The following is a 57,671-nucleotide window of genomic DNA, read 5'->3' as shown; positions in this document are numbered from 1 at the left end:
ATCAAGAAAACTGAAGGCGAAATCAAGCGTATCGAAGGCAAGTTAAACAACCAAGGCTTTGTTGCAAAAGCACCAGAAGCAGTTGTTGCTAAAGAGCGTGAAAAGCTTGATGGTTACAAAGAAACACTGACTAAACTGGCTGAGCAGCAAGCGACAATCGCAGCGCTGTAATAGTAAGTAGTTAAATGGAAAGGGTTGACGAGAGTCAGCCCTTTTTTTGTGCCTGATTTGCTCTGCTAGTTGCTCATGTTTGGTGCGCTATGAGTTATTTGTCTCAGGTAGCTTTTGTGCTCTCTAAGGTTCTGGATCAAGTCCAGAATGACGGTGCCAAATAGTTATATTGGTAGTACCTCCCGCCCCGAAAGAACCGTCATTCCGGCCAATGAGCCGGAATCTTAGGTCGCACATTGCGTGCCTTAAATACTCTCTAAGGTTCTGGATCAAGTCCAGAATGACGGTGCCAAATAGTTATATTTGATAGTACCCTACTACCTCTAGAGAGCCGTCATTCCGGCCATCGAGCCGGAATCTTAGGTCGCACATTGTGTGTCTTAAGCACTCTCTAAGGTTCTGGATCAAGTCCAGAATAACGGTGCCAAATAGTTATATTGGTAGTGCCTCCCTACCTCGAGAGAACCGTCATTCCGGCCAGTGAGCCGGAATCTTAGGTCGCACATTGCGTGCCTTTAACACGCACTCAATACCTTGATTGTTTTTCCCTATCAAACTAATTAAAAAATAACCATTGACCAAATGAGAATAATTATCAATACTATTCTCAACAAAGAAAAACACTATAGGCTCTACAATGAAAAAGACACTTAGCTTTGCAGTATTACACTTCTCAATTGCCTTCACCGTGGCTTACGTTCTTACGGGTGATGTAATCCTAGGTAGTCTAATTGCAATGATTGAGCCTAGCGTTAACACTGTGGCATTTTACTTTCATGAAAAAGTCTGGAATTCAGTACCTTACTTAAAAGCAAAGCAGGCGTTTTCACAGATTAAAACCACCAGCTTTGCCGTTGTTCACTTTAGTGTAGCGTTTACTGTTGTGTACTTAATCTCTGGAGATGCTTTGGCGGGAGGTTTGCTAGCTTTAGTCGAGCCAACCATCAATACAGCAGCTTATTATTTCCATGAGCGAGTATGGGGTAAGTACTTCACACAACCAACACTAAGTCATGCGTAATCGCCATAGCCAATCTTTGTAGTAGGTACAAAAAAGCTCGCTAAATAGCGAGCTTTTTCAGTTAGATAGACAGGCAACGATTACTCGTCTTCATCATCTTCTTCGTCATAAACAAGTGCGTCTTCGCCCTCGTAGTATGTACCCCAGCCGTCATAAATAATGTCGTACTTTTCAGCAAGGTTAATCAGCTTCTCAACTTGCTGATCGATCAACTCAGGATCTAGTGCACAAGTCATTGTTGCATCACAGCACAATAGCTTTTTGCCATCTTCGTCTTCGGTTTCTTCTGCTTCTAGAACCTCAAAACCCATCTTGAAGGCTTCAACAACCGCTTTTTCTAGAGTCTCAAAATCCTCAGCAAAAAGGTGATGTTCAATTTCATACAAAGCATCAGGTTCACTACCGTCTTCAAGTAAAGCGGCGATAATGTCGCGCGTCTCTTCTTTCTGAAATTCGATAAGTTCTTCGACTGATAGATACTCTTCCACTTGTGACATGGGTGTGCTCCCGAACAGGTAAAAATAATAGATTTATATACCGACGAAATATGGCACGGTTCGACACGAAATACCATATCTAGGCTCAATCTAGGGGGAGATTTCTCAATTATCCTCCTCGCTTACCTCTGTAACTTGCAACTTCACTCCAACCTTGTCATAAAGGGTGGGTCATAATGAGAAAGGATGCATAATGAGTAAGCTGTACGTCGGTTCAGAGGTGGGACAACTGCGCCGTGTTTTACTTAATCGCCCAGAAAGGGCTCTCACCCACTTAACACCCTCAAACTGCCAAGATTTATTGTTCGATGATGTACTGGCGGTAGAAGCTGCTGGTGAAGAACATGATGTTTTTGCTCAAGCGCTGCGAGACCAAGATGTTGATGTATTACTACTACACGACCTTCTAGCCGAGACTCTCGCAATCCCTGAAGCCAAGCGATGGCTATTACAAAATCAAATTTCAGATTATCGATACGGCCCAACCTTTGCCAATGAACTCCGTGAGCACCTCGCTGACATGGACAACGATCATCTTGCAACAGTTCTCACTGGTGGCCTAGCCTACTCAGAGCTATCCATAACCTCTACGTCTATACTGCCTAAGATGCACAAGGCTCTCGATTTTGTTATTGATCCACTGCCTAACCACTTATTCACGCGCGATACCTCATGCTGGATCTATGGTGGTGTTTCGTTAAATCCAATGATGAAAAAAGCCAGAAAGAGAGAAACCAACCATCTTCGCGCTATTTATCGTTGGCACCCTACGTTCGCCACGCAAAGCTTTGAAAACTATCTTGGAAATGAAAATGAGCACTACGACAACACCAATATCGAAGGGGGTGATGTATTAGTGATTGGCCGAGGTAGCGTGTTGATTGGAATGTCTGAGCGCACTACCCCGCAGGGCGTCGAAAACTTAGCCCATCGACTTTTTGAGACAGGACAAGCAACACAAGTCATCGCATTAAGACTGCCTAAGACCCGTTCATGCATGCACCTCGACACAGTAATGACCCAACTTAATGTGGATACCTTTTCTATCTATCCAGAAGTCATTAATTCCTCTCTGGAGACTTGGGTTCTAACTCCATCAGATAAAGGCCGTGTACACGCTGTTCAGGCTGACTCATACGCTAGCGCTATAAAAGATGCCTTGGGTTTGCAAGAGCTGAAGATAGTGACCACAGGAGGCAACAGTTATGAAGCCGAACGTGAACAGTGGAATGACGCCAATAACGTGTTAACCGTGAAGCCTGGTGTCGTGATTGGTTATGAACGCAATGTCTATACCAATGAAAAGTATGAACAAGCCGGTATCAAAGTCATATCCATTCCTGGGAACGAACTCGGTCGAGGGCGTGGCGGCGCTCGCTGCATGAGCTGTCCTATTGAAAGGGATGCGATCTAAATGAGTTTATATTTGATTTAATAGAATTTGTATGCAATAAAACATACATAACACCGAATGAGAGAACCCGTATGGCCTACAACCTAAGAAACCGTAACTTTCTAAAACTTTTAGATTTTACTCAAAAAGAGATTCAGTTCTTATTAGACCTTTCTGCCGACCTAAAAAAAGCTAAGTATGCAGGTACAGAGCAAAAGCGACTGCAAGGGAAAAACATCGCTCTTATTTTTGAAAAGTCTTCTACAAGAACACGCTGTGCGTTTGAGGTAGCAGCCTTTGATCAGGGCGCTCAGGTTTCTTATTTAGGCCCATCTGGTTCTCAAATTGGTCACAAAGAGTCGATGAAAGATACCGCTCGCGTCCTCGGACGTATGTATGATGGCATCGAGTATCGTGGTTTCGGTCAAGCTATTGTCGAAGAGCTAGGGGAATACGCCGGCGTACCAGTTTGGAATGGTCTAACTGACGAGTTTCATCCTACGCAAATCTTGGCAGACTTCTTAACTATGCAAGAACATGCGCGCGGAAAGCAGCTTCATCAAATTAGCTTTGCCTACCTTGGAGATGCGCGTAATAACATGGGTAATTCATTACTTGTGGGCGCAGCAAAAATGGGGATGGACATTCGCTTGGTTGCACCAAAGGCCTACTGGCCAGAAGAAGAGCTCCTCGCACAATGTCAGGAAATCGCCCAAAGCAGTGGGGCGACGATCACCCTCACTGAGGATGTTGTCTCTGGCGTAGAAGGCTGTGATTTCTTGTACACTGATGTCTGGGTCTCTATGGGTGAGCCTGCTGAAGCTTGGGAAGAGCGCATTGCCGTAATGAAGCCTTATCAAGTGAATATGGATGCAATTAAGGCAACCGGTAATCCACACGTTAAGTTCATGCATTGCTTACCTGCTTTTCATGATGACCAAACCACTGTAGGTAAAGAGATAGCTGCTAAATATGGTATGCAAGGTCTTGAGGTTACCGATGAAGTGTTTGAGTCTGAGCACTCAATTGTGTTTGATGAGGCGGAAAATCGTATGCACACCATCAAGGCTGTAATGGTTGCAACCCTAGGTCAATAATTCTGACGCAAACGCTTGCGATTGCATACCTAGCGCGTATAATCCCAAACGATAAATAGGAGGGTTGTATGCTACACCGTGGCAATCAAAACGTGACTAAGAAACACTGCCAGCGCCGTGTTCCACTCCTATTCATTCAGAATTGATTCTAGCCTCCCTTTTTAGGGGGGCTTTTTTGTGCGTACTATCAGGGGAAGAAACCATGCAAAACACGCTTTTCAATAAGCACATCATCTCCATTCCAGAGCTAAACCGCGAAGAGCTTGAGCTTATTGTGCAAACGGCAGGAAAACTCAAATCAGAGCCTATGCCTACACTACTAAAGAACAAGGTTGTCGCTAGTTGCTTTTTTGAGCCTTCTACGCGCACACGTCTATCATTTGAAACTGCAATTCAACGCGTTGGCGGCAGTGTCATTGGTTTCGACAACGGCGGTAACACCTCACTCGCAAAGAAAGGTGAAACCCTAGCAGACTCAGTACAGGTCATATCAACGTATGTTGACGCGTTTGTAATGCGCCACCCTCAAGAAGGCGCAGCTCGATTAGCATCAGAGTTTTCCAATGGTGTACCAGTGATTAATGCTGGTGATGGCTCAAACCAACACCCTACACAAACTCTACTAGACCTATTCTCAATCTACGAAACCCAAGGCCGTTTAGATAACCTTAACGTGGCTTTTGTCGGCGACCTTAAATATGGTCGTACCGTACACTCTCTTACTCAAGCATTGGCTAAGTTTGATAACGTTCGCTTCTACTTTATCGCACCTGAAGCTTTAGCTATGCCGGATTACATTTGTGAAGAGCTAGATGAAGCAGGCATTCAATATAGCCTGCATACCGATATGGAAAGCGTCATTCCTGAGCTAGATATCCTGTACATGACTCGCGTTCAAAAAGAGCGTTTTGACGAATCAGAGTACGCTCACATCAAGTCAGCTTATATTCTCACAGCAGCACAGTTAACAGAGGCACGTGAAAACCTAAAGGTTTTACACCCTCTACCTCGCGTTGATGAAATCACCGTAGATGTCGATAAAACACCTCACGCCTACTACTTTACCCAGGCTGAAAATGGTGTGTATGCCCGTGAAGCCCTGCTAGCACTAGTTCTAAACCAAACCCTGTAATAGAGGAGATTTAACCATGACTAAACCAACTCAATTACAAGTTGAAGCGATTAAAGACGGTACTGTAATCGACCATATTCCTGCACACGTAGGTATCAAAGTACTGAAGCTATTCTCAATGCAGAAGTCGAACGAGCGAGTCACCATTGGCCTAAACCTGCCTTCATCGGCACTGGGCGCGAAAGACATCCTGAAGATTGAGAACGTATTCATCAATGAAGAGCAAGCGAGCAAGTTAGCCCTTTACGCCCCTTACGCGACAGTCAATCAGATTGAAGATTACAAGGTGGTAAAGAAGCTGGAGCTAGAGCTGCCAAGCCAAGTTCGTGGTGTATTTGCTTGCCCTAACAGCAACTGTATTACCCACGGAGAGCCTGTTGAAAGTCAGTTCAATGTGGTTGAAAAGAAAGACAGCATTCGTTTGAAATGTAAATACTGTGAAAAAGTGTATTCACGTGAAGTGGTCACTGAGTTATAACTAGTATTCGCAAAAACAAAATAGAAATGGAATGAAAATGACGAAAGTACTGCATACTGACAATGCTCCAGCAGCAATCGGCCCTTATGTTCAAGGTGTTGACCTAGGCGGCATGGTAATGACTTCAGGTCAGATCCCTGTAAACCCAGAGACAGGCGAAGTGTCTTCTGATATTGCAGAGCAAGCGAGACAGTCTCTAGAAAACGTTAAGGCTGTAGTTGAATCATCAGGTCTAAGTGTTACCGACATCGTTAAGATGACGGTCTTTGTAAAAGACTTAAATGACTTTGGTACCGTCAACGAAGCATATGGCAAGTTCTTCGATGAGCACAATGTAGCTAACTACCCTGCACGCTCATGTGTAGAGGTTGCGCGTCTTCCTAAAGATGTAGGCATCGAGATCGAAGCTATTGCGGTTCGCAAATAAGACTATTTGCTAGTGACTAAAAAGGGAGCCGAAGCTCCCTTTTTTATTGTTTAGTTTTTCACGCCGTCAGCGGCATTTCTTGCATCGACTTCTTCGTCTAAGCTTTTTAGTTTTTCTTCCATCTGACCACGACAAAGCTCTGCCAATTTGCGCACATCGGTTTTGCTGTATTGTGAAGTATCCACCGGTGGTAGCATCTCGATAATCACATGACCGTTATTCCAGCGGTTTAGTTTGATCTTATCTTGAGTGGTACTACATACAATTGGAATAATCGGTGTTTCTGCACCAATTGCCGCGTGAAATGCTCCAGTCTTAAACGGCATCAAACCACGACCTCGAGAGCGAGTGCCTTCAGGGAACATCCATACAGAAAGGCTGCTTTCCTTCATTTTATCGATCACTTGATCAATAGTACCCATTGCTTTAGAGCGGTTGGCTCTATCAATAAGAATGTTACCTGTTAGCCAGTAGATCTGACCAAACAGAGGCAGCCATAATAGGCTTTTCTTACCCACAGTCACCACACTCGGTGTTACCGCAGAAGATACAGTGAAAAGATCCCAAGAGTTTTGATGGTTTGCAATGTATACAGCCTGACCACGCGTGTAAGCATCTTTCGGCAGTCTCAATTCTAATTTAACACCAAACACACGGTGCATTGCACCAAAGTATCGACCAAGGGTGAACACGTGTTTTGGGTTTCTTGGGCTAAATAGGCAGTAACCACACCCAAACACAAACATCAGTACAGCAAAAATTGCGACCATAACTATGCGCAGTAAAGCAATCATTGTTTCATTCCTAGCGATATCCTTCGCAGTTATATTGTTATACCCAAGATATCCAAATCTCGGGGACACTGTTCTTTAAGAAGGTTGTGCCCATGTTTTCCTAGGGCTTAGACTCATTGCATGCACCCGCTGTCAGCAGCGGAGCTTGACTCCACAAGTCTACCAAATAAAAAAGCCGAAACCATAAGGTTTCGGCCTGAAATAGCATCTAAATATCGTAATTAGTCACTAAATCTTTCTATATTAGCACCTAACAAGCTGAGCTTATGTTCAATGCGATCATAACCGCGATCAATATGGTAAATACGGTCGACTATAGTTTCACCCTTAGCGATGCAGCCAGCAATAACTAAGCTCGCTGATGCACGAAGATCTGTTGCCATAACCTGAGTACCACTTAGCTCATCGCTGTCGCCACAAATTACTGTGTGACCTTCGATTTCTGCTTTTGCGCCCATACGCTGTAATTCAGGCACATGCATGAAACGGTTTTCAAAGATGGTTTCGGTGATGACACCACCGCCTTTGGCCATCATGTTAAGCAGAGTAAACTGCGCTTGCATGTCTGTAGGGAAACCTGGGTGTGGCGCCGTACGAACAGTGATAGCTTTGAGCTCACGACCAGTCATATCAGCAGAGATCCAATCTTCGCCGGTCTCAACCTTAGCACCCGCCTCTTCTAGCTTAGCTAAAACAGCCTCTAGTAAAGACGCACGAGTATTACGACACACAACCTTGCCACCTGATACAGCAGCTGCAACAAGGAAGGTACCCGTTTCGATGCGATCAGGAACAACGGTATGCTCACCACCACCAAGACGCTCTACGCCCTCGATAGTAATTGTATCTGTACCTGCACCCGTGATTTTTGCACCTAAGGTATTTAGGAATTCAGCGGTATCAACAATCTCTGGTTCACGAGCAGCATTGTCTAGAACCGTAGTTCCTTCAGCTAGTGTTGCAGCACTCATAATGGTAATAGTGGCGCCTACGCTCACTTTATCCATCACGATGTGTGAGCCCTTTAGGCGTCCATCAACCTTAGCTTTAACATAGCCATCTTCTAGAGTGATTTCTGCACCAAGATGCTCAAGACCTTGAATATGCAAATCCACTGGACGCGCGCCGATAGCACAGCCACCCGGCAAACTTACTTGGCCTTCACCAAATCTTGCCACTAGAGGGCCTAATGCCCAAATAGATGCTCGCATGGTTTTGACTAGCTCGTAAGGCGCACAGAACTCGTTAATTTCAGATGAATCCACCAGCAAGGTAGTGGTATCGCCATCGCGCGATGCTTTTGCACCCAACTGTTGCAGTAGTGCCATGCTTGTATCGATGTCACGAAGTTTAGGAACATTGTGCAACGCTACAGGCTCTTCTGCCAATATTGCAGAGAATAAAATAGGTAAGGCCGCATTTTTAGCGCCAGAAATCGAAACCTCACCACTGAGTGGTGCTGACGATCCAGTTACTCGGAATTTTTCCATGACTTTTCCTTAAAGCGACATGAGTTTTTTATCGCGCTGCCACTCATCAGGAGTAAAAGCTTTGATTGATACCGCATGGATATCATTACGTTGGATATACTCCATCAAAGGTGCATAGATAAGCTGTTGCTTTTTAACACGACTCATACCTTCAAAAGATTCGTCAACGGCAATGACCTCATAGTGGCTACCTTCGCCTTTCACATGAATTTCTGCTAGCTGCAACGCGTCGTCGAGCAATTTCTTAACTTGTGTACTATCCACTTTTACCCTCAATCTCGATTTCTATATGCCCCGCCAGTAACGGCATTGCATTACTTACTTCAAATAGTGTAAGCAGTTTATTTGGTACAGATCGCAACATTATATGGCAGTTACAATTTTTTGCATGTTCAATTAAGTGCAGAATGAGTGCCATCGCCGCAGAATCGGAATTTAATATCTGTTTTAGGTCAATATCTAACCGTTCTGAGCTAGGTTGCCACGCAGAAACCTGCAACCATAGCTGTGGAACTGTGTTTCGATTAAGTACGCCTGTTATTTCAGCATGCTTTTCATCGATGATTGTCCAAGTTACGTTATTTTTCATTAATTGACTGACTCATAACGAATCGGAGTTTTAGCTAGCCTAGCCAACTCTTCCGTAACGGCTGGTAGACCATCAGTACGGATCTTTCCGCCCCACTCTGACTGTTTACTGGATATCAAACTGACACCTTCAGCAACCATGTCAAAGGCTTGCCACTCCCCAGTTTTTTTATCTTTACGCCACTTAAATTCAATCTTAATAGGCGGGCGGTCGCCTTGCACTATTTCTACTGGGATAGAAACGATACGCTGATCATCCCTTATCGGCTTTGGCTTCGAATATTTTATCTGCTGGTCTTTATACTGAGTAAGCACCTGTGCGTATGAGGTTACAAGATACTCGCGAAAGGCTACCAAAAAGTCTGCGACTTCGGCTTTATCCGCTCTTTTCAGGTGATTCCCCAATACCTTTAATCCCGCATAGCGATCATTTACGTAGGGCATTAGTTCTTCTTCTACCACAACCTTGAGTTGATCCGGAGACTCTCTTAGTTGAGCTTGCTCGCTTTTGAGTCGATCGAAAGTATTGCTCCCTACCTGTTCCATCATCTGATATGGCTGAGTCTTATCTATGGTCGCACCCCAGACAATCGGTGAACAAAGCATTAAAATCAATGAGATAAATCTAAGAATGCATTTCATACTTATTCTCCTGAACCATCACCAACGCTATATAAAAACTGTCCAATCAGATCCTCTAGCACCAGTGCCGATTTAGTATCTTCAATCAGGTCACCATCTTCGAGTAACTCTACATCCTCATCGATAAAGCCAGGTATCAAACTAATGTACTGCTCTCCTATTAAGCCTGAAGTCAATATGTGTGCACTTGAGGTATCAGGGAAGTGACCATAGTTTTCACCAATCGAGAGGGTCACTATGGGAGTATAGTATTTGGTGTCTAGGCTAATATCCGATACTCTCCCCACGACCACCCCACCAACCTTGACGGGAGAACGCACTTTGAGGCTACCTATATTGTCAAAATACGCTCTTAACTTATAACTGTCTTGGTTTCCTAGCGATTTTACATCGGCAACCTTAAACACCATAAAAAGCACCGCAATGATGCCAAGGATCATAAAACTACCGACCCAAAATTCTAACTTCCTTGATTGACTCATACTTAACTTCCAAACATTAATGCGGTAAGCACAAAATCCAGCCCCAACACGGCTAGAGAGGAATGCACTACTGTGCGAGTAGTTGCTTGACTGATGCCCTCTGAAGTAGGCACAGCGTCATAGCCGTTAAACAAAGCGATCCAAACTACAGTGATAGCAAATACCACAGATTTTATTAGGCTATTGCCAATATCTCGGCCAAGTTCCACAGAGGATTGCATTGCCGACCAAAAACTTCCGTGATCAATGCCCTTCCAATCAACACCGACCAACTGACCACCCAAGATGCCAATAGCAATAAAGATCATAGTAAGCAGTGGCATCGAAATCACGCCAGCCCAAAACCTTGGATTGATAATGCGCTTTAACGGGTCTACTGCCATCATCTCTAGGCTCGATAACTGCTCAGTTGCCTTCATTAAGCCTATCTCAGCGGTCAATGCAGACCCTGCACGCCCAGCAAACAGTAACGCTGTTACTACAGGACCTAATTCTCGCAATAAAGATAAGGCAACCATCTGCCCTAGGCTTCCCTCTGCGCCATAATCAACTAGCACCACATAGCCTTGAAGGCTCAAAACCATACCGATAAACAGCCCTGACACCATAATGATTGCCAAGGATTGCACCCCGACTGAATGAAGCTGTTTAATTAGCAGAGGGAAGCTCTTTAACGGTTCCGGCTTACTCAATAATGCACCGAGCATCATAAAGGTCGCTCTGCCAAAAGAGCGGCTTAGCCTCACTCCTGAAGCGCCAAAATCAGCAACCTTGTTAACCACTTTAGACATCATCGTAGAAACAGATCCTTCTCTAATTGCCGTGAAGGAAATGCAAAGGGCACCGCACCATCTGCATTTCCTTGCAAAAACTGCTGAACCCTTGGATCGGCGCTCTGTTCGATCTCTTTAGGCTGCCCTTTGGCAATAATTTTCTTGTCTGCCATCAAATACACATAGTCAGCAATGCTCATAACCTCGGGTACATCATGAGACACCACGATAGAGGTAATACCTAAGGCTTGATTTAGCTTTTGAATCAACTCAACCAATACACCCATTGTAATAGGGTCCTGCCCCACGAAAGGTTCATCGTACATAACCACTTCAGGGTCTAACGCTATCGCTCGAGCTAGAGCAACTCTTCGCGTCATTCCTCCAGACAGCTCGCTAGGCATCAAGCCTGCAGCTCCTCTCAAGCCAACCGCTTCTAGCTTTAAAAGTACAATGGTATGAATGAGCGATTCGGGCAGAGCGGTATGTTCACGAATTGGAAAGGCTACGTTGTCAAAAACCGTCAAATCGGTAAAAAGTGCCCCCGATTGAAACAGCATGCTCATTTTCTTTCGGGTTTGGTATAGCTGCCCTCGACTCAAGGCTGGGATATTATTGTCTTCAAACCATATCTCTCCACTATCTGGCTGTATCTGCCCGCCAATTAGCTTCAATAATGTGGTTTTACCAATGCCCGATGGCCCCATAATAGCGGTAATTTTTCCTTCAGGAATGGATAAACTGATGTCATCAAAAATCACCCTATTGCCACGCGAGAAGGTGACATTATTGAGAATGATTTTAGGATTTGGTTCAGCCATCGACACTCCTTGTCCAGACTATGCACGCGCAATATATTAAAAAGGTTGAATAAATCAGTTAGTTGCTCGACTTAATCATAGGAATTTTATTAGACTTATGTGTAAATAATTTGTCTAAAATCTTCCCTTTTTGACAGCTTAACGTCAAAATCACTGTTTAACTCGCATCAATTAATAAAGAGTCCAATAATGATCGTAGCGATTTGTCTTCTTGTCGTCGGCTTAATCATGCTGGTATGGAGTGCCGATAGACTGGTATTCGGTTCCGCAGCGCTGGCCAGAAACTTCGGAATTTCTCCTCTCGTCATCGGTATGACCATTCTTGCTATGGGCTCTTCTGCTCCTGAGATGATGGTATCTGCAACCGCTGCTCTAGAAGGCAAAACCGATACTGCGGTAGGTAATGTACTGGGCTCGAACATTGCCAATATAGCCCTTATCCTCGGTATTACAGCGCTTGTTAAACCTCTTTCAGTAAGCTCGGGCGTTTTACGTCGTGAGCTGCCTCTAATGATAGGTGTGACCTTGATTGCCGGCGGCATCATGTGGAATCACTACCTAGGCTTCATGGAAGGTGTATTGCTGGTTGTTCTGTTCGCCGCATTCATCATCACTATGCTTCGTATCTCGCGCGCAGAAAAGCTCAAGGGCGACACCATGATCAGCGAGCAAGAATCTGAAGTTCCTGATGGCGTCGACAATAAGAAAGCCGCATTTTGGGTGGTTGTCGGTCTCATAGTTTTACCTATTTCAGCGGATCTGCTGGTCAACAACGCTGTGATCATTGCTAAGTACTTTGGAATGAGTGACTTGGTTATTGGCCTAACTATTATCGCCGTTGGTACCAGCCTGCCTGAACTAGCGGCCTCGCTTGCAGGTGTGATGAAAGGCGAAGATGACATGGCAGTGGGTAACATCATCGGCTCAAATGTATTTAACATTCTTGCTGTAATGGGTATTCCAGGTCTTCTTAATCCATCATTTCTTAACGAAGATGCGATGAATCGCGACTTTTGGGTGATGCTGGGTGTTTCTTTGCTATTGGTGGTCATGGCACTCGGTAAGTCCAGAAGCATTAACAGAATTGAAGGTAGTATTCTGTTCCTGTTATTTATCGCCTATCAAGGCTACTTGATCATGAACGTGTAGAATTGAGTATCAAAGGAATCAACCGTGTCTTCAAAATTTGACTATCAAAAAGCTGCACAAGAAGTTCTAGATATAGAAATTGCAGGACTGACTCAGCTATCTCAATATTTTAATGCCGATTTCAATCGTGCCTGTGATGCCATTTTAGAAAACAAACACGGCAAGGTCGTGGTAATGGGAATGGGCAAATCTGGCCATATAGGCAACAAGATTGCAGCAACGCTGGCGAGTACTGGTACCTCTGCCTTTTTTGTTCACCCTGGAGAAGCGGCGCACGGCGACCTTGGCATGATTGCTAAAGGGGACATTGTTATCGCCATTTCCAATTCTGGTGAATCCTCTGAGATTCTATCGCTGTTCCCGGTATTGAAACGGTTGAACATCCAGATCATTAGCATGACGGGTAAGCCAAACTCGAATATGGCTAAGCTGGGTGACATTCACCTGTGTATTGCCGTGCCTCAAGAAGCTTGCCCAAGAGAGTTGGCACCGACTAGCAGTACCACAGCAACCCTAGTTATGGGCGATGCTTTGGCTATGGCTCTAATGCAAGCAAGAGGCTTTACTGCTGAGGACTTTGCACTTTCTCATCCGGGTGGTGCACTAGGGCGCAAGTTGCTATTAAAATTAGAAAACATTATGCACACTGGCTCAGCAGTTCCTAAAGTTAAAGCAGATGCTTTGATTAAAGATGCCCTGATTGAAATCAGCCAAAAAGGCTTAGGCATGACGGCGATTGTTGATGATCAGGACAAAATACTAGGTATATTCACCGATGGTGATTTGCGACGCCTATTAGATAAGCGTATTGACATCCACAGCACCGAGATTGGTGATGTAATGTCAAAGAACCCAAGCTTTGCCTCGCCATCTCTATTGGCAGTTGAAGGGCTAAATATGATGCAGCAACGCAGCATCACGGCCTTGTTACTATGTGAAGATGATAAATTGGTTGGTGCCCTCAACATGCACGACCTTCTTAAAGCCGGAGTAATGTAATTCATGACTGAAATGGTCAACTCTCTATACGGTCCAGTTTCAAAACCTGTTTTTGCCATAGCAAAAGAGATCAAACTACTCATCTGTGATGTGGATGGCGTCTTCTCTGACGGTCTTGTTTACATGGGCAATGATGGTGAAGAATTAAAAACCTTTCACACCCGTGATGGCTATGGCGTGAAATCGCTTATGAACGCGGGTATTGAAGTTGCCATCGTCACAGGTCGCCGCTCACAAATCGTTGAAAACCGCATGCGCGCTTTAGGTATATCGCTTATCTATCAAGGCCAAGATGACAAAATCAAAGCCTACAACGACATCGTTGATAAACTAGGTATCCAGCCAGAACATACTGGGTACATCGGTGATGATCTCATCGATTGGCCCGTGATGGACAAGGTTGCCCTTAAAGTCTGCGTCAATGATGGGCACCCATTGCTGGTTCAGCGTGCCAACTACGTGACCAAGATTAAAGGCGGACACGGTGCAGTACGCGAAGTCTGCGATCTCATCCAGGAAGCTAGAGGTGAACTTGAGCAACACAAAGGCTTGAGCATATGACGGGTTCTCGCATTTTTCAGATAGTGCTAATCGGAGTTATCTGTTTTTCCGGTTACTACCTACTGACAAATCAAGAACAAGTGGTTATTCAGGTCGAGCCTAGTGCCGAGCTGCCGATGTTTACTGGGCGATTGGTCACGAATACCAATTATAACCAAGAGGGTATTCGTAATTACAAGATCACCTCAGAGAAGCTTGACCATTATGCCGACAGTGGTGACACCTTATTTGATAACATCGTGATGTATGTGTATCGTGAGGGGACTGTCGAAGAGTGGCAAGTAGTTTCAGATAAAGCCGTTTTAGATAACAATCATCACCTGACGCTGGAAGGCAATGTCATTGCGACCAACTTGCTTCCCGACGCCAGCTTTGAAACATTAACTACAGACAAAATGACTATTGAACTGGACACCAAAGACTTCAACTCTGATGTTCAGGTTACTCTCGAAGGGCCACAGTTTGTGAATATTGGCCAAGCAATGGAGGGAAATCTGGATGATAACGAAGCGGTGTTATTCAATAGTGTACAAGGGATCTATGAAAACTCTCAGCCTTAGTCTTTTACTAGGAATATTGCTGTCTCCTGCTGCTCTCGCGCTATCAACAGATTCAGAGCAGCCGGTTTACATCGACTCAGACAGTCAGCACCTCGATATGAAGAGCAACAAAGTGACCTTTATTGGCGATGTAAAAATGCGCCAAGGAAGCATCAACGTTGAGGGTGATAAAGTCATTGTATTCCGTAACCCCGAAGATGGCTCAATCAAAGAAATCGAAGCCTATGGAGAGCTAGCTAAGTTCTCTCAGCTTACTGATGATGGTAAAACCATTCGCGGTCACGCAGAAGAACTTTACTACAACATGGCAGAAGACCAATTAACTATGGTCAAGCAGGCGATGCTGGCTCAGGATGACAGCACCATTAGTGGTCAGCGCATCAAATACCATATCACTACCGAGAAAATGATCGCTGAAAGTGGCGAAGGCTCTCGAGTTTCAACGGTATTACAGCCACAACCTAAACAGCCAAAAGAGAAGAAATAGTCAACCTATGGCAATACTCAAAGCTGAACACCTAGCGAAAAGCTACAAAAACCGCAAAGTGGTTGCTGACGTGAGTCTGCAAGTAGAATCAGGACAAATTGTTGGCCTACTAGGCCCTAACGGTGCAGGCAAAACGACATCGTTTTACATGATAGTAGGTCTAGTGGCTCGCGATGAAGGCCAAATCCTCATTGACGACCAAGACATTAGTATTCTTCCTATGCATAGCCGCTCTAGAATGGGTATCGGCTACTTGCCTCAGGAAGCGTCTATATTCAGAAAGCTTTCTGTTGAAGATAACATCTATGCTGTGTTGCAAACTCGCAATGAAATATCCAAACAAGAGCGAGATGAGAAGCTAGAAGAATTGCTCGACGAGTTTAATATTCAGCACATTCGTAAAAGTAACGGCATGGCACTTTCTGGTGGTGAACGTCGACGCGTAGAAATCGCCAGAGCACTAGCAGCAAACCCACAGTTTATCTTGTTAGATGAACCGTTTGCTGGCGTAGACCCAATATCCGTCATCGACATCAAAAAGATCATTGAACATTTAAGAGACCGTGGCCTAGGTGTTCTCATCACAGACCACAACGTGCGTGAAACCCTAGACGTATGTGAACGCGCATACATTGTTAGCCAAGGACACCTAATAGCAGAAGGAACCCCTGAGCAAGTCCTAAGCAACGAGCAGGTTAAGAAAGTTTACCTGGGTGAACAGTTCCGTCTATAGACGGTTCGTTTCGGGCGACTCATTATCATGAAAGCGGCATTACAACTCAAATTCGGTCAGCAACTCGCAATGACCCCTCAGTTGCAGCAAGCCATTAGACTGCTGCAATTGTCGAGCCTTGAGCTTCAGCAAGAGATTCAGGAAGCCCTAGATTCCAATCCACTTCTTCAAGTTGTAGAAGACAATAACCAAACAGACGAAAAAACAGAATCATCGCAAGAAACACCCACAGAAACCGTAACAGAAGCAAGTGCTCAAGATAGCGCTGAACTGATGGCAGCTAATTCCATTAGTGAAGACTTGGCGATGGATACTTCTTGGGAAGATGTTTACAGCTCTAACTCTGGTAATACCGGCATCGCAGCGGATGATGAATTACCAATTTATCAAGGCGAGACTCAAACTAGCCTTTATGATCATCTGTTATGGCAACTAGAGCTAACTCCCTTTACCGAGACTGACCACGCTATTGCGATAGCCATTATTGATGCTATCGATGACAGAGGCTTTTTAACCCTTTCCACTGCCGATATTACTGCGAGCTTGTCTCTTCCTGATATCGAAGAAGATGAAACCGTAGCAGTACTCAAACGTGTTCAACAATTTGAGCCTTTAGGCGTGGGCTCGCGTAACCTACAAGAGTGTTTGTTGCTGCAACTGAATGCTCTACCTGACGACACTCCACGTAAGCAACAGGCTTGCGAGATCTTAGAAAACTATATCGATCATTTAGCCAATCGCGACTACAAAATGATCGTTAAAGAAACTAAGCTCAAAGAGAGTGATTTGATCGCGGTTTTACAGCTTATTCAGCAGTTAGATCCGCGACCAGGAAGCCAAATTGGTGAAAACGACATCGAGTATGTGATACCGGATGTCAACGTGATCAAAGTGAATGGTAAGTGGACGGTCTTTCTCAATAATACGAGTACGCCTAAGCTAGAAGTTAACCAGCATTACGCGACCATCACTGGTGCAAATAGCGATGACAATCAATACATCAAAGACCAGCTTCAAGAAGCAAAGTGGCTAATTAAAAGTTTAGAGAGTCGTAATGATACTCTGCTCAAAGTCGCAAGATGCATCGTCGAGACCCAACAAGAGTTTTTCGACAAGGGTGAAGAAGCAATGCAACCGATGATATTGAACGACGTCGCGCAAGCTATTGATATGCACGAATCGACTATTTCACGTGTCACAACTCAGAAATATATGCACACACCGCGCGGTATTTTTGAGCTAAAATATTTCTTCTCAAGTCACGTCAGCAATGATGAAGGTGAGGACAAGTCTTCAACAGCTATCAGAGCATTAATCAAAAAATTGGTAGCCGAAGAGAATAGCGCCAAACCGTTGAGCGATAACAAAATTGCCACCCTACTCGCTGAACAAGGGGTGAAGGTAGCAAGACGCACCGTGGCAAAATACCGTGAATCACTAGGTATTGCCCCATCGAGTCAGCGAAAACGCCTAGTTTAGGCATCACTAGAAGGAACGCTTATGCAAATCAATATCAAAGGCCACCATGTAGAGCTTACTGAGTCACTTCAAGAGTACGTTGATACCAAGTTTCAAAAATTAGAGCGTTTCTTCGAGCACATCACCAATGTGCATGTGATCCTAAAACTCGAGAAAGTTAATCATATCGCAGAAGCCACACTACACGTTAGCCAAGGCGATATTCACGCTGCTGCAGAAGAAGAAAACATGTACGCAGCTATCGATGCACTAGTTGATAAGCTAGTACGCCAGCTGACCAAGCATAAAGAAAAGTTAAGTAATCACTAACCATGCAAATTAATGAAGTATTGTCGTTGGACTGCACTAAAAGTGCAGTCCATTGTACGAGTAAGAAGCGCGCACTAGAACTCATCAGCCAAATTGCAGCTACACACACAGGTCATGATTCAACAGACCTATTTGAATGTATGCTGGGCAGAGAAAAACTAGGTAGTACAGGCATAGGCAACGGAATCGCTATTCCTCACGCGCGCATGAGTAATTCAGACAAGGCGATTGCTGTACTACTACAGTGTGATGAAGCCATTGAATTTGATGCCATCGATAATCGTCCGGTTGACCTGTTATTTGCGCTACTTGTCCCTGAAGACCAGTGTAAAGAACACCTTAAAACGCTTTCTTGTATGGCTGAACGACTCAACGACAAGAAAGTTCTCAAGCAGCTTCGTCATGCCAAGTCCGACGAAGAGCTATTCGAGATCATGATCTCCGAATCGATTGAGTGCCCAAAGGAATAAAAGCATGTCCGAACCACGCCAGCTAGTTGTTGTCAGCGGTAACTCCGGTGGTGGCAAGAGTGTAGCCTTACGTGCCCTAGAGGATATTGGCTACTACTGTGTTGATAACCTTCCGGTAACGCTACTTAGCGCCTTTGTTGATGGCTTGAGCCCACAACAGAGAAGAGTTGCCGTAAGCATAGATATTCGCAACCTACCGACAAACCCTAGCCAAGTGGCTGCGGTACTGACCACCCTTGATGATTCAGTTCAGGTAACAGTGTTATACCTTGAAGCCAATGAAGAAACACTGGTTAAGCGTTACAGTGAAACCCGAAGGATCCACCCACTCTCTCTCGTTGAAGATTCACGCTCGTTGCAACAAGCCATAGTGGAAGAGAAGCGACTTCTCTCAGGGCTTAAAGAGCAAGCTGATTTGGTCACCGATAGCAGTAAACTCTCTATTCATGAATTGAGTGAGATGGTGCGCAAGCGTATTTTGGGTCGCGATGGTCAAGAGTTGGTGATGGTGTTCCAATCCTTTGGCTTCAAACACGGCCTACCTTCTGATGTGGATTATGTGTTTGATGTTCGATTCCTGCCCAACCCTCACTGGGAGCCTGAATTACGTCCTCTCACGGGCTTAGATAAACCTATTCAGGACTACCTATTTGGCTTTGAAGATGTGGTTGAACTCAAACAGCAAATACAAACTTTCATTGAACGCTGGTTGCCGTCTCTAGAGAAGAATAATCGCAGTTATCTTACCGTAGCTATAGGCTGTACTGGCGGTAAGCATCGCTCCGTTTTTCTGACACAACAAATCGGTGAATACTTTCAAAATCAAGGCCAACACGTCCTAATTCGTCACAACGAATTGGAGAAAAGCCAATGACAGAGTCTCGCACCCTGCTCATCGTCAATAAACTAGGCTTACATGCGCGCGCTGCCGTTAAATTGGTAGAGCTAGCGCAAAGCTTCGATGCAAAAGTCAGTGTTCACAACGAAGAAAGTAGCGCCGAAGCAGACAGTGTTATGGCCTTGCTAATGCTAGAATCAGCTCAAGGTGAACACGTGACTGTCACTGCAGACGGTGCTGATGCATCGCAAGCTCTTGACGCTATTTGCTCTCTTATCGAAGGTAAATTTGAGGAAGACGAATAGTTTTCGTCCACTCAAATTAATTTCTTCTTTTAGCCCTAATAACTTATTAACCCCTTGAATAAAATAAGCTAATATCCTTCTATTAAACTATTCAGTGAACAAAAAACTAACGGAGGCAAATAATGGCGGAACAGATCGAGTTTGATCAAGCCCACCAAACGCTCCAAGAAGTTAGTGATGCACTGGATAACGGTCGCTTTGTCTTCGTACGACGCCAACTGCAAAGTATGGAGCCAGAGGACATTGCACATCTCCTCGAAGCCTCTCCAAGAAAAAGCCGTGAAGTATTGTGGCAACTCACCGATCCCGAAGACTACGGTGAGATTCTTGATGAATTAAGCGAAGACGTTAAAGATAACCTCGTTTCCAAAATGGCCCCTGGTAAGCTTGCAGAAGCCACCGAGGGTATGGATACCGATGATGTCGCCTACGTACTTCGAAGCCTGCCAGATGACGTCTCACAGCAAGTTCTAGGCCAAATGGATGCAGCGGATCGACTTCGCGTTGAAACTGCCCTTTCTTATCCAGAAGATACCGCTGGCGGGATAATGAATACCGACGTAACCACTATTCGTGGTGATGTCGATATTGACGTAGTGCTTCGCTACATGAGAATGAAAGGCGAACTGCCCGAGGCAACGGATACCCTCTATGTTATTGATAATGATGATCGACTCATCGGTAACCTATCACTAACTACACTGCTGACTACTCAGCCCGACATTCCCGTCATTGACGTAATGGAAGATGCCGATGAGGCGATCTCTGTTGACCTCAGTGATACCGATGTTGCTAGTCTGTTTGAGCGTCGAAACTGGGTATCGGCCCCTGTGGTCGATGAGAATCAACACCTAGTCGGCCGTATCACTATCGATGACGTGGTGGATATTATTCGTGAAGACGCCGAGCACTCAATGATGAGTATGGCTGGTCTTGATGATGACGAAGATACCTTTGCTCCTGTAGTGAAGTCAGCGCGTCGCCGAAGCGTATGGCTCGGAGCGAATGTTCTAGCTGCATTAGCTGCAGCTTCTGTTTCAAACATGTTTGAGGCAACCCTCGAGCAAATGGCAGCGATTGCTATCTTAATGACTATCGTGCCATCAATGGGCGGTGTTGCCGGCAACCAAACCGTGGCGCTGGTTATTCGTGGCTTGGCATTAGGTCATATCGGTGACAGTAACCGCAAAGAACTATTGATGAAAGAGGCTGCTATTGGCTTCTTAAACGGCATCCTATGGGCTCTGATCATTGGTGCAATTGTTGTGTTCTGGAAGAGTGATTGGATGCTAGGCATGATCATCTCAGCAGCTATGCTAACCAATCTATTCATAGCGGGCGTTGCCGGTGTAACCGTACCGATTGTGCTGAAAAAGATGAATATCGACCCTGCGCTAGCGGGGGGTATGGCCCTAACAACCATTACTGATGTTATTGGCCTATCGGTATTCCTTGGTTTAGCGACAGTGTTTTTGCTGTAGGAATTTGGTTATAAGGGCATCAAGATAACTGAATCTAATTTTTCAGCTTAAATCTCTTTATAGTTCGCCCTTAAATATCAAATTTAATCCAATAAAAAACGAGCCAAACGGCTCGTTTTTCTGTCACTGATTACTGGGCTTAAGCGCCTGCAACCTTCATCGATTCAATCAGCATCGAGCCTGTTTGGATTTGAGAGCGAGTCTCCACATCGTTACCTACGGCAACAATTTTCTGGAACATATCTTTTAGGTTACCAGCGATTGTGACCTCTGATACAGGGTATTGGATCACGCCATTTTCAACCCAGAAGCCTGCCGCACCGCGAGAGTAATCACCCGTTACGCCATTAACGCCCTGTCCCATCAACTCAGTGACCAAGAAACCTGTGTCTAGCTCTTTGAGCATCGCTTGATAATCTTGACCTGTAGATTGAACAAACCAGTTGTGAATACCACCAGCATGCCCAGTTGTGGTCATACCCAGTTTACGTGCGGAATAGCTCGTTAGTAGATAGGTCGCAAGCTTGCCATCGGTGATGATATCGTAATCTTTGGTCTGTACACCCTCGCTATCAAACGGAGTTGATGCTAAACCGCGCAGCAGATGTGGTTTCTCATTGATATTGAACCACTCTGGCAATATTTGCTTGCCTAGATGATCCAGTAAGAAAGAAGACTTACGATACAAACTGCCACCACTGATTGCTGTGACCAAGTGGCCCATCAGGCCTGTTGCAACTTCCGCCGCAAACATAATCGGATATTCACCGGTTTCAATTTGACGAGCATCGAGACGGTCTACGGTTCTTTGAGCCGCTTTCAAACCAACGTCTTTCGCTGACCACAGATCTTCAGCACGACGCGCCACACTATAGCTATAGTCACGCTCCATATCGCCGGTAGCGCCTGCACCAATCACACAGCAACTTACGCTATGACGACTAGATGGATAGCTAGCTAACACGCCGTGAGAGTTGCCGTACACTCGAATACCATAGTGAGTATCGTAGCTTGCACCATCACTTTGCTTGATCTTATCGCTGTAGCTAAGTGCCGCTTGTTCAGCCTCAATGGCGATTTGAGCTATTTGGTCAGGGTCTGGCTCGTAAGGGTGGAAAAGATCCAGGTCTTTTATCTCTTTGACCATAAGCTCAGCAGGAGCTGGACCTGCACACGGGTCTTCAGAGGTATACTTTGCAATATCTAGAGCGGCTGCCACGGTTTGCGCGATAGCTTTTTCGCTCAAGTCAGAAGTAGAGGCACTGCCCTTCTTTTGACCTCGGTAAACTGTGATACCCAGAGCACCGTCGCTATTAAACTCGACGTTCTCCACTTCACACATACGAGTGGATACACTGAGACCGGTAGATTTGTTGATCGCAACCTCAGCACCATCGGCTTCGGCAGAGGCTAAACTCAATGCTTTTGAGACAGCTTCTTCTAATTCTACTTTTTGTTGGGCAATTTGTTGTCTAGCGTCCATAGTTAAATCAAATATTTGCAGGCAATAAAGGTTAGAATAACAAGCTTTTCGCATTCTCCCCACTTTGTTTGGTAAAATAAACGACATTAAGCGAAATACGCATTAAGAATTGAGTAACTAAGAGCAGATTATGGCCAGAAAAAATCAGAAAGCCCCTTGGGAAGAAGAAGAGGAAATCATTTGGGTAAGTAAAACCGAAATGAAAGAGGACATGGAAGCCCTGCAAAAGCTAGGTGAAGAGCTTGTAGGCTTAAAACCTTCAGTGCTGGAGAAGTTTCCATTGCCTGATAGCCTAGCTGAAGCGATTAAAGATGCTCAGCGTTTTAATAAAGAAGCAAAGCGTCGCCAATTACAGTTCATTGGCAAGCTGATGAGACAAATTGAAGTTGAACCAATTCAAGCTGCGCTCGATAAACACCGCAACAAGCACTCACAGGCTTCATCTGAGCTGCATAAGCTAGAAGCGTTGCGTGATCGTGTGGTTGAAAATGGCGACTCTGCAATTGAAGAAGTGTTAAACCAGTTCCCATCAGCAGACAGACAGCGCTTACGTCAGTTAGCTCGTCAAGCCAACAAAGAGAAGAAAGCGAGCAAGCCACCTAAGGCTTATCGTGAGATCTTTCAGGTGCTGAAAGAGTTAAACGAAGAAGTTTAAAGATTTAAAATCAACGTCATCCTGAACCTTGATTCAGGACCTTAGGTACAGCCCTAGCTTGTATTTTATAGATAACTAGTTAGTTCTGCACTTTCTAAGGTCCTGGATAGCCGCTGGGCGGCTTCCAGGATGACGATTTGAGGTCGCTCGACCTAATCAGTACCACCTACCGTAATACTGTCTAACTTCAATGTAGGCTGGCCAACACCCACAGGGACGCTTTGTCCAGCCTTGCCACACACACCAACGCCTTTATCTATCTGTAGGTCATTACCTACCATAGAGACCTGTTGCATCGCCTCAATACCAGAACCGACCAAAGTAGCGCCCTTTACTGGACGAGTAATTTTGCCGTCTTCGATCAAATAAGCTTCTGAGGTTGAGAACACGAATTTACCAGACGTAATATCAACCTGACCACCAGCAAAGCTTGGGGCATAAATGCCCTTCTTCACGGTAGAAATGATCTCTTCAGGAGTATGTTGACCTGGTAGCATGTAGGTATTGGTCATGCGAGGCATAGGAAGATGAGCGAATGACTCACGACGACCATTCCCCGTTGGCGCAACACCCATTAAACGAGCATTCAACTTATCTTGCATGTATCCCTTCAGAACACCATTCTCAATCAGGGTATTGTATTGCCCTTCTACACCTTCATCATCAATATTCAAAGAACCACGACGATCCATCATGGTGCCATCATCAACGATAGTACAAAGATCTGACGTCACCTTCTCGCCAACCTTGCCAGAGAATACCGATGACTGCTTACGGTTAAAATCACCTTCTAGACCGTGCCCAACTGCTTCATGAAGTAACACGCCCGGCCAGCCAGCACCAAGCACAACAGGCATAGCGCCTGCAGGTGCCGCGTCCGATTCAAGGTTAACAAGAGCAAGGCGAATTGCCTCATCAGCCATGTGCGTAGCCACAGTTTTATCTCCATCCATTGCTAGGAATCGTTGATAGTCATAACGACCACCGCCACCTGATGAGCCACGTTCACGACGCTCTCTGCGCTGGGCCAATACACTAATAGATAGACGCACTAGTGGACGAATATCTGTTGCATAAGTGCCATCCGTTGCAGCAACCAATACCTGCTCGTAAACACCACTGATACTGATATTCACTTCTGATACCAAAGGCTCTTTCGTACGAATGTAGACGTCTAGCTCTTTCAGCAAATCGATCTTCTGTTGCTTTTCCAGACTTTGTAATGGATTTACACCCGAATAGTGCTGATGAGAATTGTGTCGAGAAAATGCCTGCACTTGAGCTGTTTGCCCTTGCTTGGCAATACCACGTGCTGCAATTGCACTTTGCTTTAAGCTATCAGCCTGAATTTGATCTGAATAAGCAAAACCTGTTTTCTCTCCACTTACCGCTCTAACACCAACACCTCTATCAATGTTGAATGAGCCATCCTTGATAATGCTGTCTTCCAAAACTAGTGTTTCATGCCAGCTTGATTGGAAATAAACATCTGCGTAATCGATATCTCGAGTAGCGATCATAGAAAGCGTATTGCTTACATCCTGCTCAGTAAGGCCTGTAGGGGCTAGCAGTTCTTGTTCTACTTGTTCAATAGTCATAATCTACTCTTTATCCTCATTATTGATGAGGTTAGAAATTTTCTGATGTGAAGCGACAGGCATTGCCTTGCGAACCTTCTCCACTTGATGTAATTCAATGTCGGCTACTAAATTGCACGGGGTCATAGCCCCCTGTGTGACGATTTTTCCCCATGGGTCAATTACCATAGAGTGTCCCCAAGTTTGTCTGTTGGCTGAGTGGTAGCCACACTGCCCAACACCAATTACCCAAGCTTGGTTTTCAATAGCTCTAGCGCGAAGTAATACTTCCCAATGCGCCTCTCCCGTGACCGCAGTAAAAGCCGCAGGCACGAGAATAATCTCGGCACCCTGCTCTCGCAGAAGGTTATACAAATGCGGAAATCTTAGGTCATAACAGATCGAAAGCCCCAACCTTCCTACGGGCGTGTCGATGACTTGTGGTTGTATGCCATGAGAAAAACAATCGGACTCTCTATAGCTACCATGTTCATCTTCAACCTCTACATCAAACAAGTGCATCTTGTTGTAATGTGCGACTAACTCTCCGTTATCATCAAATACTAAGCTCGCAGAATAAAGGTGCGTCGCATTGCTGCGTATAGGAAAAGAACCAATCACAATCCAAGTTTGCAGCTCTTTTGCTAATTGCGCCAATTTGGATTGAATTGACCCAGAGTTCAACTCTTCCGCGATACCTTGATATGCCTGTGCATTATCAAACAACAAGCTGTTCTCTGGTGTCACAATCAGCTGACAACCTTGTTTGGTCAACCCTCGCAACTGCTGCTCAATGAACTGCAAATTCTCAGTAACATCATTGCCTGATGTCATCTGAATCAAACCTATCCTTGGTTTATCCATCATGAGTTATTTTCCCTGTGATTGAAGCTGCTTTGGAACCTCGTAATCAGCTTTACGACGAGACTTCTCTTTAACTTGAGGTGCGTTCATTGGGCCTTTAACCTCATACGTAACTTGGGTGATAACCTCAATAACTGGCGCTACCACCGTACTTATTGCCAATACATAAAGAGCAGTCTGAGGTGCTACAGCAAAAGCGGTTAGCATAGGTATACCTGACGTAACATCCGGTTTAAACGTAACTTCCGCATCCACCATCTGAGTGTTCAAGTTGGCTAAACCACGGATAGTCATATCCCCAGAAATAGAGTCCATCTTCAGGTCATTAGTAACAAAAATACCATTTTCTACCTTACCTGTACCCTTGATAGAATCGAACGCTAAACCATCGTCAAATACATCACTGAAATCCAGCTGCATACGTCTAATAATAGAATCGAGGCTAAACATACCCAAAAGCTTGGCCGCGCCTCCGACATCCGAGATAACACCACGACCAAGCTCTGCTTTGAGCGTGCCGTTAATGGTGTCGACTTGCATATTCCAGGGAGAGCCTTTCCACTCTAATGATGAGTTCAGGTTAAACGAGGCCTTCTGTATACCTGAATCAATGCCAAAGCGCGCCATAATTTCAGAGTTATCTTCGCCTTCCATACTTAAACCAAGATGCGTTGTACTATCATCATCGGTCAGCTCCCACCAACCATTGGCTAACACACTTGATGTGCCACTGGTAAAATTGGCTTTATCCCAAACGATGCGCTGGCCATCATGGTTCATCACCACATCAACCTTACCCACCTTGTAACCCTGCATCCAAAAATCGTCGATCTTTAGATCAAGGTTAGGCATTTTCTCGAAGAACTTTCGGTCAAAATCGGTAATGAGTGGTTTAGTGTCATCCTTCCTCTCTTTGACCTCAGTTTTAGCGACAGACTCTTTAACGAGACTCTTTGGTTCTGCGAAATAAAGCTGCAGAAGTGACAGATCAATCCCTAAATCAGAACCGTCATATTCAGCCTTACCTTTTACTTGCGAGCTGTCTATGTTGTATAGCCACTGATTGCCTCTCTTACGAGCAAGAAAATCCACCTCATTCCAATCCAAACCACCAACTTTAATGCTATTGGTCTGCACTTGAATACGTTGTGGGACAGGAAATTCTGGAGCGTTAAGCTCACTAAGGATAGGCTTAGGTCCTACACTTGGTCGCTCCAATGCAGCAACCCATTCATCTAGATTAAACTCTGGCAAGCGTAGCGAAGCATGATGCCCCACAATAGGGCTTACTCGGAAACTGCCCGAGCCAATCACAGTATTGGTTGCTTCAAGAACAGGTCTTCCCTGAGTGATATCAATCTCAGTCTGAAATTTAGCGGTAGGAAGCTGTAGCCTAGCTGAAATCGACTCCTGATTGCCAGAAGCCTGCATTCGAGCCTGCCAGTTATCTCCAATCTTTTTGTTCATTGGTGCAGGATAGGTGCTCGCAAGCGAGGTCAGATTGGCTTTGGCATCTATCTGATAGGTAAAACCAACATCGTTAATCTGTAAATCGATCCCCATGTTCCATGGAGCATGTCCTGATATAGGCTCGAGCCAAGTCTTACCCAGATAAGGAACAAGCGGTTCAGCATGCCAATCACCGATAAGGTCAATCCTTGTGTCGTAACTCGACTCTGCATTTTGCCCAACGAAGTCCAAAGTAATCGGTTGTTCTAGCAAATTAGCGCTTATCCCCGATGAACGGACAACGTCATTATCAAATTCAATTCGACCCGATGCCTTTTTCAGTAGCATTGGTGGCGCCGTAATATTGATGTCATTCTCACTAAGATCGGCGTATCCCCAAGCTCTAGACTCCTGGTTTTCATTAAAAGGAATCTTAAGTTGGAACTGGGATTCTACCTGTCCCTTGATATCAACGGTCGTTAGCACCGCACCAACAGAGCCAACGAGTGGAGAGGCACTCATATAATCTCGAACGTCCTTTCCTTCTGCTTTGGCTGCCGCAAAAATTTCGATATGCCCATTCCCATACATGCGAGGGATCTGGCCTGAAATACGATCAGCCTGAATATTGAGAAGCTTGGCATCTCTCGAGTCCAGGAACATGGTCTCGTTTTGGAACAGCAAATCTAGCTGCATATCGGTCAATGGTGGCCATGCAGTACTAAAGCTAAATTTGGTTTGGCGTAGCGGCACCCATGCTTGAAAAATGCCACTATTGTCGTTGTATGGGAAGCTAGACAACTCGCCATACCAGAGCAGTTTTGCTGTTTTTACTCGACCGCCTTGAATACCCGCAGAGAGGTAATCGGTAAGGCCTCGCCCTAAAGCAAGAGTTGGTAAGTAACGCCAAGTTTGTCCCGCATTCGCCAAATCAGCTTCTGCATAGAAAGATAAAAATGCAGGAGCATCCTTTGGAAAATCGAGCTTGAAGGCACCCAATACTTGTAGGTCTGGAGTAGCAGCGGTGACTTTATCTGACCATAGACTCCAGCCGTTATCATCTGACTGCCAGACAATATCAACCTCTGCTTGACGTATCTTAAGCGGAGCTTGGAACACCTCGCCATAAGGAAGCGTGTCATCAAGCATAGTGACGGTTGCCTTGGCCAGATCTGAGCGACCAAATATTTTCGCTTCTAAGGTATGAAATCCTGGGATCAGTTCCCAGTAATTCATACGACCATCTTTTACCTTAGCCGAATAACGAAGCGTCTCTATGCCCTTGCCCATTGAGACACGAATATCTTCAACCGTACCGCCAAGGCGAACAGTATCCACCCACTCTTCGCTCTTCTCCATGTCAGGCAGTAGATCAAGGATAGGGGTAATGCTTTCTAGCTTTATTTGGTTTGCATTCAGTCTCCATTTTTCTGGAGACCACTGAAATGCGACATTCAAATCCGGCCAAGAGGTACCATTTGAACTAAATGCTAAGTCTTGTGCGTTTAACTGCCAGCCTTTCTCTGTAGGGTCGAGTTTTACTACACCACCCTCAATAGAGATGGCGTTAGGGATATTATCCTTATCACGCCATGCTAATTCTGAGGGTGATATTTCAAGATAGGCATCAACCGGTTGGTTATGCTGCAGAGAAATCCAAGTGTTAAGGCTAACTCTGCCCTTATCAATAATTACACCATCAGCAAGATAAGGAGATACCCAAGGGGTAACATCAAAGTTATTACCTTGCAGATAAAAATCACCGCTGATATCAGATAAACCATCATGATCATAAAAGTCAGCAATAACACTTACGCTATTAAGCTGAACATCTTTGATGCTCACTACACCATCAGCGCGGTGTCGGTTGTCATCATTACGCCAACTCAGTTTTTCAATCTCTACCTCACGCACATCACCAGAAATGTCAGTAAACACTATGGTTGAGTTAGTAAGTGCAAACTCACTTAGCTGACGCAGTACTAGGTTTTCGAGACTCTTGAGTAATTGCTGCTCTCCCTTTTCAGAAGAATCAGATGGCTCAGGGTTCGAACTAAATAGGTCGATGTCGCTGATATCAATATGCAAACCATCAACAGTCAACTCACTGACTTTAGGTTGAAGGTTTAGCAATGAATCGATCAGGTCAAATTCAGCGCGCACCTCTCCAACAGAGAAAGCTTTAACGCCTTTAGGTATGTCGGCCTCTAGGCCTGAAAGAGAGAGAGATGGGTGAGTATTTTTCCAATAACCATGAACTTCACCAATAGTGAAGTTCAGTCCAGAGACTTGGTTGAACCAACTTTGAATATCGTCTTGATAGTTATCTAGGCGAGGTAAAGCAACGCGTAAAGCGGTGACTAGCACCGCTAACGAAACAAAGATAAAGACCAGTAACGATAAAAATAATCGCTCTAGTCGAACTGCGAATGACGCCAATGAAACACTATCCTACATCATAACTACGTCGAACTGCTCTTGAACATAAAGCGGTTCAGCGGTGATTTTAACTTCTTTACCAATAAACAGTTCTAGCTCAGCGAGTGCGTGAGACTCATCACCATGCAGTGCGTCTGCCACCGCTATCGAAGCATAAACTAAGAACTTATCTGCATCGTACGCTCGGTTTACTCGAGTGATTTCGCGAAGCACTTCATAACAAACTGTTTCAACTGTTTTTACTGAACCACGGCCTTCACAACTAGGGCAGTCAGAACACAATACATGTTCAATACTTTCCCTTGTGCGCTTACGAGTCATCTCAACCAAGCCTAATTGAGTGAAGCCATTAATGTTGGTTTTAACTCGGTCATTACTCAGTGCGGTTTCCAGTGATGCAAGTACGCGCTTACGGTGTTCATCGCTAGCCATATCGATAAAATCGATAATGATAATACCACCAAGGTTACGCAGTCTTAGCTGACGAGCGATGGCCTCTGTGGCTTCTAGGTTAGTATTGAAGATAGTCTCTTCAAGATTGCGTCGACCTACAAATGCACCGGTATTGATATCCACCGTCGTCATCGCTTCGGTTTGGTCAATGATGAGGTAGCCACCCGATTTTAATGTGACCTTGCGATCTAGCGAGCGTTGAATTTCACTCTCTGCATCGTACAAATCAAAGATAGGCTTATCACCATCATACAGTGCCAACTTATCCATCAACTCAGGTACAAACTCTTCCGTGAACTCAAGCAAAGAGTCATACACCATGCGAGAATCAACCTGAATTAAGGACAGCTCTGTACCAACGAAGTCACGCAAAATACGAGGAGCAAGGCCTAGCTCACCATAGAGCGTCGAGCGAGTAATGTACTTGGAGCGACGTTCCATAACCTTAACCCATAGGCGCTCAAGAAAAGCAGCGTCTTGTGCTAACTCTTTCTCATCGGCACCTTCGGCGGCAGTACGAATGATAAAACCACCCGACTCACTGCAGTAAGGGGCAACGATTTTCTTTAGACGATTGCGCTCTTGCTCTGACTCGATGCGTTGTGACACGCCAACATGGCTAGCGCCAGGCATGAATACAAGGTAGCGAGACGGGAGAGTGATATCAGTTGTTAGGCGTGCGCCTTTAGTCCCAAGCGGATCTTTAACCACTTGAACCACAATATCTTGCCCTTGGCGAACTAGCTCAGAGATATCTCGAACTTTAAACTGCTGCTTTTCATTCTCAGCAACACACTCGGTATGAGGAACAATATCTGAGGCGTGTAAAAAGGCAGCTTTATCCAGACCGATATCAACAAAAGCGGCTTGCATACCCGGCAGAACGCGACTCACACGCCCCTTGTAGATATTACCTACAATGCCTCGTCTAGCTTCTCTTTCGATATGGACTTCTTGAAGGACACCGCCTTCGATCATTGCAACCCGCGTCTCACTCGGGGTTGAATTGATCAATAACTCTGCACTCATAGCGCACCTCTAAATCTTATAAAAATTGGTGCAAGAGCTGTTCGGTTTCAAATAAAGGTAGACCTACAACTGCGTGGTAACTGCCCTCAATACGGGTAACAAACTTACCGCCTATCCCCTGAATTCCGTAGCTTCCTGCTTTGTCGCACGGTTCGCCTGTCAGCCAATAATCTTCTATTTCTTGGCGGCTGAGGGGCTTAAACCATACGTCTGTAATACAAATAATGGTTTCTGATTTTTCGGCGTCACATACACATACAGCCGTCATTACTTGGTGCTTAGCATTAGACAGTTGACCCAACATATCTAAGCTTTCTTGCAGCGAACTTGGTTTTTCGAATACTCGCTCGCCTTGTGTCACTATAGTATCGGAACCAATAACAATAGGGTTTGCACTGCTCTCTGAGCGAGCCTGTTGCAAAACCGTTTCTGCCTTACTTTCAGCTAATCGTTGTACATACTGATCAGGGGTTTCTCCCTCTGCACGCACTTCTTCTATATCACTGATTAGTATAGTGAATTTATAGCCGAGCTGGGATAAAAGTTCGCGCCTTCTTGGAGATGCAGACGCGAGGATTAGAGACTTATGCATGGCTTATCGTACTCTCCAAATGCGACGCACTCGGCGAAGCAATAAAAATAGCCATGGCCATAGAATACCGTTAATTAAACCTACCCACAGTGACGCAGGATTAAATACCACATCTTGGATGACAAATTCGCCAAAGAACTCAATTAAGACACTCAACATTGTAAGTAGTGCCATAATCAAAGCTTGCTGCCACAGCGCCATGTTACGAAGTACTAGGAAATTAATCGCGACTAGATAAGTAATGATTGCCATCATCATGCCACGAACGCCAAGCGTCGAGCCCAACAATAGATCCCAAATCAGTCCCAGAATTAAACCGGTTCCAACATTGACTCTATGTGGTGCAGCCATCACCCAATAACAGGTAACGAGCACTAACCAAGATGGGCGGAATACGTCCATAGTGCCCGGCCATGGGATAGTTTGCAGAACCAAGGCGATTAAAAATGTCATCCAAATAACGAGTTTGCTACTCAAGATACTATTCGCCATCTTCGACCTCAATGACTGGTTGCTCAGCCTGAACTGGCTCTTGCTCTAGAGTGATTTCTTGCTCATCTTGCTGTGGCCATACCAATAGCAAGTAGCGTAGACGACCAAAATCTACCGCGGGTGCTGCAGTAATCGTTGAGAACTCTCGGTGGTTATCAATTTGCACTTTGCTTACCGTAGCGACAGGATACCCCTCAGGGTAAATGCCACCTAAGCCAGAAGACACTAATACGTCGCCTTCTTGAATATCAAAGTTACTGGGTATGTGCTGGAGATGGATATTGGTTTGATCACCACTGCCTGCTGCAATCACTCGAATGTCATTACGAATCACTTGAACAGGAATAGCAGAGTTAGCATCGGTTAGTAGTAACACTCGGCTATTGTGAGCACCTACTTCGGTCACTTGTCCTACGATACCGTTTTCATTGATTACTGGCTGCCCCTGATAAACCCCATCGATATGGCCCTTATCAATCACAACCTGCTGATGATAAGACGAGGAGTCTACCGCCATTACTTCGGTAACCACCTTCTTTTCATCACGCACAAACGTTGAACCAAGTAGCTTTCTAAATCTTTGGTTTTCTTCTTTATATTGAGCGAACAAAGAAAGGTCGCTCTTCATTTTCAGAAGTTCTTCACGCAGCGCTTTATTGGTAGCCAGCAATTGCTGTCGGCTACTGAAGCGCTCATAAACGTTGCCAAACATACTGCGCGGTAAGTCCGCGAGATACTGAATTGGCGCTACCGTGCTATTCAACACGTAGCGTACATTTGAGAAGGCATCTAAACGACTATCAGCCAACATTAAGCTGGCTGATAGTAATACGGCAAAAAAGAGTCTCAATTGCAGAGATGGACCTCTGCCAAAGATTGGATTCATTCTTTATTACCCGTTCTAATTGCTAATCGGGAAAATCCAATGAAAGAGTTATTCTTCACTGAATAGATCACCGCCATGCATATCAATCATTTCTAAAGCTTTACCGCCGCCACGAGCAACACAAGTTAGTGGCTCTTCAGCAACAACAACTGGGATACCCGTTTCTTCCGTTAGTAGACGATCTAGGTCTTTAAGTAGCGCACCGCCACCTGTCAATACCATACCGTTTTCTGAGATATCAGAAGCCAGCTCTGGCGGACACTGCTCTAGTGCAACCATTACTGCAGAAACGATACCAGATAGAGGCTCCTGAAGGGCTTCTAGGATCTCGTTTGAGTTTAGACTAAAGCTACGAGGCACACCTTCTGCAAGGTTGCGACCACGAACTTCCAGTTCTTCCACTTCATCGCCAGGGTAAGCTGAGCCGATCATGTGCTTGATCTTCTCTGCTGTTGCTTCACCAATCAAGCTGCCGTAGTTACGACGAACGTAGTTGATGATAGCTTCATCAAAGCGGTCACCACCGATGCGAACAGAAGAAGAGTAAACCACACCGTTTAGTGAGATAACTGCAACCTCAGTAGTACCACCACCGATATCAACAACCATAGAGCCTGTTGGCTCAGAAACGCGTAGACCAGCACCAATCGCTGCTGCCATTGGCTCATCAATCAGGTAAACCTCACGAGCACCTGCTCCTAGCGCAGATTCGCGGATAGCACGACGCTCAACTTGGGTAGAACCACAAGGAACACAAACTAGTACGCGTGGGCTTGGTTTAAGGAAGCTGTTGTCGTGAACTTGCTTGATGAAGTGCTGAAGCATTTTTTCAGTCACGAAAAAGTCAGCAATTACGCCGTCTTTCATTGGACGGATAGCTGAAATATTTCCTGGAGTACGCCCTAGCATTTGCTTCGCATCATGACCTACAGCCGCAACGCTTTTCGCAGAGCCAGCACGATCTTGACGGATAGCCACTACTGATGGCTCATCAAGGACAATACCTTGTCCTTTAACATAAATTAGTGTGTTCGCTGTACCCAAATCGATAGACAGGTCGTTTGAGAACATTCCGCGAATTTTTTTAAACATATCTAAGCGCTCTTCTCACAATCTTTGGAAGACAAAATTGTACTAAATGTACCAATGCCACACTTATTCAGCAAGGCATTGGATTACAAAGATTGATATAAAGTGCCTTTTTCTGACGTTGTTCTGACTTAGGCGCCAAAATTGCCAGTTTTAATTACCCATTAGCGCCCTTTCGCCTTTGAATATGATTCGATCATTGCCTCGGAAGGTACCGAAGGTGACAACGGTTGATGGGTCTTCGTCGCCTTTGTCTCTCCAGTTGTATTGGAGCCATGGTTGGTCTGTGTATGAGACACCATTGCTACAGTCAACATCGCTTTCACCGCGCTGCGGGGATGACATTCCTTGACGAAGCCACAAACGAACCTGAGTTCTTTCATTTGCAGTTCTAGGTTGATGATTGGCTTGCAGAGCTGACGAGGTTCCTTCGATTACACTTTTCTGCCCATATGAATCAAGTCTTGCAATACTATCTCTTTGCGCAGCATCATTAGACCATATGGTTTGCAAACAATAGGCTTGAGCAGCATCATATTTACTACCTAGGTTATCATCACGATTGCGAACAAAGTTTTTGCTATCCCAGAACTCTGTTTTCAAAGGTACTCGAATCGTATCTCCAGTATTACCACCTACATCACCTAAGTGCATTCGACCGTATCGAAAATCAGGCTGAACGGAGAAGCGTTTACCTATATTGTCGTCTGACACTAGCGATGGAATATCTAACCCCAATATTTCTACATCATCCACTACATCACTCACCTCTAGGCCAAAGTCTACGTTATTATCTTTACCGAATGGGCCATCGGCAGTCGTTGTTAATGCCGAACTACCGGATGATGTCGTCTTTTTCCACAACGTGAAGTCATCAATACTTATGGACAATATCGAAGGATCATCAGCCAGAGATTTAGGCCAACTCTCTCCTCCCCAAGTCTGGATGCCATTTATTCTAGAATCTGCTACAAAATCTATCTCTGGAGACTCACTCTTGGTTTGCGCTACGTAATCCACTGAAGAGATCAAGCTGTTATTAAACAAACCATAGTTTTGAGTCTCAGAACCTGAAGCAGACATGGCCTGTAACTTAAAATTATGGGTAATTGGTTGACTCATATAAGCAAAGCCATCATGCCCCGAACTATACAGCCATTGTGTCCAACCGCCGTTGCTTGGGTCTAACATGACTAACTGCTGAGGCACGAAACGCCCCACGGTGCGATAGCCTGGCTGAATTGGCTCAAACAAATAATTTATATCATTTAGTGTCTTCGCTTTTACTCGTATGCTACCTGCTTCAGACCAGCGTAAAGCACTGAATTGTAGTGGACCATTCGAGTTTGTATCATTTGGTACACCGTTTTCAGGAACCCCCTCAAGGCCATCCTCACCTAGGCGACCACTAGGCGGAGTATCCAATTCAGCTTCTAGAATCGTCGAAACACTTGGGGCACTATTTAAGTAGAAATTCTTGGTTTCCAATTGAGCCAGATTTCCACACATCTCTGATACATCAATCTCACCTGATGTACTTCCACCGTTTATGAACTTAATTGGCACTGCATCTAGCGCGAATGGAATACCAGAGACGCTAAATTTAGAACCTTGTTCTGACGTTCCCGACATATCAGCACTTATCGGACTACAAAGTGCATAGGTCCAAGGGCGTGATTGTATGTTGTGGACGCCTTCATAGGTTCTACACTCAGGCTCATCTTGCCCTTCGATATTGATACATATCTCATCACTCATGATGTAGGATACTGCACCTGCTTCTTCGTAGTCTATTCGAATTCGGGCAGTCGAATTAGTACTAAAGTCTAGGCTGAAAGCGTTCTGCGGAGTGGTCTGCCAACCATTTGACTGTCTAGTATCTCTAATGCTAACAACTTCATCACTGCGCTGGGTAGAAGTTGGTAAATCATAACTAGTGACTGAGAGGGCTACATCTTTCACTCCATTGTAATCATCAGAAACTACAGCTTGATTTCCTTCGCATTGGAGAGGTTGAACATTCAGTCGATCCGATACCTTACCTGCAATAATGTTGGTTGGGTTGCTACTAAACCCGAACTTATAAGCTACAAACTTGTAGTTACCTGTTACTAAGGTGTTTGAGGAACTATCAGACAAAGTACCTTCCACAACTACATTGCTGACAGTGCTCTCTTCCAAATTTAGTCTCAGCAAACCATCACTGTTTGGCTTATAAGAGTTACCTCCCTCAAAACTACCCTCTAAAACGGTAAAGCTAGGCGCTGCGCCGCCAGAGGCAGTAATAACAATATTCCCAGTATATGATCCTGTAGGGTTACCAGATGAGTCCAAGACTTGGAAGTTTATTGTCTGAGGCTCACAGGTCAGTTCAATCCCTTGTGAAGGAAAGAGTTCTAAACCATAATCACCTGATGGAGGAAGACACTCATCCGGCACACCGTTGATTAGATACGAGTTGTCATGAACATGGACTTCAGGTGTAGTCACCGCACCAGTAATCCGCACCGTCTCTCTAAGCTCTACTTTCTTCTTAGCCAAAATGAGAGCTGAGAAGTTATAGCCAATTACGTCGTCCACATCCTTTGAATCAAATTTAATCTTCGAATCTTCGCTCTTACCATCTTGTTTACGATAAGTTGTGGTTGGGGAAATAATATAGAAGTTTTCAGGGTTACCATCATGTTGAACAGTACCGTTATCTTTTACTTCTAACTTGTGAACATATAGAAGTACTTGCGATCCAGGTTCAACCCTCAGTCGGCCATCTTTAACATCGATTCGTTGGATATTATAGGTACCTGAAGTAAGGGTTACGGTTTCGCCATTTTCTATTTCTAAAAAGCCATAGTCGCCAGGTATAAGAGTTTCATTTCCACTCAAGTCATATTCACCAAGCGAGTAATTATCGAAGGTCATAGAATCAAAGTCTGGAGCTTCTTGTAGTTTGAGGTCGTCAGCACCTTTACACGCCTGTCCCTCACAAAGGATATTGTTTTCTTTGTCGATCACGCTCTGGCTATAACCCACAAAAAACTCGCTATCTCTTTCAACAGCCCCAACAATGCGACTGCTCTCGTTGCCGCCTACGTGTAGTTTATCTCCTTCACTACCAACCCAAGTTTGAGAGACGTTTGGGAAGTAAAGACACATATCAGGGATATCAGGTTGCTCACAGTTGTCTGTTGTACGCTGAACACTCGCACTACCTAAAATCTCTAGCTGATCGGCAGTTACAGAGCCCAACACCTTAGTTGAGCCATTTAGCACCACTTTGCCCCGGCTAAAAATATCTACGGGGATATCACCTATAGAAACAGAGACAAGCGCAGTTTGACCATTCCAACTTTCACCCCAGACAAGCCAGGATTCCTCACCTTCACCCTCTAGAATAACCTGCGCGCCGTTACTAATATTGAGCTGATTAACCTTGAGTAGAGTCCCGCGCTTAACATACAAAGTACCTCCACTACTGAGAGTAAAGGTACCTACATCATAGTTTTGTCCGGTCAACTCATAAATGCCAGAGCTAAGCGTGATGCTTGAGTAATTACCAGGTTCAATGGGTTCGCGTTCGTCTGTCCACCCAATGACAATATTTTGCCCCGTAGGATTAAAATCCAATACTGCTGGCTCGGTTACCAATAGGCTTGTATCCGCAATACACTCGTTGCCGTCACATGCGGTTTGGCTATCAAAGTTCTTTTCTACAGCATGGAAACCTACATTTCCCTCTCCTGAAGCTGTACCTGTGACTGTAGCTCCACCACCAAATATAACGTTCGAATCACTATTATTGCTTCGAGACCAAGACTGAATGGCATTAGGAAATACGCTGCACTGTTCAGGGATTTCTGGAGGTATATCGGGTGCACAAGAGGCAGGGATGGTTGAGTTAATGCTAGAGGTATCGTGCAAATCTATATATGGTGAGGTAATTGCACCATATAAATTCACACCTTTATGAAGCTCGACCTCATTGTTAGAAACAATAAGTGCATCGAGGTCAAAAACACTATGTATCTTGACCTTGTCGTCACTCTCTACAAATATGAATAGCTCATTCTGGTTAATGGCTGAGGTATCAATTACACCACCGTTCTCTACCTCAAATTTGTGCAGATGAAGTACTGCTTTACCCGCAACTGTCAGCGTGCCACTGTCTTCAATATCAAGATCTTCAATGAAGTACTCGCCACTGCTTAGGGTGACATTATTTGAAATAGTTAGTTTGTTGTAGTTACCCGGAATCAAGGTCTGGCCGTCACTAGGTTCGACATTAGCTAAACCAGTATTATCGAACGACTCAAAGTCAGGCTGGGCAACTATTAAATTGGCGTTCCCGATACAGGCGTTGCCATCACAACCATCATCTCCATCGTCACGGAATTTATCTTCAGGATCAAAACCGATCTCCCCTTCATCAAAAGTACCTATGATTGAAGAAGAGTTTTGAATATGGATTTCAGGCTGAACATTGCCTGCAAAGGTACCATCCCAACGCTGCGCCGGGCCTGTAAACAAAGGGCATATTTCAGGAAGTTCTATCTCTGGAACCTCTGGTGGTGTCGATGCATCACAATTGACATTCGTCATATCCTCGCCACCGACCAGAATATTCACACTGTTAAGGTCACCAAAATCCACAGGTTGAACATCAATTAGATACCAGCCTTCTGTCGGAACATCCTCTCTGTAGAGATAGTAGTAAAGGTCACCTGTTTTGTTGTTACCACCACCAGAAGCGGGTTCAAAGATCAGCTGTATCTGATAGTCATTACCTGCCTCTGTTAGAGTGTCTCGAATAACTACGTCACCTTTCACGTATCCCGCAGGTGGTACCCAGCTATCAATGTTCGGATCATTAGTCCAAATAGGCATTAATATTTCACTACCTGCTCCACCGCCAACACCTTTGGTAGCTAATACTTTTTCCGTCAACTCGACATTCAAAAGCTCAAAAGCGACGCCAAATCTTTCGTTTGATTTGAAGTCACAGGTCTCAAGTTCAGGGGGAAGAATAGGTGGAATATCAGGTAAAGAGCCATTTAAAACGCCTCCTTCATCTATTTTCAAGTCACTTCCAGTGGAGATTGTTCCGTATAGGTCAGTAAAGGAGGTATCCATTGTACCAGCGGAAAAGATATGCCCATAGATTTCATCTGCATATTTAATGCTAGTGTCACCCGACGCGATCAAAACAAAGTCATTGGGATCCTCTGTTTGTACATTGATAGTACCACCATCAATGGTTAGCTTTTTTACGTAAAGGGTTGCAGGTCCAGAGAAAGCTATGAACTGATTTGAATCAAGCTTAAATTCATCACCAGAATAATAATAAATACCACTTGATAGCACAGTACCTTTGTCGGCATTGTTTATCTGAATAGCCCCATCAGGTATCGTAAAAGACGGTGTTTCGCCGAGCAGATAATTATCTTGGTCTGCAACACAATCGCGATTGCTGCAGGCTTTATTGTGATTACCATCTACAGAGTTATAACCAACCTTGTCTTTATCAGTAGCTCCACTCACTCGACCTTCTCCTGAGAAGTCGACTTTCTTACCTGTATTCCAACTCTGAATAGCTGTTTTGATGGAAGCTTGATTGTTGATAGGCAATCGAGCCTCAGCCAAAGTTTGAAAGCTGACTAGAGCAAATAAAACAACAACGTAAGATGAAAATCTACTCATCTCTAATTCCTTTAACCCAAACTGTTTGCTCGCGCTGAACTTCAAATATGTTGCCATCATTACAAGTAGCAACTGAGGTGACTCTGAAATAACGTAGATCTTCTGGTACGCCTGATGCTGGTGATTCGCATGTGATTATAGGAGCACTGCATGGTGTGCCACTATTTTCGACGAGAGCTATTGCTGCATTTCCAGCACTACTAGAGAGGTTGCTGCAACGAGCTAAGATATCATCAACACTCTCTTCACCATTAAGTGGAAATAAATGCGTTAGACCCCATTCATTGCCCGCCTGTGCTAATAAGCTAGCTTGATTACCCAGCAACTCTCTAGTTAGCGTATCTTGATTTGACCAACTTATTCTCAGCATACTCAAGGCCAGCATCCCCATCACAACTATGACGAATATAGCCACTATATAGACATTGCCCTGTTGGGCCTTTTGACTGTGATTACGGAACATTTTTCACCTGCACATCATGCTTGTAGTAACTCCGCTCATCACCACTAAAAAATAGGAAGTCTAGGTGTATCAAGCCACCTCGTTGCAGTGAGGTATCTTGAAAACGAAACTCACTTTGCGTGGAATCGATGCCCTTAGTGACCACTATGTCATTTCTTCTCAACTCATCGTCTGAGGTAATGCAGTACTCGACCTTGTTGGTGCGGTAGATAAAATGTCTGTTTGCTGCAGAGTCACTCGGTGGGTTCATGGTTACGCTAAAAAACTCGTCACTCTCTGAAGATTTAATTTCAGCAATTGAAACGCTTTGACCATTATTCTGCAGATCAGCCATCCTGCTTGGGTTAATAACTAAGCGCGTACCAGTTGGAAAGGTATGGGGATATTCAAGCTCGTTGCCAACAACAAACTCAATGCGACCAGTATCTTCTCGCCTAGCATAAAATCCCGCATACTCGATAGGATAAAAAGAAAGGCATTGATTGTTCGAAACTAAGTCAAAACTATTCGGGACAGCATGGCTGATCTCACGCTGAAGCTTCTCAATAGCAAACCGAGCTTGATTCTGAAGTCTCTGTCTATCAACCGTTTGAGTGTAACCTTTGGTACCGAACTCAACAAAGCCAGCAATACCCAAAAAGATTATAGCGACCACTACTATAGTGACTATCATCTCTATGAGGGTGAAACCATTTCTTCGCATCAGTAGTTCCCCCTGTGGGCAACAAAGGTGAAATCACCATACTGACTTGCCGTAATAACAACGGTTACCACTTTAAAAATCTCTCGCGGTAAGCCGCCACCTTCCGCTGGAACACCGAGCCTAGTGTCATAGTCATAATTAACTGAAATTTCAGCGCGGAACCCTAGATAGTCATTTGAAATATTATTACCAAAGATATCGTTTAGGTTGCCCGCTTCATCAACGCGACAATTTGCCTTAGATTGATTCGTCGTATACCAGCATCCAACGTAGTCATCTACATCATTGAACAGTTCTGGTGGCTCAAAATTATCAGGCCCAAATGCGGCGGATGGCGTACATGAAATGATATTACCTTGAGTATCTAGATAGTCATCCTCACCACAGCGGAACTCTCCACCGTCATGATCACTGAGGTCATCGAAGTTTCTAGATAGAATTTCAGTCATCAGACTATTAGCCAGCGCTGATGCACGAACCTCGTAATACGGTTTCGCTGATTGTGCTATCTGAGGGTAAAGGAAAGAAGTCAATGTAATCATTGCTAAGCCAAGGATGACAATTGCAATGATGCTTTCTATAAGAGTAAAACCAGCTACCTTTTTAACAGCCATACACGTACCCCTGGCTATTAATACAAATAAGTTCGGATTCTGCAGAACTAGCAACATGAATCTGCACAGGGTCACTACAAGTATGTGTACTGCCATTCGGTGTAGTGCAGATTACTGGGTTACCGAGCAAATCAAAATCGATGTTCAATGGAGGATTGAAGCTCATATCTTGCTCTTCAATCACCACTTTATGGCTGAACGGTTCGTTAGTATCCGAACTGCACGCCTGCTTTGAACCAAGGCATTTTCCTGTGATGACTAATTGGTATCTATCATGAAGAGTATCTGTGTCTTCAATATTGGACTGCATTCGCCCAAGCTGAATTTGCCTAATCACCGCAATACCTTGCTGTTGAGCTGCTTGCGCTGAAAACTGAGAGACACCAATGAATTTGCTAGCTGCATACAAAGACATGATCGCGACCACAATAATCACGACGATAAGCTCTACCAAGGTAAAGCCTTTCATGTTCTTTGTCGGAGGGTGGTCCATTGCTTGTCCCTAACCAATGAAAACGTAAGTAATTAGATTATATGGAATTGAAAGCAATCTTGCTGAGAAATAGCGTGATTGTTAGAGCTAAAAAAGGCCAGCTAAGCTGGCCTTTTGAAAAGTTATAAAAGTGGGCTAGCACTTATCATCTAGAACAACAGCTTTCGCTGTCAAACCTACCGCTGTACTTGTTGCTTGTTCATATCGCACATGACACCCACTTGCATCAGTGAAGCCTTCTTGAGACTGTCCTTTAAAGGTATATGAAATAGCATTGGTATTAGTAACACCTGCAGCAGAAACAACATCCCAATCTGCGTTCAGTCCGTCTACTGCTGCTGCAATACCAGCTGAAGTTGCCGTAGGATAACCGTAAATTGTATCAATACCTTCAACATCAACATTTATGCCACTTGTTTCCTTGCCCTCAATCGCAGCCTTACCGTAAACGATAGAACCTGCGCCAGCCATTGCACCTTTTAAGCCTTGTAGAGAAGACTCACGCGCATCAGATTGTAGATTCAAAAAGCGAGGAGCAGCAGTTACAGCTAGGATACCTAGGATAACGATCACTACTACAAGCTCAATCAGTGTAAAACCGCCTTGCTTTTTCATATTTTAATACCTTTTTATGTGGGTAATCATAATGTTACTAAATATAATAACGTGTAATTATTTATAAACAAGATGTATGCGACTATTTTTACTGCACATCATCCCATTTCATCCGAATTTCTTAACAGCCGGTTTCGACAACCGTTATTGATGGTGCCGAACCCATGACCGCATTTTCATATATAACTGAGCATTGTGGGTCGCTAAGCAATTCTCTTCCCGCAAATGTTACGACTAAGCTATCCGAAATAACCTCTTCGCTAAATGCCCAGTCAGCTCTATCTTCTAGCCCTTGCACTGCTCGCACAATGCCTAGTTCGCTGGCTTCTGGGTAACCAAACACCAACGCAATATTGCTAACAGAAGCAGAAGTAGCCCTTTCGACACCATTGATTGCAGCTTTGCCATAAACAATTGAACCAGCTCCAGCCATCGCCCCTTTCATTCCTTTCAGTGCTGATACTCGAGCATCAGACTGAAGATTTAGAAAACGAGGTGCTGCTGTGACAGATAAGATACCCAAGATCACTATCACAACAACTAGCTCAATCAACGTGAAGCCAACCTGTTTGTTCATCGAACCACTTACTCTATTTAGACCTAACTTAGTTGAGCGTTACTTGAACACTGCCTTTTGATACATCGTATTCAAAGTAATGCGCAACAGTGCCTTGGGTACCCTCAAGCTGAGTATAACGACACACAAAATTACTCTGCTTCTCAGCCTCGTACTTATATGAGCTATCTGCAGTTACTTCACTTGGAATACCTACTTTAGGTGGATTCTGCAAAAGATTATTCATTAAGTCGCTACATGTCTGATTATCGGTAATTGTCGTTGGTGCAGTACCTGACTCAGGTGCTGTATTATCACCAAAATAAGAAATCGGGTAACCATCACGAAGTGATGCACTGCCATTAGTGGAAGTTAGGAAAAAGAAGCTACCATCGTAATCAACATAATTACTATTTGAACTTGAGCCACTCACATTAGGACGAACTTCCGCTTCCCACTGTGCACGAGCTGACAACACTGCGGTAGCAAAACCACCAGCAACACCTTCAACACTGGCTTCTTTCGCCTTGTCTGTTACATCTAAAAATCTTGGTAGTGCTGCTACGGCTAGGAGGCCCAAAACAACAATAACAATCACCAATTCAACTAGAGAAAAACCTGCATTACGTTTCATAAAAATCCCTCTTGGGTACAACTTTGGACGGCAGATTATATATATATCGTTCAAATAATCTACTATTTATGTAAATTTAAGTAAGAAAAGTCATGGTATTTGTTTCCTGATTGATAATCCTCCCTGAATCATATTTACGCTCAATAGCTCACCATTTTTAAAGGCATAGGTGCACGAATAGATATCCTTTTGCTGTAACAAACTACTCGATACTGGAGAGTAATCTTGCTTTGGTACTGGCAACAATAATTGCTCCCATGCATCGCAGCTTTTCACCCCATCGAGATAAGGGGTCACCCATCCTTTATTGTTAAAACGAACTATTGCTCCCTTTATTTCTGCATACTCTGGTTTCCCATTGAGTTCCCAGTATTGACGCAGATAATTGGCTCTATCTAGTGCTTTGACGCTAATCAAAGACACTGAAGTACTTTCAGCTTCGATAGTGACTCGGTTTAACGCCGCCACCAAAGTACCGATTAATATCAATACCACTGCAGCCCAAGCCGCCAAGTGGTTTATCCTTGTGTTGCGATAAGTTGTTTCCACATCTAACCCTGCATCGCATCTAGCATTCCCCACATAGGCAAGAAAATACCTAGCGCAAGAATCAGTACCATGCCCGCCACTATCACCAACAGAATGGGTTCAATTCGCGCAGTGAGTGTTTTTAGGTCGTAATCCACTTCTCGGTCATAAAAGTCGGCGACTTCAATTAATAGCTCATCAATTCGACCGGTTTCCTCACCAACAGAGATCATCTGCTCAACCAATGGAGTGAAGATGCCCGTGTTCTTTGCAGCACCAGAAATAGCAGAACCCGCTTCAATGGCAGACTTCATTTCTAATAAGCGAGCCTCAAGGTATTTGTTGTCCATCGACTCAGCAGAAAGAGCCAAAGCGTTGTTTAAAGGCACACCTGATTGCAACATCAGGGAAAAGGTTCGAGAAAAACGTGCCAATTGAGCTCGGTTGACTATGTCACCGACAATCGGAAACCTAAGACGCATTTTGTCCCACTTCTCTCGCCCTTCAGCTCGGCTAATCCAAGCCTGAAAAGCAAATAAAGCCCCTGCCATCACCGCAATAACCAGCGTCCAATACTCGACAAAGAAGTTTGATGTTCCTATCAAGATGCGTGTAGGCAATGGCAGATCGACCCCAAAGCGACTGAACATGCTGGCAAACTGCGGGATTACCTTGATGTTAAGTACAAACATGGCAAGAGTAATAAACCCCAAAACTAGAATTGGATAACGCATTGCGGTTTTAATCCGCTTGCGTGTTTCTAGCTCTTGCTCGTAGTAGTTACTCAGCTGTAATAAAGCTTTATCTAAACGACCTGTGCTTTCGCCTACCGAGATCATCGACACAAATAACGGGCTAAATACATTGGAATGAAGCTGCATTGAAGCTGAAAGGCTACGGCCATTAGTTAGCTCATTTCCCACTTCTTCTAACGCTTGCTTTAACTGCTTGTTGGTCGCATCGGTCGTCAGTCCTCGAATCGCTCTAAGTAACGGGATACCGGCTTTGGTTAGGCTGTACATTTGGCGACAGAAGATAACGTACACTTCCAGTGGCACAGCAGGAGTAAACATTGCCTTCCAATCAAAATTACCTTTGTCAGAAGATTTACCCGTGCGCAGAGAAATTGGAATAATTCCTTTCTCGATCAAGGCTTCTGCAGCCAACTCTTGAGTTGCCGCATCCACTAGGCCATTCACTTTCTGACCTTCTAAGTTTCGTCCTTGATATCTAAACGTCGCCATACAGCCCTACAACATATACGCTTCAATTAAGCCAGAGCTATCGCCCTCACCCAGAGTCATAACTTCTTCTAAGCTAACGGTTCCTTCCATCGCTAACTCCATCGCTGACACCAGCAATGGTTTATACCCTTCCGTTCGACGAGCTTGTTTTGTAAAGCCAACCGCATCATTGGAGCGCAGTGCATCCATTAAAGGCTGATCTAGTTCAAGTAGTTCAAACACGCCCACACGGCCTTTGTATCCAGTTAAATTACAGCTTTGGCAGCCTCGCCCTTTAGTAAAGGTGATTGATACTTGGTTCGGGAATCGCGCCTGCAACCAAGTTTGTTGGTGCTCACTTACTGAATGAGTTTCACCACAGTCTCGACATACACGGCGGATTAGGCGCTGCGCTAATACCGCACGAACAGAACTCGCTACCAGATACCCCGGTGCGCCCATATCCATCATACGAAGAGCGCTGTCTACGGCATCGTTGGTGTGAAGCGTGCTCAATACCAGGTGACCGGTAAGAGCTGCTCGCAGGCCAATTTCAACGGTTTCTTGGTCACGCATCTCACCCACCAGAATAATATCTGGATCTTGACGTAAGAAGGTTCTGAGTACGGTAGAGAAGTCGAGATTGATCTTAGTGTTTACCTGAACCTGATTCACTCGTGGTAGACGATATTCAACAGGGTCTTCCACTGTGATGATCTTCTTACCTGGAGAGTTAAGCTCTGAGAGTGCTCCATACAGAGTTGTGGTTTTACCCGACCCTGTAGGCCCAGTAACCAAAATCATTCCGTGTGGACGCTTTAGCTGATAACGAACTCGATGAAGCAGGTCTTCCGGTAGCCCAGTCTCATCTAACTGACGCACACCTGCTGTTTGGTTGAGCAAGCGCATCACTACCGACTCACCGTATTCAACGGGCATCGTCGACATACGAATATCAATAGATTGACCTTTCACCTTAATGTGAAAGCGTCCATCCTGAGGCAAACGCTTCTCAGAGATATCAAGGTCAGCCATTAACTTCAGGCGAAGCACCAGTGCCGAGGCTATGTTGACCTCATTAAGCACGGTCTCATGCAAAATCCCATCAACACGCTGACGCAGGCGCAGTACGTTTTCATCGGGTTCGATATGGATATCCGAGGCGCCGACTTGAACCGCATCCTCGAACAGAGAATTGATAAGCTTAACGACAGTAACTTCATCACTGTCTGCGTCACCGCCTGCATTAATATCAAAGCTATCTGTCGGTTGATGCTCAGCATGCAATTGCTCTGCAAAAGACGCGATTTCTTTGGTTCGACGGTAGTAGCGATCAAAGCCAGAGACCAGTTGGCGTTCTGAAGCAATAACCAGTTCAACATCATAATTCGACAGCAAACGCATCACAGACTCTTGCGCGAACAGGTCTGCAGGATCACTCATCGCCACACGCAATGTGTGCCCATTTCTATCAATGACTAGCGCTCTCAAACGACGAGCATGCACTTCGGGTAACAATTGCACGGCTTCAATATCTACTTGTGCAAGATTGAGGTCGATAAGAGGTAAACTGAGTTGCTGAGACAAGAACTCTAACAGTTGTTTCTCAGTAATAAAGCCTAGCTGAATTAAAGAGTCACCCAACTTCCGCCCAGTTTGCCTTTGTGCTTCAAGGGCTTGCTGAACTTGGCCTTCAGAGACAATCTCATTTTCTACCAACAAATCGCCAAGGCGTTTTAACAGTTTAATTGCCATCAGAGTTCCCCTCTAACGATTCAATCAGCTGTAAACGGTCTCGGATAAAAGATTGGGTTTTTCTTGAAACGCCGACTAGGCCAAGTGCTTTAGTATACGAGTCATGAGCTTGAGAGTACTCTAGGCGACGCTCCTGCTGAATCGCTAATCCCAGCCACCAGCGCGCATTGTCAGGGTCTAACTCAGCAAGGCTTTGGTAGCTCTCTAACGCTACGTCCGTATTCTTTATTTGCTGTGCAACGCCTGCACGCAAGGCGAGATAATCCTCGCTCGCATTCTCAGGAACATACATTAGCGGATTAAGCGCCGCTTCTGGTTGCTGCTCTTTAATCAACAACTTAGCCAATGCAAAACGAAGCTCTTCGCTTCTATCATTCAATCGAATGCCATCTTGTAGCAAGGTTGCGGCTTTTCTGGCGTCTTTACGACCGTAATAAAGAGCCGATAGTTTTTGACGCACGTTCTCATCGCTTGGCACGAGGCGAAGTGCTCGGCTGTATTCTGTAAATGCCGTTTTCACATCATTAGAATCCAGAGCTTTCTCCGCGCGAGAAATAGATTTATTCGCGAGCTCTCTTGGTGTTAACTCAACCTGTTCGACAGTCATGCTTTCATTGGCAGGAGTCTCGACTTTAGCAATCAATACAGGCTCTTTTTTTACCACCGCAGATGGCGCGACAGCAGGAGTCTTAACTGACTCGACCTTAGCGACCTTCACCGGCACGGTTTTTACTGGTACTGGAGTGGTCGTTACAACCGATTGCACTGTCTTAGTTGTGCTCGTCGGTTTAGTCGTTACCACTACTTTCTTTGGTGCTGGTTTAGCTTCTGGTTGTTCTTCAAATGATTTAACTGAAGGTTGAATGGTCTGCGTAGTGTGTATCACAACAGACTCTTGTACCTTGCTATGAGTTGGTGAAGGCACAGTTCCGCGTGTCTCAACCTCAGCCTCGGTTTGTGGGCTAAGCTCATGAACTTTAGTCACAGTCAGAACCTCATTAGAGGACTCAATACTCGCTACTGATGTCTGCTGTTGTGAAACTGCCCAGCCACCTATCGCCATACTGATTGCAAAACCGCCCACCAACCATACAACTGGTTTTGAGCGTTTGATTTCAGGCACTTCAGCCTTGGTAATGGCTTGCCCTTGCGGCTTCTCTTTCTCAGCTAGCTTAGATAGAGCACTGTTAACTACACTCATACTTGTTGCCACCCCCATAAACATGGCGTTTTGTATTTCGGCTTTTGCATAACGTATGTATCTTTCATTGCGTCAAATAGATGTCGATTTGCGACGGTTTGTTTGTCTGAAGTAAATGCCAGCAGCAAGGCCTTATGACACAACTGATTAATAATTCTTGGAATCCCTGAAGCGGCTTTCCAAATCGACTTTTTCTGACTCATGTTGAACAAGTCTTTGCTACCCCCGCATGAGGTAATACGATGATCAATATAGGCAGAAGCTTCAGCTAGTGTCAGCGGTCGAAGCTGAGCACTGAATGTGATTCTCTGACGAAACTGACGCAAGTGATGTTGAGCTAAACGTTCTTCAAGCTCTGGCTGACCAATCAATACCATTTGCAGTAGCTTGCTGTTTATCGTTTCTAAATTGCCAAATAAACGAATGGTCTCTAATGCTTCGTCGCTAAGCGCTTGTGCTTCATCGATTAGAGCAACGACAGGCTTGCCTGCCTCTCTCAGCTCCACCAACTTACGCTGAACATTATCGACAATGGCCCTCGAATCACTGGTATCGACTTGCAACTCATTGGCGATCGCAAAGCGAATCCCATCACCATCCAGCACTGGGTTGGGTAGATAGACGAGTGAATAGTCATGCTCAAGTTGTTCAATGAGCATTCGACAAACCATAGTTTTACCGGTACCCACCTCGCCGGTGAGCTTGATAACGCCCTCGCCCATGGTTACCGCAGACATTACGGTATGGATGGCCTCATAGTGTGGAGCCAACCCGTGGAAAAGCTCAGTATTAGGGGTCAGCCCGAACGGAGGCTGACTAAAGCCAAATCGCGAAAAGTACATTATTGCCCTTCAGGGAACCACTCATTCAATAAGTTGCGCGAACGCTCAATCTCTTGCTGCCAGGTGTTCACACCTACAACGGTTGGCTTGAGCAGGATAACTAGCTCGGTTTTTTCTGTTGTATTCACCGTATTTCGGAACAAATGTCCAAGAGCAGGAATGTCGCCAAAGAAAGGAACCTTCGAAACGATTTCTTTACTGGAAGACTTCATCAATCCACCGATCACAACCACATCACCATCAGTGGCACGAATGATGGTGTCCGATTCCCGAATAGAGCTTTTTGCCAGTGGAAGCTGAATCACACCCGCTGTATCACCTAGATCGATTGCTTTAATTTCTGTGGTGACCTCAATAACCGCAGGGTGTACATGTAGCAGCACATTGCCTTTATCATCTATTTGTGGAGTCACATCCAAAGAGATACCGGAGAAGAACGGGGTTAGCTCAACATCTGGAGCGACGTTAGCATTGTCACCACTACCTACTGTGCTAGAAACATCTGTAACGAAATACTCGTCTTCACCGACCTTAATCAGCGCTTTTTGGTTATTGGCTGCTGTCACTCTTGGACTAGATAGAACGTTTAGATCACCTTGCGTTGCCATGAAGTTTAATACGGCTTCAAAATTACCATCAGAGACCGTAACGCTAGTTGATCCCCCTAATAAATCAGCTATGGGGTCTAAACCTGCTAGGGTTGAGGCTGCACGATTTACCACCACATCAGCACCACCAATTGATGCGCTCATGTTGGTCCATTCGATGCCTTGTTGATATCCATCATTCAAGGTCACTTCAAGGATCTTAGTTTCAAGGATAACCTGACGCTGAAGGCGAGCTTGAGAGACACCAAGGAAGCGACGAATCTCACGAATTTCATCTGGATAAGCACGTACGGTAATAACACTCGCTTGTGGAGAAACAACGACACTGCGCCCATCACTCGAGCCAATCAATGTTGCAACAGCGGATTCCAATTGAGTCCAGAAGTCACTTTCGCTGAGTGTTTCGATGTCTGTGCCACCGGTTTTTTCCGTTGAGCTAGAGTTTGATGAAGAGTTCGAACTTGAGCTAGAACTTGAATCAGATGAACTACTACTAGAGCTATCATCTTTTGACGTTACAGAACCATTAGTAATCGACGTTAAAGAACGTCCCATTCTTTTCATCTGCAAGTAATCTACAGGGATGGTTTCTGTGCGCAGACCTGCTGGGTAAACCTGAATCACCTTGCCAGATTTAATCACATCGTAGCCGTACATATCGCGAACAACATTAAGCACTTCATCCATAGTGACATCAGTAAGGTTAACTGTGATGCGCCCTTCTACATTCGGATGAATTGCAGCACTAAATTCAGTACCTTTGACTAAGCTGGCAAAGAAAGCCTTAGCTTGCACGCCGTTAGCTTGTACTCTAAATCGCTTAATTGTGGGTTGGTCAGACGGAGACAATCCTTCAAGATCTGGCATCAGATCCGCTTGTACCGACTCTGGCAACTCATCCAAACTTTTACTGTTGGCTTGATTAGCAGCTTCGTTCAAGGCTTGTTTTATCTCAACTGGATCCTTGTGCCCCATTGAGCACCCAGATAAAACTGCTATAACCGTCCCTAGGAATATAATACGCATCAAATTACTAAAGCCTTATTGTCTAACGTCTGAATTAAAAAGTTCTAAGTGCCAGACTTTGCCGGCGCGAGCTACAATGACTCGTTCTGAATTGATATGCCTGATTTCATAACCCGCCACAGACTGCCCATCAGACAATATCTTATCGTTGAGCATAGCAAAGCACTTTGAGCCTTCATCACACACTATGCTCTGTAAAGTAGGCAAAGGATATGTCCTCACCTTAGCTACCCCTGTGGGCTTTTTCTTGTACCAACCTAAGGGCGCAGTGGGGTCTTGTGCAGCATAAGCAGCTTGTCCACCCACCAGCAAAGCAAGACCAATCATCATCACTTTAACCACTGATAAACTCCTGTCTTGTACCTAAGGTGTATACCTCTAAAACCAACTCTGCCTTTGGATATTTTTCAACCTTGTAATCGAAACTACGCCAAAAATACTTAACGGGCATATCTTCAAGTGTCGCTAAATAATCTTTGATATCGAAATAGCGACCAGAGATGGTAATTCTGACTGGGTGCAAGAAATAGCCTGAGCTATCACTCGTTTTAGTAATGGACTCAGCGGGTAGTGATTGCAGTGACTCCAATTTAAGCTTACCGCTACTTCCCAATACCGCTTCTAAAAGCTGTGCCATCTGACTCGGAGCAATCAAACTATCAACCACTTCGGATAATTCCTCAGAGAGTTTCTGGTTGAGTACGGTTAATTCGGTAAGCTTCTGGTCGATCTCCGCATCAGGGTCTCGCTTCAGCTTAGCAATCAAGACATCAATATCCCCTTGCGTCATCTGAACCGCAGTCATCTCTCTTTCAAGGTTTCGCTGTGCTTTGCTTTTCTCTTCTGAAGCGGGGTCTAACATAAAGGTTAAAGAAATCAGAAGAATACCGACCCAACCGCCAATAGAAACCAACCACTTTTCACGGTCACTGAGATCGGCGAAACGGTCACAAAATAAAAGCCACTGTTCTTTCATTATTTCACCCCAGCCTTAGCTTTAAGCTCAAATGTCACAACGTTGTCTTTGTCTCGACCAATGTTCAATGATTCAAAGGTTCTTCCTACCAAAGCGAGTTCTTGCTTGAATTGATTAACCCAACTCGGTACAGCTGCCGGTTCGCTCGCTATGCCCGAAAGATCTAGGCGGGTACTTGTAATCACTATGTGTTGCAGGGAGATATCGTTTCGAGCTTGTTCAGATAGCGCGACCATTATTCCTGAGTAGCCCACTTTTTGAGAGTCATCAAATTGCCCGACGGCCTTCAATGAGCTTCTTTTCGCTTCAATATCTTGCTCAATGCGCTTGGCTGCATTGACCTTTGATTGCGTAGGAGTATGGCTTGCTAAACGCTGCTGCAGGCTCGACTTTTCTCGATTAAGCAATTCAGACTGGCTTTTTACACTGACTAACTTTTGTTGAAGATCTGCTGTTTGAGTTTTTTCTAAATAGGTAAGGCCACCAATAGCCACAACCGTTACTACCCACAAGGCAACCACCTTATTCAGGTTCAATAATTCTTGTTTTGGCCTTAGGTGTTCTGGATAAAGGTTAATGCTAAATGAAGTTAACTCTGCCACCGTTTTGCAAAGCGCAATGCCACAAGGCAGGTGAGGCTCAGATAAGGCACTTATCTTAGGATTAACCGAGTCCTGCAGACGAGTCATCAACTCTTCTATGTTGTCTTCGTCACAACAAACCAAAAGCTGCCTAAATGAAGATTGAGGCATAGAGGCAGCTAAATAGTCGGCACTTCGCTGGATATCCAGAGCAAGTGAGTCATACATTAATGACGTGCCATTTTCTCCAGTAATAGGTGCCACAATACCGCGCAAGCTGCGGTTAAATACTGGAGTACCATCGACATAGGCCGCTAGTTTATAGCCATCATTGACGCAACGTCTTAGTAATAGGAAGCTTTGTTGCTCAGTAGCCGAATGACCCCAGACTTCATCTTCAGTGATGACCCTAGTAACATCAACATCATTAGCAGTGCTGACTTCTAGAAGGGTTTGTAAGGTGCGTTTAGCCATGACATAGGCTTGCACTTTTTGCCCATCAGGCATCAAACTGCCATCAGCGACAATATCTGAGAATTTTTCGGTAATTAGATCTTTGAGTAAAAATGGTAGAGCTACGGGCCACTCTTCTTTTGGCAGTTGTGGCTTATCTATCTGATAACTTTGATAGTGCTGTGCACCAAACACAACACAGGCCTTACCCTTAACAGATTTACTAGACAAAGACTCTTTAAGAGCACTCTCCCAGTTACCATGAGCAATAGGAAAGAGTTCAGGAGCTTTTTCAGGGTGTGATAACTCAGACAAATACACTGCATCCGTCTGAATCACTATGATTAATTGAAAGTCATCATCCTTTGATGACGTTAATTTTTTTAAGCTCGACAACCATGTCATTTTTATTATCTACCACTAACCTATTAACAGGATCTATTGAATAGCAAAATTCAACGGGGCACTTTATTCTTCCATCTATTCCTTCTACTAGGAATAGTCGATATTATTTTTTTACTGTGCGAAGTTGGTGATGAAATAAAGTCGCTTTCTGTTGCAAAAAATCGGCCTTGACCACCATCTATACCTAGAGCAATTAATTGTTCCCACTCTCGCTTAGTTTCTACGCCAACAGCAATAACCTTAGTTTTTGTATTGGTACAGGCACCAATCAAACTTCTAATATAGAGTTGATTCTCAGAGCGGTTTTCGATATTACGTACTAGGCTTCTATGCAACTTTAGATAGTCGATCGTAGAGTCTTTGAGATAGTGGGAGCTAATAATTGTGCGCCCAGCTTGATTGACAATGACCTTACATCCCAACCCAGACAGCATCCTTAATACAGGGCGCATAGCATCTAAGTAAGTCACCATAGGGCCTTCCATAAACTCAAACGCTAGTCTTTTACGTTGTGAGGGGGTCAGCTGCAACAATTCGTCTCTCAACCAATTAAAGTGCGAACGGTATCTGAAAGGTTGTGCATAGAAGTTGATAGAATAACATGAATCTTGAGCATCTTTCTTTAAAAACTTTACGATGTTTAACAAAACGTTTCTATCAAGTTGCCTCTCATAACCCACCTGTCTAATCGCTGGGCTGAATTTAGAAGCCTTCAATATCTTGCCTTGCTCATCAAGTATCCGGCTAAAGATCTCTTGGTGTATCAGATCAACCTCTCCAGACTCATTTAATAAAAAGCACGGTTGCTTAATGAGTATCAGTTTATCTGCATCAAGTTGTTTATCGAATAGCGTGCGCCACCTAACACTGCCGCGCTCTGAAGAAGGTGTATTGACCTTATTAAACCGGCTCCAATTATTTGAGCCTTCCAGCTGAGCACTTTTAAGAGCGGTCTCAACCTCATTTAAAATATCGGTTTTGCGTTCGCCTTGTTGATATACCGTCATACCTGCATGAAGCCAGTTTTCAGGATCTAGTCCCTCCAATGGCTCAAGCTTCGCCACTTGCTTTAAAATTTGAGACGCTAAGTTGGATAGATCTGCCGGTGATTGATTAGGGACCAACGCTGCAAAAGTCGCCTCAAAATAGCGAGCAAACACCACATCAGGAAAACGATTCACACAGTTGGCTACTGCCTCACCTAAGCCGACGATAAATCTATCTTTTTGCTCTTTAGTTAAATTATCTCGTATCTCTACCCAATCATTCACCTGCACAACAACAACACCACCAGCCGCGCCACTTTCGGTAAGCGTCGACTCCAGTTTATTGTCAAATGAGAGGCGATTAGCCGCACCAGTAAGCTGGTCAAGGAAAGTTTGTGAGCGAATGAAGGTATCGAATCGGCTGCGCTCTTGTCTTGCATCTTGTAGTTCAGCAATCATCTTATCTAAAGCTTCACTAGCGGTGTAAGGCCACTCTAAATGATCACCCACAGCATACTGCTCTACTCTGCCAGCCAAAATCATCCGCCCACGCTCTTCTAGCAACTCCGAACCTTGTAATTGTTCACGCAGCCAGCGCACACCCTGAATCAAACAAATGGCAATCAAGCCGAATGCCAATGTTAAAGACCATAAAGCACCAACTGAATAGCTATAACCGATATAGGGCGGCAACACCTTCACATCAACGGTATAAGTCGGGTTCAAAGTAAGAGGGTTAGAGATAGAGATCAGTCGGGTTTTATCAAACTGAGCTTCAGTATCGTGATAGTGAAAAATGACAGAGTTTGGTGTTGAAACTTCTAGTTCAATAACGTTACTGGCTTTGATTATTTTTGGGATCCAACGACGCAGCTCACTCGTTTCTACATGCTCAAGCAGTTGCTGGTCTATGACCTTAACAATGCCTTGCACTGAGTGCTTGGTGTACTCCTGGCCAAGCTGCTTAATAGACAGTGCTCCTCCAACGAAGAGGATGAATACAGCACTAATAACAATCATGGTCACAAAGGCAACCAAGCGAGTGCTGAGTTTTAGAGAAGGGGTTGAGCGCATGAAGATTCAATCCTTGAATTTCATTAGTAATCTATAGGATATACAGGTCGGGGGTTAATGGTACTTTTTTTGCCGTAAAAGCAGAGCAGGGTTAAAAAAATGGCCCCTTTTAGGGACCATCTTGTTATTTTTCAATAAGTTTTGAGCTCAAGACCGGTTTTAGAACGGAATGTCGTCGTCAAAATCCATTGGTGGCTCATTGTACTGTTGAGGAGCCTGTTGTGGCTTCTGCTGCTGTTGCTGTTGAGCTGGCTGATGAACCTGAGGTTGTTGAGGTTGACCCCAACCACCTTGCTGCTGCTGGCCACCTTGAGGTGCGCCGTATTGGCCGCCTTGGCTTTGTGCCGGAGCTTGACCACCTTGGCGAGAACCTAGCAGTTGCATCTGACCTGTAGGCCATTGAACTACAACTTCAGTTGTGTAACGGTCTTGACCTGATTGATCTTGCCACTTACGAGTTTGTAGTTGGCCTTCAATGTAAACTTGTGAACCCTTTTTAAGGTACTCACCTGCAATTTCAGCAGTCTTACCAAACAGAACAACACGGTGCCATTCTGTTTTCTCGCGTTGCTCGCCATTGGCTTTATCTCGCCAAGTTTCAGAGGTAGCAATTGTAATGTTTGCAATTGCATTGCCATTTGCGGCGAAACGAACCTCAGGATCTTGTCCTAAGTTACCCATAATAATTACTTTGTTGACGCCACGGCTAGCCATGTATCGCTCCATTTGTTTCTTTATTTCGCTAATACGCCAAGCATAACATGCCTAACGGACTACTTAAATCACTAGAAAGTGTATTCGAGAACCTCAACCGCTGCGCAGTTATCGAACACAACCTGACACACTTAGTTGCATTTTTTTCGGCTTATTATGCAGAATTATGCAACAAAAAGCATAATATGAGGGTTCTTATTGAATAAGCACGCAAAAAATAGTGCCTGGTTTCGCAAACTAAAGGAATGCAAAAGAGACTAGATGTAGGCAACAGGGAGAAAGAAGTATGTATTTTGATGGAATAAATTCTCAGCTTTTTTTACATGAGAACTGTGGTTTTGATGACAAGACGATCGAGCAACTAATAAAGGCTTCCGAAACTGAGCTTCATCGGCTCGAAGATTGGCATCAGAGATACAAGCCAAGTATGACACCAGTGATTTTGGTCGACTACAACGATCCCACATTTGATCCTATCGATTTCGAGAATCCCAGCTTTCCCGGGCAAAACATCAATATGGTGATCACTCAAGCGCCCCTGCACCTCAAAACCACTGATCTACTTAAATATGGCCGTCTTCGTGGCATCTTCTACAAACAACAATCCGTTGAAGAGATCGCGGTTGGTTTACGGGCCCTCAGTGAAGGAAACTCTTGGTTAAGTCGAGGGGTTACCGATCAATTGCTGTCATATTATCAATCGGTACTGATTCGCTATGCTCCTCCTCATACGATTAATTTGACTCGCCGAGAAATGGAAGTGCTTGAAGCGTTGCGAATTGGCAAATCAAACTATGGCTTAGCTGAACAGTTATTTATCAGTGAGCACACCATTAAGTCACACCTATATAAGATATTTCGCAAGATTAAGGTCAAAAATCGAGAAGAAGCGGTCGTCTGGGCGCACCATTTTTTACCATAAAGTGACAAAACTGGGTAATTTAACCAAAGTGTATTTTATATCGCTTAATTGTAGTGATAGAGTTAGGCGCAACAACTTTATAATAATGATTCAGTTAGGTTACCCCCATGATCAAAAAATGTCTTTTCCCTGCCGCAGGCTACGGCACTCGCTTTCTCCCTGCGACTAAATCAATGCCAAAAGAGATGATGCCAGTGGTTAACAAACCACTGATTGAGTACGGCGTTGAAGAAGCGATCGACGCGGGTATGGATGCAATGTGTATCGTGACTGGTCGTGGTAAGCACTCCATCATGGACCACTTTGATAAGAACTATGAACTGGAACACCAGATTCAGGGGACAAATAAAGAAGAGTTGCTGATTGATATTCGCGATATCATCGAATCAGCTAACTTTACCTATATCCGCCAGCGTGAAA

Annotated in this window: 59 protein-coding genes (2 of these 59 only partly in view); 22 read left to right on the top strand and 37 right to left on the bottom strand. The window is 44.6% G+C overall.

The genetic code is table 11. From position 1 onward, the window contains the following. A protein-coding gene (locus OCU46_RS01675; protein ID WP_141273096.1) for a valine--tRNA ligase crosses the window boundary here: on the top strand, positions 1–171 show its end. 2,691 nt of this gene lie to the left of the window's left edge; 171 of the gene's 2,862 nt are visible here — the last part of the coding sequence; its start codon lies off the left edge, out of view; it ends in the stop codon at positions 169–171. Between the two features lie 637 nt (positions 172–808). Further along, entirely contained in the window at positions 809–1,192 is a 384-nt protein-coding gene (locus tag OCU46_RS01670) for a DUF2061 domain-containing protein (protein ID WP_141273094.1), read from the top strand. 80 nt (positions 1,193–1,272) lie between these two features. On the opposite strand, the gene rraB is transcribed toward OCU46_RS01670, so the two are convergent. Continuing rightward, positions 1,273–1,689 carry a ribonuclease E inhibitor RraB gene (gene rraB, locus OCU46_RS01665; protein ID WP_017028806.1) on the bottom strand — a complete coding sequence of 139 codons (417 nt, stop codon included), beginning with the start codon at positions 1,687–1,689 and terminating at the stop codon, positions 1,273–1,275. Between the two features lie 193 nt (positions 1,690–1,882). Between rraB and arcA the strand changes: the two genes are divergently transcribed. The 5 genes from arcA (at position 1,883) to OCU46_RS01640 (ending at position 6,216) form a co-directional block, all read left to right on the top strand. Next, positions 1,883–3,103: an arginine deiminase gene (gene arcA / locus OCU46_RS01660; protein ID WP_141273092.1), complete on the top strand. Its 1,221-nt coding sequence runs from the start codon at positions 1,883–1,885 to the stop codon at positions 3,101–3,103. Between the two features lie 71 nt (positions 3,104–3,174). Beyond that, positions 3,175–4,179 (top strand): ornithine carbamoyltransferase, encoded by a 1,005-nt coding sequence (locus tag OCU46_RS01655; RefSeq protein WP_141273090.1) that lies wholly within the window; start codon positions 3,175–3,177, stop codon positions 4,177–4,179. 202 nt (positions 4,180–4,381) lie between these two features. Then, a complete protein-coding gene (gene pyrB, locus OCU46_RS01650; RefSeq protein WP_141273088.1) occupies positions 4,382–5,311 on the top strand; it encodes an aspartate carbamoyltransferase in 930 nt (309 codons plus the stop codon). A 16-nt stretch (positions 5,312–5,327) separates the two neighbouring features. Further along, positions 5,328–5,789, top strand: a complete 462-nt coding sequence (gene pyrI / locus OCU46_RS01645) for an aspartate carbamoyltransferase regulatory subunit (RefSeq protein WP_141273086.1) — start codon at positions 5,328–5,330, stop codon at positions 5,787–5,789. Positions 5,790–5,826: 37 nt separating this feature from the next. After that, positions 5,827–6,216: a RidA family protein gene (locus OCU46_RS01640; RefSeq protein WP_141273123.1), complete on the top strand. Its 390-nt coding sequence runs from the start codon at positions 5,827–5,829 to the stop codon at positions 6,214–6,216. 50 nt (positions 6,217–6,266) lie between these two features. On the opposite strand, the gene OCU46_RS01635 is transcribed toward OCU46_RS01640, so the two are convergent. The 8 genes from OCU46_RS01635 to mlaF all read right to left on the bottom strand — a co-directional run bounded on the left by OCU46_RS01635 (position 6,267) and on the right by mlaF (position 11,806). Further along, positions 6,267–7,010: a 1-acylglycerol-3-phosphate O-acyltransferase gene (locus OCU46_RS01635; protein ID WP_141273084.1), complete on the bottom strand. Its 744-nt coding sequence runs from the start codon at positions 7,008–7,010 to the stop codon at positions 6,267–6,269. A 221-nt stretch (positions 7,011–7,231) separates the two neighbouring features. Continuing rightward, complete coding sequence (gene murA / locus OCU46_RS01630) at positions 7,232–8,500, bottom strand: UDP-N-acetylglucosamine 1-carboxyvinyltransferase (protein WP_141273082.1); 1,269 nt, start codon at positions 8,498–8,500, stop codon at positions 7,232–7,234. A 9-nt stretch (positions 8,501–8,509) separates the two neighbouring features. After that, positions 8,510–8,764: a BolA family iron metabolism protein IbaG gene (gene ibaG / locus OCU46_RS01625; protein ID WP_141273081.1), complete on the bottom strand. Its 255-nt coding sequence runs from the start codon at positions 8,762–8,764 to the stop codon at positions 8,510–8,512. After that, the gene (locus OCU46_RS01620) at positions 8,757–9,089 is read right to left on the bottom strand and encodes an STAS domain-containing protein (protein ID WP_141273079.1); all 333 of its coding nucleotides are present in this window, start codon (positions 9,087–9,089) and stop codon (positions 8,757–8,759) included. The genes ibaG and OCU46_RS01620 overlap by 8 nt, the downstream gene beginning before the upstream one ends. Continuing rightward, positions 9,089–9,730, bottom strand: coding sequence for a phospholipid-binding protein MlaC (gene mlaC, locus OCU46_RS01615; RefSeq protein ID WP_141273077.1), 642 nt, complete (start codon positions 9,728–9,730; stop codon positions 9,089–9,091). Before mlaC ends, OCU46_RS01620 begins: the two co-directional genes overlap by 1 nt. Before the next feature lie 2 nt (positions 9,731–9,732). Next, positions 9,733–10,212, bottom strand: a complete 480-nt coding sequence (gene mlaD, locus OCU46_RS01610; RefSeq protein WP_141273075.1) for an outer membrane lipid asymmetry maintenance protein MlaD — start codon at positions 10,210–10,212, stop codon at positions 9,733–9,735. 2 nt (positions 10,213–10,214) lie between these two features. Next, positions 10,215–11,003 carry a lipid asymmetry maintenance ABC transporter permease subunit MlaE gene (gene mlaE, locus OCU46_RS01605; protein WP_244311460.1) on the bottom strand — a complete coding sequence of 263 codons (789 nt, stop codon included), beginning with the start codon at positions 11,001–11,003 and terminating at the stop codon, positions 10,215–10,217. Continuing rightward, positions 11,003–11,806 (bottom strand): phospholipid ABC transporter ATP-binding protein MlaF, encoded by an 804-nt coding sequence (mlaF, locus tag OCU46_RS01600; protein ID WP_141273072.1) that lies wholly within the window; start codon positions 11,804–11,806, stop codon positions 11,003–11,005. The genes mlaE and mlaF overlap by 1 nt, the downstream gene beginning before the upstream one ends. A gap of 189 nt (positions 11,807–11,995) precedes the next feature. On the opposite strand from mlaF, the gene OCU46_RS01595 reads away from it, so the two are divergent. The 12 genes from OCU46_RS01595 (at position 11,996) to mgtE (ending at position 21,177) form a co-directional block, all read left to right on the top strand. Beyond that, positions 11,996–12,955, top strand: coding sequence for a calcium/sodium antiporter (locus tag OCU46_RS01595; RefSeq protein ID WP_141273070.1), 960 nt, complete (start codon positions 11,996–11,998; stop codon positions 12,953–12,955). Positions 12,956–12,979: 24 nt separating this feature from the next. Beyond that, positions 12,980–13,954, top strand: a complete 975-nt coding sequence (gene kdsD / locus OCU46_RS01590) for an arabinose-5-phosphate isomerase KdsD (RefSeq protein ID WP_141273068.1) — start codon at positions 12,980–12,982, stop codon at positions 13,952–13,954. A 3-nt stretch (positions 13,955–13,957) separates the two neighbouring features. After that, positions 13,958–14,515: a 3-deoxy-manno-octulosonate-8-phosphatase KdsC gene (gene kdsC, locus OCU46_RS01585; protein ID WP_141273066.1), complete on the top strand. Its 558-nt coding sequence runs from the start codon at positions 13,958–13,960 to the stop codon at positions 14,513–14,515. Then, on the top strand, positions 14,512–15,075 hold the full coding sequence (gene lptC / locus OCU46_RS01580; protein ID WP_141273064.1) for an LPS export ABC transporter periplasmic protein LptC: 564 nt from the start codon (positions 14,512–14,514) through the stop codon (positions 15,073–15,075). Before kdsC ends, lptC begins: the two co-directional genes overlap by 4 nt. After that, entirely contained in the window at positions 15,056–15,562 is a 507-nt protein-coding gene (gene lptA / locus OCU46_RS01575; RefSeq protein ID WP_141273062.1) for a lipopolysaccharide transport periplasmic protein LptA, read from the top strand. The genes lptC and lptA overlap by 20 nt, the downstream gene beginning before the upstream one ends. Positions 15,563–15,569: 7 nt before the next feature. Next, complete coding sequence (lptB, locus tag OCU46_RS01570; RefSeq protein WP_141273060.1) at positions 15,570–16,295, top strand: LPS export ABC transporter ATP-binding protein; 726 nt, start codon at positions 15,570–15,572, stop codon at positions 16,293–16,295. 27 nt (positions 16,296–16,322) lie between these two features. Beyond that, the gene (locus OCU46_RS01565) at positions 16,323–17,774 is read left to right on the top strand and encodes an RNA polymerase factor sigma-54 (protein ID WP_141273057.1); all 1,452 of its coding nucleotides are present in this window, start codon (positions 16,323–16,325) and stop codon (positions 17,772–17,774) included. A gap of 21 nt (positions 17,775–17,795) precedes the next feature. Further along, on the top strand, positions 17,796–18,083 hold the full coding sequence (gene hpf, locus OCU46_RS01560) for a ribosome hibernation promoting factor (RefSeq protein ID WP_141273055.1): 288 nt from the start codon (positions 17,796–17,798) through the stop codon (positions 18,081–18,083). Between the two features lie 2 nt (positions 18,084–18,085). Beyond that, the gene (gene ptsN, locus OCU46_RS01555) at positions 18,086–18,553 is read left to right on the top strand and encodes a PTS IIA-like nitrogen regulatory protein PtsN (RefSeq protein ID WP_141273053.1); all 468 of its coding nucleotides are present in this window, start codon (positions 18,086–18,088) and stop codon (positions 18,551–18,553) included. 4 nt (positions 18,554–18,557) lie between these two features. Next, positions 18,558–19,427, top strand: a complete 870-nt coding sequence (rapZ, locus tag OCU46_RS01550) for an RNase adapter RapZ (RefSeq protein ID WP_141273051.1) — start codon at positions 18,558–18,560, stop codon at positions 19,425–19,427. Further along, a complete protein-coding gene (locus OCU46_RS01545) occupies positions 19,424–19,696 on the top strand; it encodes an HPr family phosphocarrier protein (RefSeq protein ID WP_141273049.1) in 273 nt (90 codons plus the stop codon). The genes rapZ and OCU46_RS01545 overlap by 4 nt, the downstream gene beginning before the upstream one ends. Before the next feature lie 122 nt (positions 19,697–19,818). Continuing rightward, a complete protein-coding gene (mgtE, locus tag OCU46_RS01540; RefSeq protein WP_141273047.1) occupies positions 19,819–21,177 on the top strand; it encodes a magnesium transporter in 1,359 nt (452 codons plus the stop codon). 139 nt (positions 21,178–21,316) lie between these two features. On the opposite strand, the gene pmbA is transcribed toward mgtE, so the two are convergent. Further along, positions 21,317–22,660 (bottom strand): metalloprotease PmbA, encoded by a 1,344-nt coding sequence (pmbA, locus tag OCU46_RS01535; RefSeq protein ID WP_141273121.1) that lies wholly within the window; start codon positions 22,658–22,660, stop codon positions 21,317–21,319. A gap of 130 nt (positions 22,661–22,790) precedes the next feature. Between pmbA and yjgA the strand changes: the two genes are divergently transcribed. Continuing rightward, entirely contained in the window at positions 22,791–23,315 is a 525-nt protein-coding gene (gene yjgA / locus OCU46_RS01530) for a ribosome biogenesis factor YjgA (protein WP_141273045.1), read from the top strand. 152 nt (positions 23,316–23,467) lie between these two features. Here yjgA and tldD read toward each other — a convergent pair whose 3' ends face one another. The 27 genes from tldD to OCU46_RS01395 all read right to left on the bottom strand — a co-directional run bounded on the left by tldD (position 23,468) and on the right by OCU46_RS01395 (position 56,329). Beyond that, on the bottom strand, positions 23,468–24,913 hold the full coding sequence (gene tldD / locus OCU46_RS01525; protein WP_141273043.1) for a metalloprotease TldD: 1,446 nt from the start codon (positions 24,911–24,913) through the stop codon (positions 23,468–23,470). 3 nt (positions 24,914–24,916) lie between these two features. After that, complete coding sequence (locus OCU46_RS01520; protein WP_371858856.1) at positions 24,917–25,759, bottom strand: carbon-nitrogen hydrolase family protein; 843 nt, start codon at positions 25,757–25,759, stop codon at positions 24,917–24,919. 3 nt (positions 25,760–25,762) lie between these two features. Beyond that, positions 25,763–29,644, bottom strand: a complete 3,882-nt coding sequence (locus tag OCU46_RS01515) for a YhdP family protein (RefSeq protein WP_141273041.1) — start codon at positions 29,642–29,644, stop codon at positions 25,763–25,765. A gap of 12 nt (positions 29,645–29,656) precedes the next feature. Then, positions 29,657–31,126, bottom strand: coding sequence for a ribonuclease G (rng, locus tag OCU46_RS01510; RefSeq protein WP_141273039.1), 1,470 nt, complete (start codon positions 31,124–31,126; stop codon positions 29,657–29,659). A 16-nt stretch (positions 31,127–31,142) separates the two neighbouring features. Next, the gene (locus OCU46_RS01505; RefSeq protein ID WP_141273037.1) at positions 31,143–31,718 is read right to left on the bottom strand and encodes a Maf family protein; all 576 of its coding nucleotides are present in this window, start codon (positions 31,716–31,718) and stop codon (positions 31,143–31,145) included. Positions 31,719–31,721: 3 nt separating this feature from the next. Then, positions 31,722–32,210 carry a rod shape-determining protein MreD gene (mreD, locus tag OCU46_RS01500; protein ID WP_141273035.1) on the bottom strand — a complete coding sequence of 163 codons (489 nt, stop codon included), beginning with the start codon at positions 32,208–32,210 and terminating at the stop codon, positions 31,722–31,724. Continuing rightward, on the bottom strand, positions 32,200–33,096 hold the full coding sequence (gene mreC, locus OCU46_RS01495; RefSeq protein ID WP_141273033.1) for a rod shape-determining protein MreC: 897 nt from the start codon (positions 33,094–33,096) through the stop codon (positions 32,200–32,202). Before mreC ends, mreD begins: the two co-directional genes overlap by 11 nt. A gap of 48 nt (positions 33,097–33,144) precedes the next feature. Next, positions 33,145–34,188, bottom strand: a complete 1,044-nt coding sequence (locus OCU46_RS01490; protein WP_141273031.1) for a rod shape-determining protein — start codon at positions 34,186–34,188, stop codon at positions 33,145–33,147. Between the two features lie 150 nt (positions 34,189–34,338). Further along, on the bottom strand, positions 34,339–39,879 hold the full coding sequence (locus OCU46_RS01485; protein WP_141273029.1) for a DUF6701 domain-containing protein: 5,541 nt from the start codon (positions 39,877–39,879) through the stop codon (positions 34,339–34,341). Beyond that, the gene (locus tag OCU46_RS01480; protein ID WP_141273027.1) at positions 39,872–40,342 is read right to left on the bottom strand and encodes a hypothetical protein; all 471 of its coding nucleotides are present in this window, start codon (positions 40,340–40,342) and stop codon (positions 39,872–39,874) included. Before OCU46_RS01480 ends, OCU46_RS01485 begins: the two co-directional genes overlap by 8 nt. Next, positions 40,332–41,045: a PilW family protein gene (locus OCU46_RS01475; protein WP_141273025.1), complete on the bottom strand. Its 714-nt coding sequence runs from the start codon at positions 41,043–41,045 to the stop codon at positions 40,332–40,334. The genes OCU46_RS01480 and OCU46_RS01475 overlap by 11 nt, the downstream gene beginning before the upstream one ends. Continuing rightward, entirely contained in the window at positions 41,045–41,659 is a 615-nt protein-coding gene (locus OCU46_RS01470; protein WP_141273023.1) for a type IV pilus modification PilV family protein, read from the bottom strand. The genes OCU46_RS01475 and OCU46_RS01470 overlap by 1 nt, the downstream gene beginning before the upstream one ends. Further along, complete coding sequence (locus tag OCU46_RS01465) at positions 41,649–42,152, bottom strand: prepilin-type N-terminal cleavage/methylation domain-containing protein (protein WP_141273021.1); 504 nt, start codon at positions 42,150–42,152, stop codon at positions 41,649–41,651. Before OCU46_RS01465 ends, OCU46_RS01470 begins: the two co-directional genes overlap by 11 nt. Before the next feature lie 135 nt (positions 42,153–42,287). Next, the gene (locus tag OCU46_RS01460; RefSeq protein WP_141273019.1) at positions 42,288–42,767 is read right to left on the bottom strand and encodes a prepilin-type N-terminal cleavage/methylation domain-containing protein; all 480 of its coding nucleotides are present in this window, start codon (positions 42,765–42,767) and stop codon (positions 42,288–42,290) included. A 121-nt stretch (positions 42,768–42,888) separates the two neighbouring features. Further along, positions 42,889–43,344: a type II secretion system protein gene (locus OCU46_RS01455; protein ID WP_141273017.1), complete on the bottom strand. Its 456-nt coding sequence runs from the start codon at positions 43,342–43,344 to the stop codon at positions 42,889–42,891. 28 nt (positions 43,345–43,372) lie between these two features. Then, positions 43,373–43,957 (bottom strand): prepilin-type N-terminal cleavage/methylation domain-containing protein, encoded by a 585-nt coding sequence (locus tag OCU46_RS01450; RefSeq protein WP_141273015.1) that lies wholly within the window; start codon positions 43,955–43,957, stop codon positions 43,373–43,375. A gap of 90 nt (positions 43,958–44,047) precedes the next feature. Next, positions 44,048–44,506 (bottom strand): hypothetical protein, encoded by a 459-nt coding sequence (locus tag OCU46_RS01445; RefSeq protein ID WP_141273014.1) that lies wholly within the window; start codon positions 44,504–44,506, stop codon positions 44,048–44,050. Positions 44,507–44,508: 2 nt separating this feature from the next. Further along, positions 44,509–45,729, bottom strand: a complete 1,221-nt coding sequence (locus OCU46_RS01440) for a type II secretion system F family protein (protein WP_141273012.1) — start codon at positions 45,727–45,729, stop codon at positions 44,509–44,511. A gap of 6 nt (positions 45,730–45,735) precedes the next feature. Further along, positions 45,736–47,463, bottom strand: a complete 1,728-nt coding sequence (locus tag OCU46_RS01435; protein WP_141273010.1) for a GspE/PulE family protein — start codon at positions 47,461–47,463, stop codon at positions 45,736–45,738. Beyond that, entirely contained in the window at positions 47,453–48,664 is a 1,212-nt protein-coding gene (locus tag OCU46_RS01430; protein WP_141273008.1) for a tetratricopeptide repeat protein, read from the bottom strand. The genes OCU46_RS01435 and OCU46_RS01430 overlap by 11 nt, the downstream gene beginning before the upstream one ends. Continuing rightward, positions 48,661–49,506: an ExeA family protein gene (locus tag OCU46_RS01425; protein WP_141273006.1), complete on the bottom strand. Its 846-nt coding sequence runs from the start codon at positions 49,504–49,506 to the stop codon at positions 48,661–48,663. Before OCU46_RS01425 ends, OCU46_RS01430 begins: the two co-directional genes overlap by 4 nt. Continuing rightward, the gene (gene mshL / locus OCU46_RS01420; RefSeq protein WP_167495434.1) at positions 49,506–51,140 is read right to left on the bottom strand and encodes a pilus (MSHA type) biogenesis protein MshL; all 1,635 of its coding nucleotides are present in this window, start codon (positions 51,138–51,140) and stop codon (positions 49,506–49,508) included. The genes OCU46_RS01425 and mshL overlap by 1 nt, the downstream gene beginning before the upstream one ends. 15 nt (positions 51,141–51,155) lie before the next feature. Continuing rightward, entirely contained in the window at positions 51,156–51,482 is a 327-nt protein-coding gene (locus OCU46_RS01415; RefSeq protein ID WP_141273002.1) for an MSHA biogenesis protein MshK, read from the bottom strand. After that, on the bottom strand, positions 51,475–52,116 hold the full coding sequence (locus tag OCU46_RS01410) for an MSHA biogenesis protein MshJ (protein WP_141273000.1): 642 nt from the start codon (positions 52,114–52,116) through the stop codon (positions 51,475–51,477). The genes OCU46_RS01415 and OCU46_RS01410 overlap by 8 nt, the downstream gene beginning before the upstream one ends. Next, positions 52,116–53,471 (bottom strand): hypothetical protein, encoded by a 1,356-nt coding sequence (locus OCU46_RS01405; protein ID WP_244311459.1) that lies wholly within the window; start codon positions 53,469–53,471, stop codon positions 52,116–52,118. The genes OCU46_RS01410 and OCU46_RS01405 overlap by 1 nt, the downstream gene beginning before the upstream one ends. Before the next feature lie 134 nt (positions 53,472–53,605). Then, positions 53,606–55,615 (bottom strand): RNase E specificity factor CsrD, encoded by a 2,010-nt coding sequence (gene csrD, locus OCU46_RS01400; RefSeq protein ID WP_141272997.1) that lies wholly within the window; start codon positions 55,613–55,615, stop codon positions 53,606–53,608. 159 nt (positions 55,616–55,774) lie between these two features. Then, entirely contained in the window at positions 55,775–56,329 is a 555-nt protein-coding gene (locus OCU46_RS01395) for a single-stranded DNA-binding protein (protein WP_141272995.1), read from the bottom strand. Positions 56,330–56,615: 286 nt separating this feature from the next. On the opposite strand from OCU46_RS01395, the gene OCU46_RS01390 reads away from it, so the two are divergent. Both OCU46_RS01390 and galU read left to right on the top strand, forming a co-directional pair. Further along, on the top strand, positions 56,616–57,251 hold the full coding sequence (locus OCU46_RS01390) for a response regulator transcription factor (RefSeq protein WP_141272993.1): 636 nt from the start codon (positions 56,616–56,618) through the stop codon (positions 57,249–57,251). Positions 57,252–57,358: 107 nt separating this feature from the next. After that, positions 57,359–57,671, top strand: the start of a protein-coding gene (gene galU / locus OCU46_RS01385; RefSeq protein WP_141272991.1) for a UTP--glucose-1-phosphate uridylyltransferase GalU. It continues 566 nt past the right edge of the window; the window shows 313 of its 879 coding nt (coding positions 1–313); its start codon is at positions 57,359–57,361; its stop codon lies beyond the right edge, outside the window.

The organism is Vibrio comitans, assembly GCA_024346835.1.
Classification (GTDB): Bacteria; Pseudomonadota; Gammaproteobacteria; order Enterobacterales; family Vibrionaceae; genus Vibrio; species Vibrio comitans.
Note: the sequence above shows the minus strand (reverse complement) of the source record. Positions and strands in the feature narration are given on the sequence as shown.

Bases quoted from the DNA above. Each gene is read 5' to 3' on its own strand.
- OCU46_RS01595 (WP_141273070.1), top strand. From the start codon at position 11,996: ATGATCGTAGCGATTTGTCTTCTTGTCGTCGGCTTAATCATGCTGGTA.
- OCU46_RS01475 (WP_141273025.1), bottom strand. From the start codon at position 41,045: ATGCGAAGAAATGGTTTCACCCTCATAGAGATGATAGTCACTATAGTA.
- OCU46_RS01565 (WP_141273057.1), top strand. From the start codon at position 16,323: ATGAAAGCGGCATTACAACTCAAATTCGGTCAGCAACTCGCAATGACC.
- OCU46_RS01430 (WP_141273008.1), bottom strand. From the start codon at position 48,664: ATGAGTGTAGTTAACAGTGCTCTATCTAAGCTAGCTGAGAAAGAGAAG.
- lptC (WP_141273064.1), top strand. From the start codon at position 14,512: ATGACGGGTTCTCGCATTTTTCAGATAGTGCTAATCGGAGTTATCTGT.
- OCU46_RS01455 (WP_141273017.1), bottom strand. From the start codon at position 43,344: ATGAACAAACAGGTTGGCTTCACGTTGATTGAGCTAGTTGTTGTGATA.
- OCU46_RS01655 (WP_141273090.1), top strand. From the start codon at position 3,175: ATGGCCTACAACCTAAGAAACCGTAACTTTCTAAAACTTTTAGATTTT.
- mreC (WP_141273033.1), bottom strand. From the start codon at position 33,096: ATGAATCCAATCTTTGGCAGAGGTCCATCTCTGCAATTGAGACTCTTT.
- mlaF (WP_141273072.1), bottom strand. From the start codon at position 11,806: ATGGCTGAACCAAATCCTAAAATCATTCTCAATAATGTCACCTTCTCG.
- murA (WP_141273082.1), bottom strand. From the start codon at position 8,500: ATGGAAAAATTCCGAGTAACTGGATCGTCAGCACCACTCAGTGGTGAG.
- mlaC (WP_141273077.1), bottom strand. From the start codon at position 9,730: ATGAAATGCATTCTTAGATTTATCTCATTGATTTTAATGCTTTGTTCA.
- pyrB (WP_141273088.1), top strand. From the start codon at position 4,382: ATGCAAAACACGCTTTTCAATAAGCACATCATCTCCATTCCAGAGCTA.
- OCU46_RS01505 (WP_141273037.1), bottom strand. From the start codon at position 31,718: ATGCATAAGTCTCTAATCCTCGCGTCTGCATCTCCAAGAAGGCGCGAA.
- lptA (WP_141273062.1), top strand. From the start codon at position 15,056: ATGAAAACTCTCAGCCTTAGTCTTTTACTAGGAATATTGCTGTCTCCT.
- mshL (WP_167495434.1), bottom strand. From the start codon at position 51,140: ATGCGTATTATATTCCTAGGGACGGTTATAGCAGTTTTATCTGGGTGC.
- mlaE (WP_244311460.1), bottom strand. From the start codon at position 11,003: ATGTCTAAAGTGGTTAACAAGGTTGCTGATTTTGGCGCTTCAGGAGTG.
- OCU46_RS01620 (WP_141273079.1), bottom strand. From the start codon at position 9,089: ATGAAAAATAACGTAACTTGGACAATCATCGATGAAAAGCATGCTGAA.
- csrD (WP_141272997.1), bottom strand. From the start codon at position 55,615: ATGCGCTCAACCCCTTCTCTAAAACTCAGCACTCGCTTGGTTGCCTTT.
- OCU46_RS01435 (WP_141273010.1), bottom strand. From the start codon at position 47,463: ATGGCAATTAAACTGTTAAAACGCCTTGGCGATTTGTTGGTAGAAAAT.
- rapZ (WP_141273051.1), top strand. From the start codon at position 18,558: ATGTCCGAACCACGCCAGCTAGTTGTTGTCAGCGGTAACTCCGGTGGT.
- OCU46_RS01395 (WP_141272995.1), bottom strand. From the start codon at position 56,329: ATGGCTAGCCGTGGCGTCAACAAAGTAATTATTATGGGTAACTTAGGA.
- yjgA (WP_141273045.1), top strand. From the start codon at position 22,791: ATGGCCAGAAAAAATCAGAAAGCCCCTTGGGAAGAAGAAGAGGAAATC.
- hpf (WP_141273055.1), top strand. From the start codon at position 17,796: ATGCAAATCAATATCAAAGGCCACCATGTAGAGCTTACTGAGTCACTT.
- OCU46_RS01410 (WP_141273000.1), bottom strand. From the start codon at position 52,116: ATGAAAGAACAGTGGCTTTTATTTTGTGACCGTTTCGCCGATCTCAGT.
- ptsN (WP_141273053.1), top strand. From the start codon at position 18,086: ATGCAAATTAATGAAGTATTGTCGTTGGACTGCACTAAAAGTGCAGTC.
- pmbA (WP_141273121.1), bottom strand. From the start codon at position 22,660: ATGGACGCTAGACAACAAATTGCCCAACAAAAAGTAGAATTAGAAGAA.
- rraB (WP_017028806.1), bottom strand. From the start codon at position 1,689: ATGTCACAAGTGGAAGAGTATCTATCAGTCGAAGAACTTATCGAATTT.
- mgtE (WP_141273047.1), top strand. From the start codon at position 19,819: ATGGCGGAACAGATCGAGTTTGATCAAGCCCACCAAACGCTCCAAGAA.
- pyrI (WP_141273086.1), top strand. From the start codon at position 5,328: ATGACTAAACCAACTCAATTACAAGTTGAAGCGATTAAAGACGGTACT.
- OCU46_RS01485 (WP_141273029.1), bottom strand. From the start codon at position 39,879: ATGAGTAGATTTTCATCTTACGTTGTTGTTTTATTTGCTCTAGTCAGC.
- tldD (WP_141273043.1), bottom strand. From the start codon at position 24,913: ATGACTATTGAACAAGTAGAACAAGAACTGCTAGCCCCTACAGGCCTT.
- OCU46_RS01640 (WP_141273123.1), top strand. From the start codon at position 5,827: ATGACGAAAGTACTGCATACTGACAATGCTCCAGCAGCAATCGGCCCT.
- lptB (WP_141273060.1), top strand. From the start codon at position 15,570: ATGGCAATACTCAAAGCTGAACACCTAGCGAAAAGCTACAAAAACCGC.
- OCU46_RS01440 (WP_141273012.1), bottom strand. From the start codon at position 45,729: ATGGCGACGTTTAGATATCAAGGACGAAACTTAGAAGGTCAGAAAGTG.
- arcA (WP_141273092.1), top strand. From the start codon at position 1,883: ATGAGTAAGCTGTACGTCGGTTCAGAGGTGGGACAACTGCGCCGTGTT.
- mreD (WP_141273035.1), bottom strand. From the start codon at position 32,210: ATGGCGAATAGTATCTTGAGTAGCAAACTCGTTATTTGGATGACATTT.
- OCU46_RS01470 (WP_141273023.1), bottom strand. From the start codon at position 41,659: ATGGCTGTTAAAAAGGTAGCTGGTTTTACTCTTATAGAAAGCATCATT.
- kdsC (WP_141273066.1), top strand. From the start codon at position 13,958: ATGACTGAAATGGTCAACTCTCTATACGGTCCAGTTTCAAAACCTGTT.
- OCU46_RS01480 (WP_141273027.1), bottom strand. From the start codon at position 40,342: ATGTTCCGTAATCACAGTCAAAAGGCCCAACAGGGCAATGTCTATATA.
- OCU46_RS01635 (WP_141273084.1), bottom strand. From the start codon at position 7,010: ATGATTGCTTTACTGCGCATAGTTATGGTCGCAATTTTTGCTGTACTG.
- OCU46_RS01390 (WP_141272993.1), top strand. From the start codon at position 56,616: ATGTATTTTGATGGAATAAATTCTCAGCTTTTTTTACATGAGAACTGT.
- OCU46_RS01670 (WP_141273094.1), top strand. From the start codon at position 809: ATGAAAAAGACACTTAGCTTTGCAGTATTACACTTCTCAATTGCCTTC.
- OCU46_RS01460 (WP_141273019.1), bottom strand. From the start codon at position 42,767: ATGAAAAAGCAAGGCGGTTTTACACTGATTGAGCTTGTAGTAGTGATC.
- rng (WP_141273039.1), bottom strand. From the start codon at position 31,126: ATGAGTGCAGAGTTATTGATCAATTCAACCCCGAGTGAGACGCGGGTT.
- OCU46_RS01490 (WP_141273031.1), bottom strand. From the start codon at position 34,188: ATGTTTAAAAAAATTCGCGGAATGTTCTCAAACGACCTGTCTATCGAT.
- OCU46_RS01465 (WP_141273021.1), bottom strand. From the start codon at position 42,152: ATGGACCACCCTCCGACAAAGAACATGAAAGGCTTTACCTTGGTAGAG.
- OCU46_RS01450 (WP_141273015.1), bottom strand. From the start codon at position 43,957: ATGAAACGTAATGCAGGTTTTTCTCTAGTTGAATTGGTGATTGTTATT.
- OCU46_RS01425 (WP_141273006.1), bottom strand. From the start codon at position 49,506: ATGTACTTTTCGCGATTTGGCTTTAGTCAGCCTCCGTTCGGGCTGACC.
- mlaD (WP_141273075.1), bottom strand. From the start codon at position 10,212: ATGAGTCAATCAAGGAAGTTAGAATTTTGGGTCGGTAGTTTTATGATC.
- OCU46_RS01545 (WP_141273049.1), top strand. From the start codon at position 19,424: ATGACAGAGTCTCGCACCCTGCTCATCGTCAATAAACTAGGCTTACAT.
- OCU46_RS01520 (WP_371858856.1), bottom strand. From the start codon at position 25,759: ATGATGGATAAACCAAGGATAGGTTTGATTCAGATGACATCAGGCAAT.